The organism is Pseudomonas sp. AK-TSAG1-1 (assembly GCF_056821665.1).
Genome location: NZ_CM165965.1, coordinates 5,890,856 through 5,947,502 on the forward strand (window position 1 = coordinate 5,890,856; position 56,647 = coordinate 5,947,502).

Annotated in this window: 52 protein-coding genes (2 of these 52 cut by a window edge); 16 read left to right on the forward strand and 36 right to left on the reverse strand. The window is 61.4% G+C overall.

Annotated features, from left to right (window positions below):
- A protein-coding gene (gene ilvD / locus AC1UK9_RS26745) for a dihydroxy-acid dehydratase (protein ID WP_025112073.1) crosses the window boundary here: on the forward strand, positions 1–482 show its final stretch. The gene continues 1,360 nt to the left of window position 1, outside the view; the window shows 482 of its 1,842 coding nt (coding positions 1,361–1,842); the start codon falls outside the window, past its left edge; the stop codon is at positions 480–482.
- A gap of 227 nt (positions 483–709) precedes the next feature.
- Here the strand turns inward: ilvD and AC1UK9_RS26750 are convergent, their stop codons facing one another.
- The gene (locus AC1UK9_RS26750) at positions 710–1,771 is read right to left on the reverse strand and encodes an HAD family hydrolase (protein WP_473013846.1); all 1,062 of its coding nucleotides are present in this window, start codon (positions 1,769–1,771) and stop codon (positions 710–712) included.
- Between the two features lie 241 nt (positions 1,772–2,012).
- Between AC1UK9_RS26750 and AC1UK9_RS26755 the strand changes: the two genes are divergently transcribed.
- Positions 2,013–3,404 carry an L-cystine transporter gene (locus AC1UK9_RS26755; RefSeq protein ID WP_025112071.1) on the forward strand — a complete coding sequence of 464 codons (1,392 nt, stop codon included), beginning with the start codon at positions 2,013–2,015 and terminating at the stop codon, positions 3,402–3,404.
- A gap of 104 nt (positions 3,405–3,508) precedes the next feature.
- On the opposite strand, the gene AC1UK9_RS26760 is transcribed toward AC1UK9_RS26755, so the two are convergent.
- Positions 3,509–4,021, reverse strand: a complete 513-nt coding sequence (locus AC1UK9_RS26760) for a dihydrofolate reductase (protein ID WP_025112070.1) — start codon at positions 4,019–4,021, stop codon at positions 3,509–3,511.
- An 85-nt stretch (positions 4,022–4,106) separates the two neighbouring features.
- Between AC1UK9_RS26760 and AC1UK9_RS26765 the strand changes: the two genes are divergently transcribed.
- On the forward strand, positions 4,107–5,480 hold the full coding sequence (locus tag AC1UK9_RS26765; protein ID WP_482578804.1) for a DUF2868 domain-containing protein: 1,374 nt from the start codon (positions 4,107–4,109) through the stop codon (positions 5,478–5,480).
- A complete protein-coding gene (locus tag AC1UK9_RS26770; RefSeq protein WP_482578805.1) occupies positions 5,473–6,849 on the forward strand; it encodes a GTPase/DUF3482 domain-containing protein in 1,377 nt (458 codons plus the stop codon). The genes AC1UK9_RS26765 and AC1UK9_RS26770 overlap by 8 nt, the downstream gene beginning before the upstream one ends.
- Before the next feature lie 122 nt (positions 6,850–6,971).
- On the opposite strand, the gene AC1UK9_RS26775 is transcribed toward AC1UK9_RS26770, so the two are convergent.
- The 7 genes from AC1UK9_RS26775 to AC1UK9_RS26805 form a co-directional block, all read right to left on the reverse strand.
- A complete protein-coding gene (locus AC1UK9_RS26775; RefSeq protein ID WP_482578806.1) occupies positions 6,972–7,529 on the reverse strand; it encodes a phosphonate degradation HD-domain oxygenase in 558 nt (185 codons plus the stop codon).
- A complete protein-coding gene (locus tag AC1UK9_RS26780; protein WP_482578807.1) occupies positions 7,529–8,662 on the reverse strand; it encodes a TIGR03364 family FAD-dependent oxidoreductase in 1,134 nt (377 codons plus the stop codon). Before AC1UK9_RS26780 ends, AC1UK9_RS26775 begins: the two co-directional genes overlap by 1 nt.
- Positions 8,663–8,808: 146 nt before the next feature.
- Positions 8,809–9,834 carry a putative 2-aminoethylphosphonate ABC transporter substrate-binding protein gene (locus AC1UK9_RS26785; protein ID WP_025112065.1) on the reverse strand — a complete coding sequence of 342 codons (1,026 nt, stop codon included), beginning with the start codon at positions 9,832–9,834 and terminating at the stop codon, positions 8,809–8,811.
- 41 nt (positions 9,835–9,875) lie between these two features.
- Positions 9,876–11,600: a putative 2-aminoethylphosphonate ABC transporter permease subunit gene (locus AC1UK9_RS26790; RefSeq protein ID WP_482578808.1), complete on the reverse strand. Its 1,725-nt coding sequence runs from the start codon at positions 11,598–11,600 to the stop codon at positions 9,876–9,878.
- Entirely contained in the window at positions 11,600–12,676 is a 1,077-nt protein-coding gene (locus AC1UK9_RS26795; protein WP_482578809.1) for a putative 2-aminoethylphosphonate ABC transporter ATP-binding protein, read from the reverse strand. The genes AC1UK9_RS26790 and AC1UK9_RS26795 overlap by 1 nt, the downstream gene beginning before the upstream one ends.
- Positions 12,677–12,916: 240 nt before the next feature.
- Positions 12,917–13,780 (reverse strand): LysR family transcriptional regulator, encoded by an 864-nt coding sequence (locus AC1UK9_RS26800; RefSeq protein ID WP_025112062.1) that lies wholly within the window; start codon positions 13,778–13,780, stop codon positions 12,917–12,919.
- A 16-nt stretch (positions 13,781–13,796) separates the two neighbouring features.
- Positions 13,797–16,058, reverse strand: coding sequence for a heavy metal translocating P-type ATPase (locus AC1UK9_RS26805; protein WP_482578810.1), 2,262 nt, complete (start codon positions 16,056–16,058; stop codon positions 13,797–13,799).
- Positions 16,059–16,142: 84 nt separating this feature from the next.
- Here AC1UK9_RS26805 and cadR point away from each other — a divergent pair, with 84 nt between their 5' ends.
- Positions 16,143–16,592, forward strand: coding sequence for a Cd(II)/Pb(II)-responsive transcriptional regulator (cadR, locus tag AC1UK9_RS26810; protein WP_025112060.1), 450 nt, complete (start codon positions 16,143–16,145; stop codon positions 16,590–16,592).
- Positions 16,593–16,716: 124 nt separating this feature from the next.
- Here cadR and AC1UK9_RS26815 read toward each other — a convergent pair whose 3' ends face one another.
- The 3 genes from AC1UK9_RS26815 to AC1UK9_RS26825 all read right to left on the reverse strand — a co-directional run bounded on the left by AC1UK9_RS26815 (position 16,717) and on the right by AC1UK9_RS26825 (position 19,430).
- A complete protein-coding gene (locus tag AC1UK9_RS26815; RefSeq protein ID WP_482578811.1) occupies positions 16,717–17,688 on the reverse strand; it encodes a thymidylate synthase in 972 nt (323 codons plus the stop codon).
- A gap of 50 nt (positions 17,689–17,738) precedes the next feature.
- Complete coding sequence (gene lgt / locus AC1UK9_RS26820) at positions 17,739–18,554, reverse strand: prolipoprotein diacylglyceryl transferase (RefSeq protein WP_473013853.1); 816 nt, start codon at positions 18,552–18,554, stop codon at positions 17,739–17,741.
- A 93-nt stretch (positions 18,555–18,647) separates the two neighbouring features.
- Positions 18,648–19,430 carry a sulfite exporter TauE/SafE family protein gene (locus AC1UK9_RS26825; protein ID WP_025112057.1) on the reverse strand — a complete coding sequence of 261 codons (783 nt, stop codon included), beginning with the start codon at positions 19,428–19,430 and terminating at the stop codon, positions 18,648–18,650.
- 130 nt (positions 19,431–19,560) lie between these two features.
- On the opposite strand from AC1UK9_RS26825, the gene AC1UK9_RS26830 reads away from it, so the two are divergent.
- The gene (locus tag AC1UK9_RS26830) at positions 19,561–20,307 is read left to right on the forward strand and encodes an NRDE family protein (protein WP_482578812.1); all 747 of its coding nucleotides are present in this window, start codon (positions 19,561–19,563) and stop codon (positions 20,305–20,307) included.
- Positions 20,308–20,415: 108 nt separating this feature from the next.
- Here AC1UK9_RS26830 and ptsP read toward each other — a convergent pair whose 3' ends face one another.
- Positions 20,416–22,704, reverse strand: coding sequence for a phosphoenolpyruvate--protein phosphotransferase (gene ptsP / locus AC1UK9_RS26835; protein ID WP_025112055.1), 2,289 nt, complete (start codon positions 22,702–22,704; stop codon positions 20,416–20,418).
- A gap of 22 nt (positions 22,705–22,726) precedes the next feature.
- Complete coding sequence (locus AC1UK9_RS26840; protein ID WP_003229203.1) at positions 22,727–23,206, reverse strand: RNA pyrophosphohydrolase; 480 nt, start codon at positions 23,204–23,206, stop codon at positions 22,727–22,729.
- Between the two features lie 143 nt (positions 23,207–23,349).
- On the opposite strand from AC1UK9_RS26840, the gene AC1UK9_RS26845 reads away from it, so the two are divergent.
- Positions 23,350–24,006, forward strand: a complete 657-nt coding sequence (locus AC1UK9_RS26845) for a histidinol-phosphatase (RefSeq protein ID WP_473013855.1) — start codon at positions 23,350–23,352, stop codon at positions 24,004–24,006.
- Positions 24,007–24,112: 106 nt separating this feature from the next.
- Here AC1UK9_RS26845 and AC1UK9_RS26850 read toward each other — a convergent pair whose 3' ends face one another.
- Positions 24,113–24,538 carry a DUF2269 domain-containing protein gene (locus tag AC1UK9_RS26850; protein WP_025112053.1) on the reverse strand — a complete coding sequence of 142 codons (426 nt, stop codon included), beginning with the start codon at positions 24,536–24,538 and terminating at the stop codon, positions 24,113–24,115.
- A 39-nt stretch (positions 24,539–24,577) separates the two neighbouring features.
- A complete protein-coding gene (gene ilvA, locus AC1UK9_RS26855) occupies positions 24,578–26,092 on the reverse strand; it encodes a threonine ammonia-lyase, biosynthetic (protein ID WP_025112052.1) in 1,515 nt (504 codons plus the stop codon).
- 146 nt (positions 26,093–26,238) lie between these two features.
- Between ilvA and rpiA the strand changes: the two genes are divergently transcribed.
- Positions 26,239–26,913, forward strand: coding sequence for a ribose-5-phosphate isomerase RpiA (rpiA, locus tag AC1UK9_RS26860; protein ID WP_025112051.1), 675 nt, complete (start codon positions 26,239–26,241; stop codon positions 26,911–26,913).
- 149 nt (positions 26,914–27,062) lie between these two features.
- On the opposite strand, the gene AC1UK9_RS26865 is transcribed toward rpiA, so the two are convergent.
- The 4 genes from AC1UK9_RS26865 to AC1UK9_RS26880 all read right to left on the reverse strand — a co-directional run bounded on the left by AC1UK9_RS26865 (position 27,063) and on the right by AC1UK9_RS26880 (position 31,364).
- Positions 27,063–27,980, reverse strand: a complete 918-nt coding sequence (locus AC1UK9_RS26865) for an SdiA-regulated domain-containing protein (RefSeq protein ID WP_025112050.1) — start codon at positions 27,978–27,980, stop codon at positions 27,063–27,065.
- Between the two features lie 102 nt (positions 27,981–28,082).
- Positions 28,083–29,006 carry an SdiA-regulated domain-containing protein gene (locus tag AC1UK9_RS26870; RefSeq protein WP_473013856.1) on the reverse strand — a complete coding sequence of 308 codons (924 nt, stop codon included), beginning with the start codon at positions 29,004–29,006 and terminating at the stop codon, positions 28,083–28,085.
- A gap of 258 nt (positions 29,007–29,264) precedes the next feature.
- Positions 29,265–29,930, reverse strand: a complete 666-nt coding sequence (locus AC1UK9_RS26875; RefSeq protein WP_473013857.1) for a fumarylacetoacetate hydrolase family protein — start codon at positions 29,928–29,930, stop codon at positions 29,265–29,267.
- A gap of 39 nt (positions 29,931–29,969) precedes the next feature.
- On the reverse strand, positions 29,970–31,364 hold the full coding sequence (locus tag AC1UK9_RS26880; protein WP_473013858.1) for an FAD-binding oxidoreductase: 1,395 nt from the start codon (positions 31,362–31,364) through the stop codon (positions 29,970–29,972).
- Between the two features lie 206 nt (positions 31,365–31,570).
- Between AC1UK9_RS26880 and serA the strand changes: the two genes are divergently transcribed.
- Complete coding sequence (serA, locus tag AC1UK9_RS26885) at positions 31,571–32,800, forward strand: phosphoglycerate dehydrogenase (RefSeq protein ID WP_025112046.1); 1,230 nt, start codon at positions 31,571–31,573, stop codon at positions 32,798–32,800.
- A 62-nt stretch (positions 32,801–32,862) separates the two neighbouring features.
- Here serA and AC1UK9_RS26890 read toward each other — a convergent pair whose 3' ends face one another.
- Positions 32,863–33,288 (reverse strand): DUF4399 domain-containing protein, encoded by a 426-nt coding sequence (locus AC1UK9_RS26890; protein ID WP_025112045.1) that lies wholly within the window; start codon positions 33,286–33,288, stop codon positions 32,863–32,865.
- Positions 33,289–33,423: 135 nt separating this feature from the next.
- Here AC1UK9_RS26890 and AC1UK9_RS26895 point away from each other — a divergent pair, with 135 nt between their 5' ends.
- Complete coding sequence (locus AC1UK9_RS26895) at positions 33,424–33,993, forward strand: transporter substrate-binding domain-containing protein (RefSeq protein WP_025112044.1); 570 nt, start codon at positions 33,424–33,426, stop codon at positions 33,991–33,993.
- A 120-nt stretch (positions 33,994–34,113) separates the two neighbouring features.
- Here AC1UK9_RS26895 and AC1UK9_RS26900 read toward each other — a convergent pair whose 3' ends face one another.
- Positions 34,114–34,599 (reverse strand): 2-thiouracil desulfurase family protein, encoded by a 486-nt coding sequence (locus AC1UK9_RS26900; protein ID WP_482578813.1) that lies wholly within the window; start codon positions 34,597–34,599, stop codon positions 34,114–34,116.
- Between the two features lies 1 nt (position 34,600).
- Positions 34,601–35,233 carry a 2OG-Fe(II) oxygenase gene (locus tag AC1UK9_RS26905; RefSeq protein WP_025112042.1) on the reverse strand — a complete coding sequence of 211 codons (633 nt, stop codon included), beginning with the start codon at positions 35,231–35,233 and terminating at the stop codon, positions 34,601–34,603.
- A 108-nt stretch (positions 35,234–35,341) separates the two neighbouring features.
- Here AC1UK9_RS26905 and AC1UK9_RS26910 point away from each other — a divergent pair, with 108 nt between their 5' ends.
- Positions 35,342–36,094 (forward strand): DUF2059 domain-containing protein, encoded by a 753-nt coding sequence (locus AC1UK9_RS26910; RefSeq protein ID WP_025112041.1) that lies wholly within the window; start codon positions 35,342–35,344, stop codon positions 36,092–36,094.
- A gap of 107 nt (positions 36,095–36,201) precedes the next feature.
- Here the strand turns inward: AC1UK9_RS26910 and bipL are convergent, their stop codons facing one another.
- Positions 36,202–37,149: a phospholipase BipL gene (bipL, locus tag AC1UK9_RS26915; protein ID WP_025112040.1), complete on the reverse strand. Its 948-nt coding sequence runs from the start codon at positions 37,147–37,149 to the stop codon at positions 36,202–36,204.
- A gap of 99 nt (positions 37,150–37,248) precedes the next feature.
- Between bipL and AC1UK9_RS26920 the strand changes: the two genes are divergently transcribed.
- Together AC1UK9_RS26920 and AC1UK9_RS26925 are read left to right on the forward strand one after the other, a co-directional pair.
- A complete protein-coding gene (locus AC1UK9_RS26920) occupies positions 37,249–37,827 on the forward strand; it encodes a DUF6436 domain-containing protein (RefSeq protein ID WP_473013860.1) in 579 nt (192 codons plus the stop codon).
- 102 nt (positions 37,828–37,929) lie between these two features.
- Entirely contained in the window at positions 37,930–40,341 is a 2,412-nt protein-coding gene (locus AC1UK9_RS26925) for a penicillin acylase family protein (RefSeq protein ID WP_482578814.1), read from the forward strand.
- A gap of 114 nt (positions 40,342–40,455) precedes the next feature.
- On the opposite strand, the gene AC1UK9_RS26930 is transcribed toward AC1UK9_RS26925, so the two are convergent.
- Positions 40,456–41,421 carry a GlxA family transcriptional regulator gene (locus AC1UK9_RS26930; protein WP_473013862.1) on the reverse strand — a complete coding sequence of 322 codons (966 nt, stop codon included), beginning with the start codon at positions 41,419–41,421 and terminating at the stop codon, positions 40,456–40,458.
- Positions 41,422–41,734: 313 nt separating this feature from the next.
- On the opposite strand from AC1UK9_RS26930, the gene AC1UK9_RS26935 reads away from it, so the two are divergent.
- Positions 41,735–42,376, forward strand: coding sequence for an HD domain-containing protein (locus AC1UK9_RS26935; RefSeq protein ID WP_025112036.1), 642 nt, complete (start codon positions 41,735–41,737; stop codon positions 42,374–42,376).
- A gap of 147 nt (positions 42,377–42,523) precedes the next feature.
- Here the strand turns inward: AC1UK9_RS26935 and AC1UK9_RS26940 are convergent, their stop codons facing one another.
- From AC1UK9_RS26940 to AC1UK9_RS26970, 7 genes are all read right to left on the reverse strand, one after another.
- Positions 42,524–43,414, reverse strand: a complete 891-nt coding sequence (locus AC1UK9_RS26940; protein ID WP_025112035.1) for an ABC transporter permease subunit — start codon at positions 43,412–43,414, stop codon at positions 42,524–42,526.
- Entirely contained in the window at positions 43,411–44,292 is an 882-nt protein-coding gene (locus AC1UK9_RS26945; RefSeq protein WP_174823756.1) for an ABC transporter permease subunit, read from the reverse strand. The genes AC1UK9_RS26940 and AC1UK9_RS26945 overlap by 4 nt, the downstream gene beginning before the upstream one ends.
- 35 nt (positions 44,293–44,327) lie before the next feature.
- On the reverse strand, positions 44,328–45,470 hold the full coding sequence (locus tag AC1UK9_RS26950) for an ABC transporter ATP-binding protein (RefSeq protein WP_025112033.1): 1,143 nt from the start codon (positions 45,468–45,470) through the stop codon (positions 44,328–44,330).
- A 67-nt stretch (positions 45,471–45,537) separates the two neighbouring features.
- On the reverse strand, positions 45,538–46,635 hold the full coding sequence (locus AC1UK9_RS26955) for a polyamine ABC transporter substrate-binding protein (protein WP_025112032.1): 1,098 nt from the start codon (positions 46,633–46,635) through the stop codon (positions 45,538–45,540).
- Between the two features lie 187 nt (positions 46,636–46,822).
- Complete coding sequence (locus tag AC1UK9_RS26960) at positions 46,823–47,932, reverse strand: polyamine ABC transporter substrate-binding protein (protein ID WP_025112031.1); 1,110 nt, start codon at positions 47,930–47,932, stop codon at positions 46,823–46,825.
- A 171-nt stretch (positions 47,933–48,103) separates the two neighbouring features.
- Positions 48,104–49,468: an aspartate aminotransferase family protein gene (locus AC1UK9_RS26965; protein ID WP_025112030.1), complete on the reverse strand. Its 1,365-nt coding sequence runs from the start codon at positions 49,466–49,468 to the stop codon at positions 48,104–48,106.
- A gap of 56 nt (positions 49,469–49,524) precedes the next feature.
- The gene (locus tag AC1UK9_RS26970) at positions 49,525–50,883 is read right to left on the reverse strand and encodes a glutamine synthetase family protein (RefSeq protein WP_025112029.1); all 1,359 of its coding nucleotides are present in this window, start codon (positions 50,881–50,883) and stop codon (positions 49,525–49,527) included.
- 730 nt (positions 50,884–51,613) lie between these two features.
- Here AC1UK9_RS26970 and AC1UK9_RS26975 point away from each other — a divergent pair.
- Both AC1UK9_RS26975 and AC1UK9_RS26980 read left to right on the forward strand, forming a co-directional pair.
- Entirely contained in the window at positions 51,614–52,990 is a 1,377-nt protein-coding gene (locus AC1UK9_RS26975; protein ID WP_003229254.1) for a glutamine synthetase family protein, read from the forward strand.
- 248 nt (positions 52,991–53,238) lie between these two features.
- Positions 53,239–53,871: a TetR/AcrR family transcriptional regulator gene (locus AC1UK9_RS26980; protein WP_025112028.1), complete on the forward strand. Its 633-nt coding sequence runs from the start codon at positions 53,239–53,241 to the stop codon at positions 53,869–53,871.
- Between the two features lie 161 nt (positions 53,872–54,032).
- Here the strand turns inward: AC1UK9_RS26980 and AC1UK9_RS26985 are convergent, their stop codons facing one another.
- The 4 genes from AC1UK9_RS26985 to ssuD all read right to left on the reverse strand — a co-directional run.
- Positions 54,033–54,248, reverse strand: coding sequence for a TOBE domain-containing protein (locus AC1UK9_RS26985; RefSeq protein WP_003229256.1), 216 nt, complete (start codon positions 54,246–54,248; stop codon positions 54,033–54,035).
- Positions 54,249–54,354: 106 nt separating this feature from the next.
- Complete coding sequence (gene ssuB, locus AC1UK9_RS26990; RefSeq protein ID WP_473013863.1) at positions 54,355–55,161, reverse strand: aliphatic sulfonates ABC transporter ATP-binding protein; 807 nt, start codon at positions 55,159–55,161, stop codon at positions 54,355–54,357.
- Positions 55,158–55,940: an aliphatic sulfonate ABC transporter permease SsuC gene (ssuC, locus tag AC1UK9_RS26995; protein WP_093429771.1), complete on the reverse strand. Its 783-nt coding sequence runs from the start codon at positions 55,938–55,940 to the stop codon at positions 55,158–55,160. The genes ssuB and ssuC overlap by 4 nt, the downstream gene beginning before the upstream one ends.
- Positions 55,941–55,948: 8 nt before the next feature.
- A protein-coding gene (gene ssuD / locus AC1UK9_RS27000; RefSeq protein WP_025112025.1) for an FMNH2-dependent alkanesulfonate monooxygenase crosses the window boundary here: on the reverse strand, positions 55,949–56,647 show its 3' portion. Its footprint extends 450 nt past the window's final position; only the last 699 of its 1,149 coding nucleotides appear in the window; the start codon falls outside the window, past its right edge; the stop codon is at positions 55,949–55,951.

Consider the following 56,647-nt stretch of genomic DNA (forward strand, 5'->3'; position numbering starts at 1 on the left):
AAAGCCAGGACAGTGCGGTGCGCGGCATCCTCGCTGACGAAGTGAAGGAAGGCGACATCGTCATCATTCGCTACGAAGGCCCGAAAGGCGGCCCGGGCATGCAGGAAATGCTCTACCCGACTTCGTACCTCAAATCCAAAGGCCTGGGCAAAGCCTGTGCGCTGCTCACCGACGGTCGTTTCTCCGGCGGTACGTCGGGCCTGTCCATCGGTCACGCTTCGCCAGAGGCCGCCGCCGGTGGTGCGATCGGTCTGGTGCAGGACGGCGACAAAGTGCTGATCGACATTCCGAACCGTTCGATCAACCTGTTGGTCAGTGATGAAGAACTGGCTGCACGCCGGATCGAGCAGGACAAGAAAGGCTGGAAACCGGTGGAACAGCGCCCTCGCAAAGTGACCACCGCGCTCAAGGCCTACGCCCTGCTGGCGACCAGCGCCGACAAGGGTGCCGTACGTAACAAGGCGATGCTCGACGGGCTGTAAGCGTCCAATCGCAGAAACAAAAATGCCCCGCCAAAGTGCGGGGCATTTTTTTGCCTGATGAAAATATCCCAGACCCTGAAGATCAAAACTGTGGGAGCGGGCTTGCTCGCGAAAGCGGTCTACCGGTCAAAAAAACTGTCGCCTGACACTCCTTCTTCGCGAGCAAGCCCGCTCCCACAGGGACTGTCAGTGATCCCGGAGTCTGTGCTCCCACAGAGGACCGGGGCTTACTGAATTTCTTCTGGCTTGACGATCACCCAGTTCTTGTCCGCTGTCACCGGCAAGCCTTCCTTGGCCTGCGCTGCCGCATGCTTGGCCATCATGCCGTTGAGCTGAGTCATGTATTTGTCCTTGCGGTTGACCCACAGGTGGATACCGCCCTTGGCCACATCCACATCGTGGAACAGCATGTAGCCGTCGCTGCTCGGGGTGTCGCCGCCCACCAGCACCGGTTTTTTCCACTCATCGATGTACGTCAGGATCGCCGCGTGCTTGCCGGCCATCCAGGTTGCCGGGGTCCACAGGTACGGGGTCAGTTCGAGGCCAAGGTTGGCCTTCTCGTCATACTTGCCAGCCGTGATCTGCTTGCGCGCAGTGGTCAGCTCGCCGGTTTCGCGGTTCTTCAGCAACGTGGTCACGCCGATCACGTTTTGCGGTTTGACGTTGTAACCGTACTTCGGATCAGCCGCGACCATCCGCACCAGCTCTTCAGAGGCGGCAGTCATCACGTAGACCTCGATGCCGTTCTCCATCAGCTTGTTGTACAGCTCGGCCTGACCGGTAAAGACTTTCGGCGGCTGCACGTCGAGGTTCTTCACCACGTCGCCATCGTAATAGGTGGTTGGTACCGGCTTGCCCGAAGCCATCAGCTCATCGACATACCCCTTGAGCTCCTTGAGGGTGAAGCCGGAGAACACCTGCGCCACCCACGGGTAGCAGACCATGTCATCGACTTCGCACAGGCGATAGTAGTAACTGAACAGGCTTTCCTTGTGGTCGGCGGTGTCCTTGAACGGCATCAGTTTCAGGGAGGGATCGAGTTTGTCGCGAGTGATCAGGCCCTTGTTTTCCATGAACGGCAGCAACGACTCTTCGAGATCGTAGCGGTAACTGGTGTTGTCCATGTCGAACACCGCGTAGTTACCCTTGTTGGCGTTGGCCGCGATCATCGCGTCCAGTGCCTTGGCCTGATCCGCCGGCCAGTGTTTCAGGTCGGTGGCGAATGCCTGACCTGCCAGACCCAACCCTAACGTCAGTGCGACAGCCAGAAACTTCGGTGCGAACTTCATTGGCGCTTTCTCCCTGATGTAAAGACATCGACGCTAACAAATAAGTGTGACAGTCCTCGTCTGTCAGCGACCGCTTACGTCTCCTCAACGCCAGCTGCATTGCCGAGAGCGACAAGCGCTTATTCCAAAAACGACGGACGACCTGCGATTTCGGTATTAATTCATTGGAAATCAAACTGTTAGGCTTGCCGGTTCGCAGTTGCCCAAGAAGGCGACTGGCACAAGTCTTATCGGAGTCTTCATGAATCTGCCGCTGATCCTCAATCTGCTGGTGTTCCTCGCCCTGCTCTTTGGCCTGGCGCAAACCCGCCACACCACCTGGAGCCTAGCGAAAAAAGTCCTGCTTGCGCTGGGTCTGGGCGTGGCGTTCGGCGTCGCCCTGCATACCGTCTACGGTGCTGGCAACCCGGTGCTGAAAGCCTCGATCGGCTGGTTCGATCTGGTGGGCAACGGTTACGTGCAGTTGCTGCAAATGATCGTGATCCCGCTGGTGTTCGCCTCGATCCTCAGTGCGGTGGCGCGTCTGCACAACGCCTCATCGCTGGGCAAGATCAGCTTCCTGACCATCGGCACCCTGCTGTTCACCACCGCGATTGCGGCGCTGATCGGCATCGGCCTGACCAACCTGTTCGGCCTGACCGCCGAAGGTCTGGTCGCCGGCACTCAGGAAATGGCCCGCCTGCAAACCATTCAGACCGACTATGCCGGCAAGGTCGCCGACCTGAATGTGCCGCAGCTGCTGCTGTCGTTCATTCCGCAGAACCCGTTCGCCGACCTGGCCCGGGCCAAGCCGACTTCGATCATCAGCGTGGTGATCTTCGCTGCATTCCTGGGGGTTGCTGCGCTGCAACTGCTCAAGGATGACGTCGAGAAAGGTCAGAAAGTGATCAACGCCATCGACACCCTGCAAGCCTGGGTGATGCGTCTGGTGCGTCTGGTGATGAAGCTGACCCCGTACGGCGTGCTGGCGCTGATGACCAAAGTGGTCGCCGGTTCCAACCTGCAGGACATCATCAAGCTCGGCAGTTTCGTCGTGGTCTCGTACCTCGGTCTGGGCCTGATGTTCGTGGTGCATGGCCTGCTGGTGTCGGCGGCCGGGATCAACCCGCTGCGCTTCTTCCGCAAGATCTGGCCGGTGCTGACGTTTGCGTTCACCAGCCGCTCCAGCGCGGCGAGCATTCCGCTGAGCATCGAAGCGCAGACCCGTCGTCTGGGGATTCCACAATCGGTGGCGAGTTTCGCTGCTTCGTTCGGTGCGACCATCGGCCAGAACGGCTGCGCCGGCCTGTACCCGGCGATGTTGGCGGTGATGGTAGCGCCAACCGTGGGCATCAACCCGCTGGATCCGCTGTGGATCGCGACGCTGGTGGCGATTGTGACCCTGAGCTCGGCCGGTGTGGCCGGTGTCGGTGGCGGCGCGACGTTTGCGGCGCTGATCGTGCTGCCGGCGATGGGCTTGCCGGTGTCACTGGTGGCGCTGCTGATTTCGGTTGAGCCGCTGATCGACATGGGGCGTACGGCGTTGAACGTGAGTGGTTCGATCACGGCGGGTGCGATTACCAGCCAGGTGATGCAGCAGACGGATAAAGAACTGCTGGATGCGGATGAGCATGCGGAGCTGGCTCAGGCTTAAGCTTTTCAGTGATTGAGCGGGCCTCTTCGCGAGCAAGCCCGCTCCCACATTGGATCTGTGATCGACACAAGTCCCCTGTGGGAGCGGGCTTGCTCGCGAAGCGCTTAGGCCCTTTCCCAAACTTCGAAGTTGTACGCGGGCTTGTCGCCCTCAGCCGGATTGGCCACATTCGACACCAGTTTCCACTGATTCAGATCGAATTCCGGAAACCACGCATCCCCTTCCGGGCTCAGCGCCACGCGGGTCAGATACAGACGATCAGCCTGCGCCAGCCCTTGCGCATACAACTGCGCGCCGCCAATCAGCATCAGCTCACCAACACCCTGCTCTGTCGCCCATTCCTCGGCGCGAACCACGGCAGCTTCCAGCGACGGATACACCTGCGCCCCTTCCAGCACCAGATCGGCCTGACGGCTGACCACGATGTTCAAGCGGCCCGGCAGCGGACGACCGAGAGAATCCCAGGTCTTGCGGCCCATGATGATCGGCTTGCCGAGGGTCATGGCCTTGAAGTATTTGAAGTCCCCCGGCAGGTGCCAGGGCATGCTGTTGTCGACGCCGATCACACGGTTTTCACCGAGGGCTGCGATCAGGCTGAGGGGGAGTGATTTAGTCATGCCGGCGAGGATACCAGAGCCTCGCTTGACCCGATAAGCGCCACAGCGGTTATGCTCACTGCTCAATTGAGCAACGGAATGGCGCGTGACTGAACTCACTCCACTGCAAAACCTCTGGCTGACCGAAACCGTCCGCCTGCGTGAAGAACACGCAGGCCCCCTGGAGGATCTGGAAGCCAATCGTCTGGCCCGCGCGGCCGGTGGCGATCTGCCGAGCCGCATTCAACGCCGGGCAGCATGGCTGGCCGAACGCGACGGGCTGCGTGCCGCTCTCACTCACTGGCTGCAAGGCGCACGTCTGGCGTTGGTGCTGCTGATGATTTTCGCGGTGTTGAGTGGTGCCGGCCTGGCTTTCGCCGCGCTGAGCCAGACACCGGTCAATGTGTTCTGGGCCTTGGGCAGCCTGCTCGGACTGAACCTGATTCTGCTGTCGAGCTGGGCGTTGGGGCTGATTTTTGCCGGCGAACACGGCGCCACCCTTGGACGCTTGTGGCTGTGGCTCAGCGAAAAGTTCGCCCGTGACGCCAAAGCCGCACAACTGGCTCCAGCCCTGCTATTGATGCTGCAACGCAAGAAGCTCAACCGCTGGGCGCTCGGCACATTGGTCAACGGATTGTGGCTGCTGGCGATGCTCAGCGCGCTGGTGTTGCTGCTGACGCTGATGGCGACCCGGCGCTACGGCTTCGTCTGGGAAACCACGATCCTCAGCGCCGACACCTTCATCCACATGACCCAGGCCCTCGGCGCGCTGCCGGCGCTGCTCGGCTTCAACGTGCCGAGCGTGGAAATGATCCGCGCCAGCGGCGCCGCCGCGCTGGACATCGAAAGCGCGCGGCAGGCCTGGGCGACCTGGCTGGTCGGTGTACTGGTGGTCTACGGCGTGCTGCCGCGCCTGCTGCTGGCACTGTTTTGCTTCTGGCGCTGGAGCAGTGGCAAAGCCGCACTGAGCCTGGACTTGAACCTGCCCGGCTACGCCCAGTTGCGCGAACGCCTGATGCCCACCAGCGAACGCCTCGGCATCAATGACGCCGCGCCGCAGCAGTTGCATCGGGTCGAAAGCAGCGTCAGCGAACATGCGAGCGACGGTGCCCTGCTGGTCGCCATCGAACTCGACGACCAGCGTCCCTGGCCACCGGCCCTGCCGAAAACCGTGAGCAACGCCGGCATCCTCGACAGCCGCGAGTCGCGACACAAACTGCTCGAACAACTCAGTCGCTTCCCCCCGGCGCGCCTGCTGATCGCCTGCGATCCACGGCGCTCGCCGGATCGCGGCAGCCTCGCGCTGATCGCCGAACTGGCGCGCAATGCCAGCGCCACCCGCGTCTGGCTGCTGCAAGCGCCGCCCGGTGAAGCGCTGGACAGCGCCCGCCTCGGCGATTGGCACGTGGCGCTGCAGCAACTGGAGCTGCCGTTCGCCGATTGCGCCCCGTTGAACTGGCTGGAGAACGGTCATGACTGATGCCCGGAAAGCGCCGCTGAAACTTGCGGTGGTCGGCCACACCAACGTCGGCAAGACCTCGCTGCTGCGCACCCTGACCCGCGATGTCGGCTTCGGCGAAGTCTCGCACCGGCCGAGCACCACCCGGCATGTCGAGGGTGCGCGGTTGTCGGTGGACGGTGAGCCGCTGCTTGATCTCTACGACACACCGGGATTGGAAGACGCGATTGCTCTGCTGGATTTCCTCGAGCGCCTGGAACGCCCCGGCGAACGCCTCGATGGTCCGGCACGAGTGGCGCGCTTTCTCGACGGCAGCGAGGCACGCCAGCGTTTCGAACAGGAGGCGAAAGTGCTGCGACAACTGCTCGCCTCCGACGCCGGCCTCTATGTGATCGACGCCCGCGAACCGGTGCTGGCCAAGTACCGCGATGAACTCGAAGTGCTCGCCAGTTGTGGCAAGCCACTGCTGCCGGTATTGAATTTCGTCAGCAGTGCCAACCATCGCGAGCCGGACTGGCGCGAAGCGTTGGCGCGGCTCGGCCTGCATGCGCTGGTGCGCTTCGACAGCGTCGCGCCGCCGGAGGATGGTGAGCGGCGGCTGTACGAAAGCCTCGCGTTGCTGCTGGAAAATGCCCGTCCGCAACTGGAGCGCCTGATCGCCGATCAACAGGCCCAACGCCTGGCGCGCCAGCAAAGTGCTGCGCGCTTGATTGCCGAATTGCTGATCGACTGCGCCGCGTGCCGGCGCAGTGTGGTCAGCGACGCCGAGCAGGAGCAGCAAGCGATCAGCGAACTGCGCAAAGCTGTGCGCCAGCGCGAGCAAAAATGCGTCGAAGCGCTGCTCAAGCTCTACGCCTTCCGCCCACAGGACGCGGCCGCCAGTGATCTGCCGTTGCTCGATGGGCGTTGGGGCGATGATTTGTTCAACCCCGAAACGTTGAAGCAACTGGGGGTTCGCGTCGGCGGCGGGATTGCGGCAGGCGCCGCTGCCGGGGCTGGTGTGGATTTGCTGGTGGGCGGGATGACTCTCGGTGCCGCAGCTTTGGCCGGTGCAATCGCTGGCGGCGCGCTACAGACCGCGCGCAGTTATGGCAGTCGCCTACTGGGCAAGATCAAGGGCCAGCGGGAATTGACGGTGGATGACGGCGTATTGCGCTTGTTGGCGTTGCGTCAACGGCAGTTGCTGCAGGCACTGAATGCCCGAGGCCATGCGGCGATGGACGCGGTTCAGGTCGCCACCCCGCAGGACAAGACCTGGCGCGAGGGCAAGCTGCCAGATGCGCTGAGCAAGGCGCGGGCGCATCCGCAGTGGTCTTCGCTCAATCCGCATCCAAAGCTGAATCAGGCTGAGCGGCAGGAGCAGATTGATTGGCTGGCTGCAGATTTGTAGCGCTTGAACCGGCCTCTTCGCGAGCAAGCCCGCTCCCACAGTTGGATCGCATTCCTTCTGCTGGCACTCGGTCGAATGTGGGAGCGGGCTTGCCCGCGAATGGCGCGACTCGCTGACACAGGTTACGCCGCCAGCAGCCGCACCGCTTTCGCCTTCAAGACTCCCAGATCCATCACCGGCACCGCCGTCTCCTTGGCCAACTCATCCCACTGGCGCATGCGCAAACTCAGCGCACACAACGGATCGCACTCAAACGCATCCGCCTCGGCCTCACTCATCACCCCGCCCTGATACGCCAGCGTCTTGCGACTGGCTTCACTCAATCGCTCAAAGTACCCCGGCTCGCGCAGCGTCAGATAACGCTTGGCCTGCACGTGGTATTCCACCAGCCGCGCCAGACGCTCGCTGAAACCGGCCTCACGCAAGTAATTGGCGCCCAGCCGCTCATGGCTGACCACACCATAACCGCCCATGTTCTCGGCACCCTCGGCACACAAATGCCCGATGTCATGGAAGAACGCCGCCAGCACTACTTCATCGTCGAAGCCTTCGGCGATCGCCAGTTCAGCGGCCTGGGACATGTGTTCGATCTGCGACACCGGTTCACCGATGTAATCGCTGCTGCCAAAGCGCTCGTACAACCCGAACACCCGGGCGACGACTTGTTGGTGATCGGCCATCAGACTTCCTCCAGCAACTGCGCGACGTTGCGCTCGGCCAGCGCCGGGCCGACGCTCATGCCGACGCCGGTGTGCATCAACGCCACACTCAGCCCCGCTGCCGGGCGCAGGAACGAAAACGGCCCCGGCCCTCGGGAACCATAGACGCCCTGCCAGCGCTCGACCACTTGCACCTTGCAGCCCAGCGTCTGCTCGGCCAGTTCCAGCATCCAGTTGTCGACCTGCTCGGCGTTGAAGGGCGACGGGTCGCTGCCGTAATGGTGCGAATCGCCAATGATCAATTCGCCATACGGCGTCGGGCTGATCAGCAGGTGAATGCCGTTGTCATGCAGGTGCGGTTGCTCGCGCAGGATTTGCGCCTGCACCGCCGCTGCTTCCGGCAAATCGGCGAAAGCGCCGTAGTGCACGCAGCTCAAACCGGTGAGCAAGGCGTGTTGCAGATTCAGTTCGACCTGCGGTTTGCCGCGCAGCATCTGCAAGCGGCAGATCTGCGGGTCGAGCGCGGCAATCGGCTCGGCCAGCAGGGTCTGATAGTCGTGACCGGAGCAGACGATGATCTGCTTTGCCGTAAAGCTGCCGGCAGTGCTTTGCAGGCGCCCCGGCTCGACGTCGCGCACCAGCGTGCTGAAGTGAAACTCGACGCCGAGGTCGCGGCGCAGGTACTCGATCAGTGCCGGAATCGCTTCCCGCGAGTACAGCTGTTGATCGTCCATGCCGTGCAACGCGGCGCGATGGTGGCTGAACTGGCCGTGGTACACGTCGCGCAATGCGGCGCCGCGCAGGAGCTGGATGTTGTAACCGTGCTCAACGGCGCGACCGTTGCAGAAGGCTTCCAGCAGGTGTTCTTCGGCTTCAGTGCGGGCGAACAGGTAAGAGCCGTTGCGCTTGATCTGCAAACCGGCGAGTTGCGCCCAGTCGCCCCAGATGTCGCGGCTGGCCTTGGCCAGTTCGAGCATCGGGCCCGGCGGCTGACCGGTGACCAGCACTTGGCCGAAGTTGCGCACCGAGGCACCAATGGGCGTGGCGGTGCGCTCGAAAACGCTGACCTTGAGGCCGCGTTTGGCGGCGGCATAGGCGTGGGACAGGCCAAGGATGCCGGCGCCTACGATGAGCAGGTCTTGGTGATGTGTCATGGAAATTTTCCCTGAATGCGAGACCGCTTTCGCGAGCAAGCCCGCTCCCACAGGGGATTTTTGGTGCACACAGAATTTGCGTTCACTGAAGATCCAATGTGGGAGCGGGCTTGCTCGCGAAGAGGCCCTGTCAGTCGATAAAGGTCTTACTTGGCAACGACTTTCTCGGACTTGCCGTCGTAACGCTTGCGCCACTCGGTGAGGATCTCGTCACGGTTCTTCGAGGCCCAGGCAAAGTCGTTCTTGATCAGACGCTGCTCGTAGTCGGCCGGCAGTTCGGTCTGCGGCTTGGCGATCCCCGGCTGCGCAAGAACAGCGAAGTTCTCCTTGTACAGATCCATCGCCTCGGCGCTGGCGGAGAAGTCAGCGAGTTTCTTCGCCGCGTCTTCATGCGGGGTGCCTTTGATCACGGCAGTCGCTTCAATCTCCCAACCCAGGCCTTCCTTCGGCAGGATGATGTCCAGCGGCGCGCCTTGGCGTTTCAACTGTACGGCCGGGTATTCAAAGGAAATACCGATCGGGAATTCACCCGCCGCCGCCAGTTTGCATGGCTTGGAACCGGAGTGAACGTACTGGCCGATGTTCTGGTGCAGACCGTCCATGTAGGCCCAGCCCTGCTTCTCGCCGAAGGTTTGCAGCCAGGCGCTGACGTCGAGGAAACCGGTGCCGGACGACGCCGGGTTGGGCATCACGATCTTGCCCTTGTACTCAGGCTTGGTCAGGTCCTGCCAGCTCACGGGCTTGCTCAGGCCCTGCTTTTGGGCTTCGACGGTGTTGAAGCAAATAGTCGCAGCCCAGACGTCCATGCCGACCCAGGCTGGCGGGTTGGCGGCGTCGCGGTAGTTCGCGCCGATCTTGCCCAGATCCTTCGGCGCATAGCTTTGCAGCATGCCTTGCTGGTCGAGGATCGCCAGGCTCGAAGCGGCCAGGCCCCACACCGCGTCAGCCTGCGGACGGGCCTTTTCGGCCAGCAGTTTGGCGGTGATGATCCCGGTGGAATCGCGCACCCACTTGATCTCGACGTCCGGGTTGGCCTTCTCGAAAGCGGCCTTGTAAGCGGTCAGTTGCTCGGCTTCGAGGGCGGTGTACACCGTCAACTCGGTTTTTGCCGCGAAGGCATTCAGGCTGAAAGTAGCGAGCACAGCAGCGGCCAGGGCCATAGGCTTGAACATGATCGTTTTCCTGTAGGTGAGTTGAGGTTGGCAGGTTTGAATCAGTGACCGGGCGCGGTTTGCCGCCAGGCCTGGGAACGGCGCAGCAAGCCGCGCGAAGCCCACGCCAGCAGCAAGGACACGCCCGCCGAGGTGAACAGAATCAGGGTCGACATCGCCGCCGCGCCGCCAACGTTGCCGGCGTCGTCCATGTTCAGCACCGCCACCGCCGCGAGGATGGTGTCGGGGCTGTAGAGGAAGATCGCCGCCGACACCGTGGTCATGGCCGAGACGAACAGGTAGCGCACGATGTCCAGCAGCGCCGGCAGGCAGATCGGCACGGTGACGCGCAGGTAATGCCGGTACAGCGGCGCCTTGAGCGACAGCGCGGCGGCTTCGAACTCGGCGTCGAGCTGGCGCAGCGCGGTGGTCGCGGTCATTTGTGCGGTGGTCAGATAGTGCGCAATGGTGCAGACGATCAGCAGCGTCATCGTGCCGTAGAGCACGTGCAACGGGTTGCCGCTGAGGTTGAAGAAGAAGACGTAACCGAGACCGAGCACCAGCCCCGGCACCGCCATCGGCACAAAACTGAGCATGCGCAGGGTCAGGTTGAGGCCGCGTTGGCTGCGGGTTTTCTCCATCAGGTATGCGCCGGTGAAGATCAGCAAACTGCCGATCAGTGCCGTGCCCAGCGCCATCTTCAGGCTGTTGCTGTAGGCCAGCCAGCCACCGCCGGCGGTTTCGTTGAACTGGTAGTGGTTGAGCGACAGCGACAGGTTGTAAGGCCAGAACTTCACCAGCGAGGAGAACACCGCCATGCCGAACACCAGAATCAACGCGGCGCTGATCAGTAAAACAATCGCCAGATAGCAGCCGTCGCGTAGCCTCGATGGCGCTGGTTTGAACACCTGCGCACGCCCGCTCATGGAATCACCGTGACGTCGACGCAACCAGGCATCGACGCCGAAGCTGAACAGTGCCGGCAGCAACAGCACCATGCCGATCAGCGCACCGCGACCGAATTGCTGCTGGCCGACCACGGCTTTGTAGGCTTCCAGCGCCAGCACTTGATAGTCGCCACCGACCACCACCGGCACACCGAAATCGGTGATGGTCAGGGTAAACACCAGACAGAACGCGGCGAACACCGCCTGACGCGTTGCCGGCCAGGTAATGCTGCGAAAAGCCTTGGCCGGGCTGGCACCCATGCTCGACGCGGCATCAAACAGGCGCGCATCGGCCAGCGACAGCGCCGAGAGCAAAATCATCAACGCATGGGGGAAGGTGTAGATCACCTCGCCCAGCACAATCCCCCAGAAGCCGTAGATGTTGTCCGAAAGCAGCCCGCGCAACATGCCCTGATTGCCGAACAGATAGACGAGCGCAATGCCCGGCAACATCGACGGCGCCATCAGTGGCAGCAGGGAAATCCCGCGCCAGATACCTTTCGCCGGAATCAACGTGCGTTGCAGGGCGTAGGCAAACAGGTAGGCCAGCGGTACGACAATGGCCGCGACGCTGAGGGAAACTTTCAGGCTGTTGCCGAGCAGCCAGTGGAAATTGTCGCTGGTTACCAACTCCTTGGCGGCGAGCCAGCCACCGCCCTGCCCGGCTTCGCTGCTGAAACCGCGCCAGAAGATCGCCAGCAACGGCAGCAATACCGCAACACCGAGCAGCAACAGCAGCAGGAGTTTGCCGCCGAGGACGAAGATCCGGTCACCGACCTCGGCACCAGACACCTGCCGCGCCTGCTTGTGCGGTAGCGGCAGTGCGATGTTCGCGCTCATCAGGCGAACACCTGCAGGCTGCGCGGTGGCAAGGCGACCATGATCTGCTGGGCGCCAAGACGCGGCATGGCTTCCGGCGCCAGTTCGGCGAGCAGTGCGTGGCCCGGCAGTTGATCGAGCTCGAAGCTCATGCGGCAGCGGTTGCCGAGGAAGGTGATCTCGCGGACCTTGGCCGGGAACAGGTTTTCTTCGTGCACCAGCGGATTGATGTTGATCGCTTCCGGGCGGCAGAACAAACGGCCCGAGGCGCTGTGCACACTGCCGTCGGCCAGGCGCAGGTTCATCCCGCCGACCTGCGCATGGCTGTCGCTGCTGCGCTGGAACGGCAGCCAGTTGCCCTGCCCGACGAACTCGGCCACGAACGGCGTGGCCGGGCGGTTGTAGATTTCCTGGGGGGTGGCGTATTGCTCGACGCGGCCGTTGTTCATCACGGCGATGCGGTCGGCCATCAGCATGGCTTCGTCCTGATTGTGGGTAACCATCAGGGTGGTGATGCCGAGGTTGCGCTGCAGTTGGCGCAGTTCGGTGCACAGATGCTCGCGGACCCGGGCGTCGAGGGCCGACATCGGTTCATCGAGCAGCAACAACGATGGCGCCGGGGCCAGAGCGCGGGCCAGCGCCACACGTTGCTGCTGGCCGCCAGACAACTGGCCCGGGTACTTTTTCTCACTGCCACTGAGGCCGACCAGTTCCAGCATCTGACCGACGCGGCGGCGCACTTCGTCACGACCACTGCCGGCGAGGCCGTAGGCAATGTTGGCTTCGACCGTCAGGTTGGGGAACAGCGCGTAGGACTGGAACAGAATGCCGTAATCGCGGGCCTGCGGGGCGAGGTGCGAAACGTCGCGGTCGCCGAGGTACAGTTCGCCGCTGTCCTGCTTTTCCAGCCCGGCGATGCAGCGCAGCAACGTGGTCTTGCCGCAGCCCGACGGGCCGAGCAGGCACACCAGTTCACCGGCGGCGACATCAAGGGAGACGTTATCCAGGGCGGTGAACGCGCCGAAGCGTTTCTGCACGCCGCGCACTTTCATCGGCGCACCGGGGTTGGTCAGGGCAGTTGCGATGGCAGGATTCATGGACAGACCTCATCAAGCAGATGAGGCCAATCCTAGAGTTGTAATGCGTCCGTCATGTGGCAGTGAGGCAAAAACGGCCGATAGTGGTATTCGGGGATTTTGGTTCAGTTCTCAGGGCAGGTGTTGCCTGTGCTGACGCCTTCGCGAGCAAGCCCGCTCCCACAGGAAGTTGTGTTGTGAATACGGTCCAATATGGGAGCGAGCCTGCTCGCGAAGGGGCCAGCAAGGTTTATGGAGAAGTCAGGCCGGAGACATCTCTTGCGCCAACCCTAGAAACGCCGCCGGCAGCCGCGCGCCCTTGCGCTCCTTGAGGCAATACAGGTACTCGGGAATCTGCGGCGCGTTCTCGATGGTCAGCACCCGCAACTGCGGATCGTGCGGCACTTCCTGGCGGGCAATGATGCTGATGCCGATATTGCGCAGCACCGCTTCGCGGATCGACTCGCGGCTGCCGATCTCCAGCAACGGGCCGAAACTCACTCCGGCGCTGGCCAGCAACTCTTCGGTCAACCGCCGCGTGGTAGAACCCGGCTCGCGCATCAACAGCGTGTGCCCGGCCAGTGCGCTCAACGCCACATGCTCCTGCGCCGCCAGCGGATGGTTGCGATGCACCGCCAGCACCAGCGGATCAGTGCCGAGCACCCGGCGAATCAACCGTGCATCCTCAAGCAACTGCGACGACGCCGCGACGTCCACCCGGTAGTCCTCCAGCGCTTCGAGCACCTGCTGCGAATTGCCGATTTCCACCGACACTTCCACCTGCGGCAAGCGCTCGCGAAAAGTCTTCACCAGATCGAGGATGTAATACGGCGCAGTGGCGGCGATGCGCAACGTGCCCTGCACCTGACCGCTGTTGCGCAGGAAGAACTCGATATCGGACTCCTGCTGCAACAGCGCCTTGACCATCGGCAGCAACCGCGCGCCTTCGTCGCTGACGCTCAGGCGCCGACCGCCGCGATAGAACAGCTCCACCGAATACTGGCTTTCCAGGTTGCGGATCTGTGTGGTCACGGTGGGTTGGCTGAGGCCGAGTTTCTTCGCTGCCAGCGTGATGCTGCCCAGGCGGGCGACCATGTAAAACGCTTTCAGCTCGGCACTCAGCACAACCATCCCTCATCGTTTATTTACGCAACAGGCGCAAGCCGTTGAACACCACCAGCAGGCTTACGCCCATGTCGGCGAACACCGCCATCCACATGGTGGCGAGTCCGGCGAAGGTTACCCCAAGAAAGATAGCCTTGATCACCAGTGCCAACGCGATGTTCTGTTTCAGGATGCTGGCGGTATTGCGCGACAGGCTGATGAACGCCGGGATCTTGCGCAGATCGTCGTCCATCAAGGCGACATCGGCGGTTTCAATCGCGGTGTCGGTACCGGCCGCCGCCATGGCGAAACCGATCTCGGCGCGGGCCAGTGCCGGGGCGTCGTTGATGCCGTCGCCGACCATGCCGACCCGACGACCTTGTGCATAAAGGTCTTCGATGGCTTGCAGTTTGTCGGTCGGCAGCAAGTCGCCACGGGCCTCGTCAATGCCAACCTGTGCGGCAATCGCTTGCGCGGTGTGAACGTTGTCGCCGGTGAGCATCAGGGTTTTCACCCCGAGTTCATGGAGTTGGCGGATCGCTTCGCGGCTGGTTTCCTTGACGGTGTCGGCCACGGCGAACAGCGCCAGCGGGCCGGAGCTGTCGAGCAGCAGCACCACAGACTTGCCCTGCTTCTCCAGCGCGAACAGTTTTTCTTCCAGTTGCGGCGAGCACAGGCCCAGCTCTTCAACCAGACGGTGGTTACCCAAGTGATAGGTCTGGCCGTTGACCTGCCCTTTCACACCACGACCGGCCAGCGCTTCGAAGTTATCCACCGTCAGCACGGCAAGGTTTTTATCCACAGCCGCGTTGGCAATCGCCAACGACACCGGGTGGTCGGAACGCCCGGCCAGCGCAGCGGCAATCGCCGGGGCCGTGGCGTCGGCGGTCGGGTCCAGCGACAGGTAATCGGTCTGCACCGGTTTGCCGTGGGTAATCGTCCCGGTTTTATCCAGCGCCAGATAATCGAGCTTGAAACCGCCCTCCAGGTACACGCCGCCCTTGACCAGAATGCCTTTGCGCGCCGCAGCCGCGAGGCCGCTGACGATGGTCACCGGGGTGGAAATCACCAGTGCGCACGGGCATGCCACCACCAGCAGCACCAATGCGCGGTAGATCCAGTCGAACCACACCGCGCCCATGAACAGCGGCGGGATGATTGCCACGGCCAGCGCCAGGACGAACACCACCGGGGTGTAGATTTTCGAGAACTGATCGACGAAGCGTTGGGTCGGCGCGCGCGCGCCCTGCGCTTGTTCCACGGCATGGATGATCCGCGCCAGGGTCGAGTTGTTCGCCGCAGCGGTCACCGTATATTCCAGCGAACCGGCCTGGTTGATGGTGCCCGCGAAGACTTTGTCGCCAACGGTTTTCTCCACCGGCAGGCTTTCACCGGTGATCGGTGCCTGGTCGATGGTCGAGCTGCCGCTGACAACTTCACCGTCCAGCGCGATACGCTCGCCGGGTTTTACCCGCACCCGGGCGCCGATTTCGACGCTTTTAACCTCTTGTTCGATCCAGTTGCCGTCGGCTTGCTGCACCGTGGCCTGTTCCGGGGTCATCTGCATCAGACCGCTGATGGCATTACGGGCGCGATCCAGCGAACGCGCTTCAATCAGCTCAGCCACGGTGAACAGGAACATCACCATCGCCGCTTCCGGCCACTGCCCGATCAGCACCGCCCCCGTCACCGCGATGCTCATCAGCGCGTTGATGTTGAGGTTGCGGTTCTTCAGGGCGATCCAGCCCTTTTTATAGGTGGTCAGGCCACCGCTGAGGATCGATACCAGCGCAATGATCGCCACCACCCAGGTCGGCGCGGCATTGGTGAAGTGGATAACTTCGGCAGCGAGCGCACCAACACCGGACAGCGCCAATGGCCACCAGTGCTTTTTCACCGGCGCAGGGGCCGGCGCCTCGACGCCTGCCTCCAGCGGCTCGGCGTGCATGCCGAGGGATTTGATCGCCTCAGTGATTGGCTCGGTACCCGGCAGGTTATGCGTCACGCCGAGCACACGGTTGATCAGGTTGAATTCCAGTTGCTGCACGCCGGCCAGTTTGCCGAGCTTGTTCTGGATCAGCGTCTGCTCGGTCGGGCAGTCCATCGCTTCGATGCGGAAACTGCTCAGTCGGGCGTCAGCGCTGGTCTTTTCGCTCAGTTGCACCAATGCCGGCGCCGCGGCTTTTGATGAACAGCAGGAATCACCGCCGTGGTCATGTTTATGCACAGGCTGCAGCTTGTGACTATGGCTGTGATCATGCCCGTCGCCGGGTTTGTGGGTGTGCTGGGAATCGCTCATTGGTCGCGTCCATGAAGGTGCCTGTTGCCAAGTAAAGACCCTGTAGCCACTATAGGGTCAAGCACCCTTTTGGAGATTGCCGTCATGAAGATCGGAGAACTGGCCAAACTCACCGACTGCGCCGTGGAAACCATCCGCTACTACGAGCGCGAAAACCTGCTGCCGGAACCGGCCCGCAGCGACGGCAACTACCGCGTCTACACCCAGGCCCATGCCGAACGCCTGACGTTCATCCGCAACTGCCGCACCCTCGACATGACCCTCGAAGAAATCCGCAGCCTGCTCGCGTTGCGTGACAGTCCGCAGGACCAGTGCGAAAGCGTCAATGCGCTGATCGACGAACATATCCAGCATGTGAAGGCGCGGATCGATGGGTTATTGGCGTTGCAGACACAACTGCTCGACCTGCGCCAACGCTGTGGCGAAGGGCCGGGGGCGGATCAATGCGGAATTTTGCAGCGATTGGAAGTGAGCGGCGGGGTTGTCGCGACGGAAGTCGAGCATTCGCATGTGGGCCGCAGCCACGGCCATTAAGAACACCCGATTACCAATGTGGGAGCGGGCTTGCTCGCGAAGAGGGTGTGTCAGTCAATTATGTGTTGGCTGACACACCCTCTTCGCGAGCAAGCCCGCTCCCACAGGGTATTGCGTGAAACCTTTAGACCGCCATTGGCGCGGTCATCGGCGCATGGTGCTCATAACCTTCCAGCGAGAAATCGCTCGGCTCCACCAGCTCCAGCCACTCCGGCTGATACACACCCGTCTTGGCAAACTCCGGCACGCGGTCGGAGATTTTCAGCTTCGGCATGGCGAACGGCTCGCGCTTGAGCTGTTCGTTGAGCATGTCCAGGTGGTTCTCGTAGACGTGCGCATCGCCGATGAAATAGGTGAACCAGCGCGGCGTGTAGCCGGTCAGGCGACCGATCAGGCTCAGCAGCGCGGCGCCTTCGGTGAGGTTGAACGGCGTGCCCAGGCCCAGGTCGTTGGAACGGATGTAGAGGGTCAGGGAGATTTCCCTGGTCTCGACGTTCGGGTGGAACTGGTACAACAGATGGCATGGCGGCAGGGCCATTTCATCAAGCTGGGCGCAGTTCCAGCCGTGGAACAGAATGCGGCGGCTGCCCGGATCCTTGATGATCGTGTCGACGCACTGGCGCACCTGATCGATGGCTTTGTACAGCACCACGTAGGCCTGGCCGTCTTCCTCGCCCTGGGCGATCTGCTTGTAGCCGTTGCTCAGCGTTTGTTCGATAGCGGCAGTGTTGCTCACCGGGATCTGCTTGTACGCAGGCCATTTGCGCCATTGCACACCGTAGATTTCGCCGAGGTCGTCCTCGCCCTGACGGAACGGGTTGGCCAGCCATTGGGCGTTTTCGTTGGCGTTCTGGTCCCAGACCTTGCAGCCCAGCGCACGGAATTCAGCGGCGTTGTTCACGCCACGCAAAAAGCCGCACATCTCGCCGATGGCCGATTTGAAGGCCATCTTGCGGGTGGTGATCGCCGGGAAACCTTCCTGCAGATCGAAACGCAGCATCGCACCCGGGAAGCTGATGGTGTTGATGCCGGTACGGTTGGCCTGTTTGGTGCCGTTCTGAATGACGTGCGAGACCAGTTCGAGATATTGCTTCATGAGTTACCTGTGTCCTTTGAGCCCCGGCGTCGCGCGCCGGGGTTCGTAGTTTAAGCCGTCGGCGCAACCGGCGCTGCCGGCGCACGACGATAGGCCAGCCAGATCAGGAACAATCCGCCGACGATCATCGGCACGCAGAGAACCTGCCCCATGGTCAGCCAGTTCCAGGCCAGATAGCCCAGTTGCGCGTCCGGTACGCGGACGAACTCGACGATGAAACGGAAGATGCCGTAGAACAGCGCGAACATGCCCGATACCGCCATGGTCGGACGCGGCTTGCGCGAGAACAACCACAGGATCAGGAACAGCGCGACGCCTTCGAGCGCGAACTGATACAGCTGTGACGGGTGACGCGGCAGCTGCGCCGGATCGCTGAACGGCGGGAAGATCATCGCCCACGGCACATCGGTCGGCTTGCCCCACAGCTCGGCATTGATGAAGTTGCCGATCCGTCCGGCGCCCAAGCCGATCGGCACCATTGGCGCGACAAAGTCCATCAGCTGGAAGAAGCTCTTGCCGTTACGCTTGCCGAACCACACCGCTGCGAGCATCACGCCAATGAACCCGCCGTGGAACGACATGCCGCCTTTCCACACTTCGAAAATCAGCGTCGGGTTGGCGATGTAGGCGCTCAGGTCATAGAACAGCACGTAGCCCAGACGTCCACCGACAATCACCCCCATCGACAGCCAGAACACCAGATCGGAGAGTTTCTCCTTGGTCCAGGTCGGGTCGAATCGGTTGAGCCGGCTCGACGCCAGCAGCCATGCGCCGCCGATGCCGACGAGGTACATCAGGCCGTACCAGTGGATTTTCAGCGGACCGATGGCCAGGGCCACCGGGTCGATCTGCGGGTAAGGCAGCATTGCGACTCCTCGTTAGAGTTGAAACCAAAATTCCCGGGCGACGCTGCCACCTCAGGATTAAGCCAGGATTGCGGCCTGTTCTGAACCAGAAGGTCAGAGCAGGAAATTCAGGCCCACGCAGAACAGCAAAGCGGCGAACAGCCTTTTCAGCAAGCGCGGCGACAACTTGTGCGCCAGACGCGCGCCGATGCGGGCGAAGACCATGCTGGTCAGGGCAATGCCCAGCAGCGCCGGCAAATAGACAAAACCGAGACTATGCGGCGGCAACAACGGATCATGCCAGCCCAGAATCATGAAACTTGATGCACTGGCCACGGCGATCGGCAAACCGCAGGCCGACGACGTCGCCACCGCTTGCTGCATCGGCACGCTGCGCCAGGTCAGGAACGGCACGGTCAGCGACCCGCCACCAATCCCGAAAATCGCCGAGGCCCAGCCAATCACACCGCCGGCCACGGTCAGACCAAGTTTGCCCGGCACCGTTCGACTGGCCTTGGGTTTGACCTCCAGCGCCAGCTGCACGGCAATCACCAGCGCGAACACGCCGATGATCTTCTGCAAATTCGGCCCGGAGATCGCCTCAGCCGTCAGCGCACCGAAACCGGCGCCGAGGAGAATGCCCACGGTCATCCACATGAAGATCGGCCAGCGCACCGCACCGCGTCGATGGTGCTCGCGCACGGCATTGACCGAGGTAAAGATGATGGTCGCCAGCGATGTCCCTACCGCCAGGTGCGTGAGGATCGACTGATCGAATCCCTGCAAGGTAAAACTGAACACCAGCACCGGGACAATAATGATCCCGCCGCCAACCCCGAACAGCCCGGCCAGCACGCCCGCACAGGCGCCCAACGCCAGATAGAGCAGAAATTCCATGACCGTCTCCCAGACGCATCCCCAAAACCGGAGCGGCATGGTAACGGATGCATGCCCTTTGGCTCCACTTACGATGGATGCACGGACGACGACTGCGTAGAGTGAGCAAAAAACACACAAGGACCACCTTATGTGCCTGATTGTTTTCGCCTGGCGCCCGGGCCATGCCCAGCCGCTGATCGTCGCGGCCAACCGTGACGAGTTCTACGCCCGGCCGAGCCTGCCGCTGGCGCAATGGCCGCACGCGCCGCACGTACATGCCGGTCGCGATCTGGAAGCGGGCGGCACGTGGCTGGGGATCGGCGCCAACGGGCGCTTTGCCGCGCTGACCAATATCCGCGACCCGCACCAGCCGCCGGCGCGCAAGTCGCGGGGAGAACTGGTGGCGCGGTTTCTCACGGGCGATGCGTCGCTTGATGATTATTTGAGCGATGTCGTTGGCCGATCACCGGAGTACGCGGGGTTCAACTTGCTGCTGGGCAATAGCCATGAGCTGTGGCACTTCAATGCGCGGACGTGCGAGCCGGTGATGCTCGAACCCGGGGTTTACGGGCTATCGAATGCCGGTCTGGATACGCCGTGGCCGAAACTGCTCAAGGCCAAGGCAGCGTTGAGCGCGGTGCTGGATGATCCACAGCCTGCGCGGTTGCTGGCGCTGCTGGGCGATGCGCAGACCGCACCGTTTGCCGAGCTGCCGGACACCGGGGTCGGGCTGGCGACCGAATCATTGTTGTCGAGTGTGTTTATTGCCAGCCAGAGTTACGGCACGCGGGCGAGTACCGCGTTGATTGTGCAGGCCGACGGGACGCGGCGGATGGTGGAACGCAGCTTTGGGCCGTATGGCGGGCATTTGGGTGAGGTGGAGATTGCTGTTTAGCAGCGTTTGAACTGACGCCTTCGCGAGCAAGCCCGCTCGCACATTCGACCACATTCCAAAGGTAGAACTCGGTCAAATGTGCGAGCGGGCTTGCTCGCGAAGAGGCCCTCAAGGTTTTAGAGGGCTTTGTTGACCGCCGGCGGGATTGATCTTCGACAACCCAAGATTCTTCAGCGCCAGTTGCAGCGAGCTGTGGATAACTTGCGGGTTGTCGATGGTCATCAGCTCCGCCAGCAGATCCTTGGCCTTGCTCAGGTTGATCTGGCGCAGCATCCACTTGACCTTCGGCAGGTTGGTGGCGTTCATCGACAGGCTGTCGAAGCCCATCGCCATCAACAGCACCGCCGCCGCCGGATCACCGGCCATTTCGCCGCAGATGCTCACTGGCTTGCCCTCGGCATGCGCGTCGCGCACCACGGTTTGCAGGGCTTGCAGCACGGCCGGGTGCAGGTAGTCGTAGAGATCGGCCACTCGCGGGTTGTTGCGATCTACCGCCAGCAGGTATTGGGTCAGGTCGTTGGAGCCGACCGACAGGAAGTCCACCTGCCGCGCCAGTTCCTTGGTCTGATACACCGCTGCCGGAATTTCGATCATCACCCCGATCGGCGGCATCGGCACGTCGGTGCCTTCATCGCGCACTTCACCCCAGGCACGGTGGATCAGGTGCAGGGCTTCTTCGAGTTCGTGAGTACCGGAGATCATCGGCAGCAGGATCCGCAGATTGTTCAGGCCTTCACTGGCCTTGAGCATCGCGCGGGTCTGTACCAGGAAGATTTCCGGGTGGTCGAGGGTGACGCGAATCCCGCGCCAGCCGAGAAACGGGTTGTCTTCCTTGATCGGGAAATACGACAGCGACTTGTCACCGCCGATGTCCAGGCTGCGCATGGTCACCGGTTGCGGATGGAACGCGGCGAGCTGCTCGCGATAGATCGCCAACTGCTCCTTTTCGCTCGGGAAGCGCTGGTTGATCATGAACGGCACTTCGGTGCGGTACAGGCCGACACCTTCAGCGCCACGCTTCTGTGCCCGCGCCACATCGGCCAGCAAGCCGGTGTTGACCCACAGCGGCATGCGGTGGCCATCGAGGGTCACGCACGGCAGATCGCGCAGGGTGTCGAGGCCCAGCGCCAGTTGTTTCTCTTCTTCGACCACCTCGGCGAACTGCTTGCGCAGTACGTCGCTGGGGTTGGTGTAGACCTCACCGCGGGTGCCATCGACGATCACTTCGATGCCGTCGACCTTGGCGTACGGCAGGTCGACCAGGCCCATCACCGTCGGAATGCCCATGGCCCGGGCCAGGATCGCGACGTGGGAGTTACCCGAACCGAGTACCGACACCAGACCGACCAGCGTGCCTTCCGGCACCTCGCCGAGCATGGCCGGCGTCAGCTCTTCGCTGACCAGAATGGTTTTTTCGGGGTAGACCAGGTTCTGCTGACGCTCTTCCTGCAAGTAGGCGAGCAGGCGGCGGCCCAGATCCTTGACGTCCGACGCCCGCTCACGCAGGTACTCGTCGTCCATCAAATCGAAACGATTGACGTGATCGGTCACGACCTGGCGCAGCGCGCCCTGGGCCCATTGGCCGGTCTTGATCACATTGGTGATTTCGCTGCCCAGCGAGGCATCGTCGAGCATCATCAGGTAGACGTCGAAGAGTGCGCGTTCTTCCGGACGCAACTGGGTCGCCAGTTTGGCCGACAACGCACGCATGTCGGCGCGCACGCCTTCGATGGCGGTCTTGAACAGCGCCAGTTCGGCGTCGATGTCGGTGATGTGCTTGTCCGGGACGACGTCCAGGTCTGCCGGCGGCAACATGACCACCGCCGTACCGACCGCCGCGCCCGGCGAACCCGGCACGCCGACGAACTTGGCTTCCTGAATGCCCTTGCCCTGACGGCCCAGGCCACGGATCGAACCGGTGGCCTCGGCGTGGGCGATTACCCCGGCGAGCTGCGCGCTCATGGTCACGAGGAAGGCTTCTTCACCCTCATCGAACTGGCGGCGTTCTTTCTGCTGGATGACCAACACGCCGACGACGCGGCGGTGGTGAATGATCGGTGCCCCGAGGAAGGAGGCGTAGCGCTCCTCGCCGGTCTCGGCGAAGTAACGGTAGCGCGGGTGATCCGCGGCGTTTTCGAGGTTCAGGGGTTCTTCACGCGTGCCGACCAGACCCACCAGACCTTCGTTGGGTGCCATGCTGACCTTGCCGATCGAGCGCTTGTTCAAGCCCTCGGTGGCCATCAGGACGAAGCGGTTGGTCTCGGGATCAAGCAGGTAGACCGAGCAGACCTGGCTGCCCATGGCCTCTTTGACGCGCAACACAATAATCCCCAACGCCGCCTTGAGATCCTTGGCGGAGTTAACTTCCTGGACGATCTTGCGCAGCGTATTGAGCATGGCTCGGGGTCGAACTCCGTCGTCAGTCGCGCGCTAAAAGGCGCGGGGCAAGCTCTTTGAGGGCGCGGCGATACACCTCGCGCTTGAATGTCACCACCTGGCCCAACGGATACCAATAGCTGACCCAGCGCCAGCCATCGAACTCCGGTTTACCGGTCAAATCCATCCGCACCCGCTGCTCGTTGGAGATCAGGCGCAGGAGAAACCATTTCTGTTTCTGGCCGATGCACAGCGGTTGGCTGTGGGTACGCACCAGACGTTGCGGCAAACGATAGCGCAACCAGCCCCGAGTACAGGCCAGTATTTCAACATCTTCACGTTCCAGGCCAACTTCTTCGTTCAGCTCGCGGTACAAGGCGTCTTCCGGCGTCTCCTCGGGGTTGATTCCCCCTTGCGGAAACTGCCAGGCATCTTGATTGATACGGCGAGCCCACAGCACCTGGCCGGCGTCATTCGTCAGAATGATCCCGACATTGGGGCGGAAACCATCGGGGTCGATCACGGCAACAACCTCGCAAACGCATGTCGCCGCATTGTTCCACAAAGGTTGATAAGGCGGCAACGAAGGTTCCTACCTTATGTGCACTCTTGTGAAAAGACCGTATTCTTGTCGCCTTTTTACTGACTTTTCAGCGGGTAACTGCAATGCGCCTGGCTCTATTCGATTTGGACAACACCCTTCTGGGCGGCGACAGCGATCACGCCTGGGGCGACTATCTGTGCGAACGCGGTTTCCTCGACCCGATCGCGTACAAGGCGCGCAACGACGAGTTCTATCAGGACTACCTGGCCGGAAAACTGGATAACGCCGCGTACCTGAACTTCTGCCTGGAAATCCTCGGCCGCACCGAAATGGCCGTGCTCGATCAGTGGCACAACGATTACATGCGCGACTGCATCGAACCGATCGTACTGCCCAAGGCGCTGGAACTGCTGAAAAAGCACCGCGACGCCGGTGACAAACTGGTGATCATCACCGCCACCAACCGCTTCGTCACCGCACCGATTGCCGTGCGCCTGGGCGTTGAAACCCTGATCGCCACCGAATGCGAGATGGTCGATGGCCGCTACACCGGGCGCAGCACCGATATTCCGTGCTTCCGTGAGGGCAAGGTGACGCGCCTGAATCGCTGGCTGGCAGAGACCGGACATTCGCTGGATGACAGCTATTTCTACAGCGATTCGATGAATGATTTGCCGCTGCTGGAGCAGGTGGCGAACCCGGTGGCGGTTGACCCGGATCCGAATCTGCGCGCCGAGGCCGAGAAACGTGGCTGGCCGGTGATTTCGTTGCGCGACTGATATCGCCTTCGCGAGCAAGCCCGCTCCCACAGGGGATCGTGTTTACAACACAAATCCAATGTGGGAGGGGGCTTGCTCCCGAATGGGGTCGACTCGGGGTGAAGCCTTAAACAGGCTTGGCGCCCATCAACCCGGCAATGGCGATAAAGCAGACAAAACTGAACAACGCCAAGGCAAAACTGAACTTGCCGACACCACCCGGCGTCTTGCGCAAGCGATTCAAGCGCACCAGCAGCCAGAACCACGTCAACGCCGCCACGGTGTACAGCACGCTTGAGGCCAGCAGCCAGGTCTGCCCCAACGGCCAGCCGACCAGATGCACCATCCCCCAGCCGGTGAACGGCATGCTCAACAGCGCCAGCCCCATCAACAGCCAGATGAACACTCGAGGCCGTTGCAAGGTGCGGCTGGCGGCCGTTGTGTCACCTTTGCGTCTTGCCAGTAAAACCCAGACTCCCAGACCCAGCGCACTGGCCAGCAACACCACCGTCGCCACCATGTGCGCCGTTTTCAGGGCGGTTAACGTTTCCATTGTTCGATTTCCTTATGGCCTGCCCATCAGCGTAGCCGCTCAGCCAAGAAACAGCTTATAGGCCGGGTTGTCGCTTTCATCCCAGTACGGGTAACCGATTTCCGCCAGCGCCGCCGGCACCAGATGACGCTCGTCATGAGGCACTTGCAGGCCCGCGACGACACGACCATCCGCCGCACCATGGTTGCGGTAATGGAACATCGAGATGTTCCAGCGCCCGCCGAGCTTGTTGAGGAAGTTGAATAGCGCGCCCGGACGCTCCGGGAATTCGAAGCGCAGCACCACTTCATCGACCACTTGCGCCGCGCGCCCACCGACCATGTGACGGATGTGCAGCTTGGCCAGTTCGTTGTCGGTCAGGTCGATAACCGGGAACCCTTGCTCGGTCAGGCTCGCCAGCAGTGCACTGCGCGGATCGTTTTCCGGATGAGTCTGCACGCCAACGAAGATGTGCGCTTCACTGCCGGTGTTGTAGCGGTAGTTGAATTCAGTGATCTGGCGCTTGCCGATCGCTTCGCAGAACGCCTTGAAGCTGCCGGCCTGCTCAGGGATGGTCACGGCGATGATCGCTTCGCGGCCCTCGCCCAGTTCGGCGCGCTCGGCGACGTGGCGCAAGCGGTCGAAGTTGACGTTGGCCCCGGAGTCGATGGCCACGAAGGTCTGGCCGCTGACACCGCGCAACTCGACGTACTTCTTGATCCCGGCCACGCCCAAGGCGCCGGCAGGTTCGGTGATCGAGCGGGTATCGTCGTAGATATCCTTGATTGCCGCGCAGATCTCGTCAGTGCTGACGGTGATCACTTCGTCGACGTAGTCCTTGCAGATATCGAAGGTGTGCTGGCCGATCTGCGCCACCGCTACGCCATCGGCGAAGATGCCCACGGTCGGCAGCACCACGCGCTCACCGGCAGCCATGGCCGCTTGCAGGCAGTTGGAGTCGTCCGGCTCGACGCCGATGACCTTGATGTCCGGGCGCAGGTATTTCACGTACGCGGCGATGCCGGCAATCAGGCCGCCGCCACCGACCGGGACGAAGATCGCGTCCAGCGGTTGCGGGTGCTGACGCAGAATCTCCATCGCCACGGTGCCCTGCCCGGCAATGGTGTGCGGATCGTCGTACGGGTGGATGTAGACGTAACCCTTTTCATCGACCAGTTTCAGCGAGTAGGCCAGCGCCTCCGGGAACGAGTCACCGTGCAGCACCACTTTGCCGCCGCGCGAACGCACGCCTTCGACTTTGATCTCGGGGGTGGTCTTGGGCATCACGATGGTCGCTTTCACGCCGAGCACTTTCGCCGCCAACGCCAGACCTTGCGCATGGTTGCCCGCCGACGCGGTGACCACGCCACGGGCGCGCTCTTCGTCGGTCAGCTGGGTCAACTTGTTGTAGGCGCCGCGAATCTTGAACGAGAACACCGGCTGCAAGTCTTCACGCTTGAGCCAAATGTCATTGCCCAGCCGCTCGGAGAGCTGGCGAGCGTTCTGCAGCGGGGTTTCTACGGCAACGTCATAAACGCGCGAGGTGAGGATCTTTTTGACGTACTGTTCGAGCATCGGAAAGCATCACTGGCGATTGGGCGGGACCAACGAGTCTAACCCGGCTTTTGCCCGGGCGACCACACGAATCCAGAGGTTTTAGCCCGGCTTGAGGCTATAATGCCGGCCTTTCCGTACTTACCTTGCCCGCTTCCGGAGCCCGCATGACCCAGGATCAACTCAAACAGGCAGTGGCTCAGGCCGCCGTCGACTTCATCCTTCCGAAACTCGACGACAAGAGCATCGTCGGGGTCGGCACCGGCTCCACCGCCAACTGCTTCATCGACGCACTGGCCCAGCACAAGGGCGCGTTCGATGGCGCCGTCGCCAGCTCCGAAGCCACCGCTGCACGCCTCAAGGGCCACGGGATTCCGGTGTATGAGCTGAACACCGTCAGCGACCTGGAGTTCTACGTCGATGGCGCCGATGAAAGCGACGCCCACCTGAACCTGATCAAGGGCGGCGGCGCAGCCCTGACCCGCGAGAAGATCGTCGCGGCCGTGGCCAAGACCTTCATCTGCATCGCCGACGCCAGCAAACTGGTGCCGGTGCTGGGCGAATTCCCGCTGCCGGTCGAAGTGATTCCGATGGCCCGCAGCCACGTTGCCCGCCAGTTGGTGAAGCTGGGCGGCGACCCGGTGTACCGCGAAGGCGTGCTGACCGACAACGGCAATATCATTCTTGATGTGTACAACCTGCAGATCACCCACCCGGTGGAGCTGGAAGCGCAGATCAACGCAATCGTCGGCGTGGTCACCAACGGCCTGTTCGCGGCGCGTCCGGCGGACCTGTTGCTGCTGGGTACAAGCGAAGGCGTGAAAACCCTCAAGGCTGAGTAAGCCAGCCTGCCCACATTCTTGTAGGCAAGTGCACTCCCTGTGGGAGCGGGCTTGCTCGCGAAAGCGGTGGTTCAGTCAATGCAGATGTCGACTGTTCCACCACTTTCGCGAGCAAGCCCGCTCCCACATTCGGTTTTTTGCGGTGTCAGTCAGTTTTGCGCTGGTTTCTTGAAGACGTAAAACAGGTTCGGCTCGCTCACCAGATACAACGTCCCGTCATCATCCATCGCAATGCCTTCGGCTTGCGGCACCCTCTTCTGCAAGCCTTGCCGACCCTTGTTCAACGACAAGGTGCTCAATGGGCGCCCATCCACATCCAGCTCCAGAATCAGCCCCGACTCGTCGGACAGCGCCAGTAAATGGCCGCTGCGCTCGTCGTATTGCAGGCTCGACAGATCGCGCACGAACATTCCGGCATCGCGCTTGGGGTTGTTGATCACGTGCACGGCGTAGGACTTTTCCGGATTGAAGTGCGGGAAACCATGCACCTCATAAATCAGCATCGGATCACGCTCCTTGGCCACGAACAGGCGCTTGCCCACCGAGTCATACGCCAGACCTTCGAAGCCCTTGTTGCCGCTCATGTGTACGCCGAGGGTCATTTGTTCGGCATCTGCCGCATCGAGGAACGTGGTGTCCTGCTGCAGATGGACCTTGATCAGGCGTTGCTGACGCTCGTCGGTGATCACATACGTGTCGGCGCTGATGAACTCGACGGCTTCCGCATCACCAAAGCCGATCAGTGCAATGCGCCGCAGGATTTTGCCTTCGAGCGACAACTCGACCAGTTCGGCATTTTTGTTGGTCACGGTGAACAGGCTGTTACGCACCGGATCGTAGGTCAGCGCCGACACATCATCGTTCAGCCCGTCGATGACCCTGGCTTCGACCTCGACCCGGTACTGATCCAGGCCGATGGCTTCGCTGCTCAACGGCTGCCACAGGGTGTGCAGGTTGAACCAGGCGCGCTCGAACAGGCGCAAGTATTGGCCGATCACGAGCAACGCGATCAGGGCCATCACCGACAGGATGACAAACAGGGGCTTGGGACGGGCAAGTCGACGCATTCGGGCAGGCTCTGGATCAAAACAGGCGGATGAAATATCACGCCTGTCTGAACTGAAGCTTAATGGCCACTTGCCCGTGACCACAAGCCGGGGCCGATGGGCTTACTTCTGCTTTTCGAAGCGGTAGAACAGGTTCGGCTCGCTGACCATGTACAGCGTGCCAGCCTCGTCCATGGTCACGCCTTCGGCGCGGGGAATGGTGTTCTTCAAACCGTTGAAGCCGCCGAGCAGGGTCATGAAGCTGACCTGCTCGCCCTTCTCGTCCAGCTCCAGCAGCAGGTGCGAGTCGGCGGACAGCACCAGGGTGTGGCCGGTACGCGGGTCAATCGCCAGCGCCGAGAGGTTGCGGATATCCAGCTCGTTACTGGCCAGCTTCTGCTTGTCGCCCTTGAGGATCTGGCTGCCGTCGCTTTTCCAGGTGAACAACGCCGGCGGGCGCTCTTCGCCCAGCAGCAACTGTTGGTTGCGCGGATCCCAGGTAATGGCTTCAAACGCCTTGTTCTGATTTTTCGACGGGCCGAGGTCGTATTTCGGGAAGTCGGCGATATTCAGTTCGCGGGTGCTGGCATCGACCTTGACGATGGTCAGCAGGTGTTCGCGTTCATCGACGATCGCCATCAGGCCGTTTTCCATCACGGTCACGCCTTCCGGATTGATCCAGCCCACCAGCGGCATCTTGCGCAGCACATCACCTTGCAAGGTCAGTTCGACCAGGAACGGGTTCTTGCCCATTACCGAAAACAGGGTTTTGGTCTGCGGGTTATAGGACAGGTCCGAAGCCTCGTCCTTTTCCATGCCCGGCAGCAGCTTGCCGTCAATGACCGCCCGATAGTCCGGCAGCCAGACGCTGGCCTTCTGTTCGGTCTGGCTCTCGAAACGCTCGCGCACCCAAAGCAGGCCACGGTCATCCCAATGCATGGCAAACGCCAGACCATAAGCGGCGGCGAGCACCAGCAACAGCCAGACATACCAACGCAGGGCAAAACGTGAGCGACGAGGAGGATTGAGCTGAGTTTGAGCTGACATCAGGGACGCGTTCCGAAAATTCAGGCTATGGGTAATAGCACAAAGAGGCCGGCTCAGACGCCAGAATGAGAGGAATTATCCGGACAGAATGTGAAAAAAACGGCAAATGGCGGGATTGCCCTTCGGCTTTGCGGGCCACTACACAGAACAACTGCAGGAGCGAGCCTGCTCGCGATAGCGTCGGCTCAGTCAACACTTTCGTTAACGGACAGACCGCTATCGCGAGCAGGCTCACTCCTACAGAGGCATTGCAGCGGGTCAGCGTACGCTGCTGGTGAAGCTGCTCGCACCCGGCAGTTCCAGGACGATGTCGTCGCCGACATTCAGCGGGCCGACACCCACTGGCGTGCCGGTGAGGATCACGTCGCCGGCCTGCAGCGAGAAGCAGCCGGCCATGTGCTGGATCATCGGCACGATCGGATTGAGCATCGCGCTGCTGTTGCCGTCCTGACGCACTTCACCATTGATGGTCAGGCGGATGCCGATGTCAGTCAGGTCAGCGAAGGTGCTACCAACCACGAACGGGGCGATCACGGCCGCACCGTCGAACGACTTGGCGATTTCCCACGGCAGGCCCTTGGATTTCAGCTCGGCCTGTTTGTCGCGCAAGGTCAGGTCCAGCGCCGGGGCGAAACCGGAGATCGCGTCCAGCACTTCTTCGCGGCTCGGCCTGGTCGACAGCGGCTTGCCGATCAGCACAGCGATTTCCGCTTCGTAGTGCACCGAACCGCGCTCGGTCGGAATGCTGAAACCGCCGTCCAGCGGCACCACGCAACTGCCCGGCTTGATGAACAGCAATGGCTCGGTAGGGACCGGATTGTCCAGTTCCTTGGCGTGTTCGGCGTAATTACGGCCAATGCACACGACTTTCCCGATCGGAAAGTGGATGCGCGTGCCGTCGACATACTGGTGCTGATAGCTCATTTACCGACTCCTGCCTTCATTGATTCAAGGGATTGCCAATCAAAACGCGAAGATCTTGCCCGGGTTCATGATGCCGTTCGGGTCGAACACCGCTTTGACCGCTTTCATGTATTCGATTTCGACCGGCGAACGGCTGTACGTCAAGTAGTCGCGCTTTGTCATGCCCACGCCGTGCTCGGCGGAAATCGAGCCGTTGTATTTCTCGACGGTTTCGAACACCCACTTGTTGACGGTCGCGCACTTGGCAAAAAACTCGTCCTTGCTCAGGTTATCCGGCTTGAGGATGTTCAGGTGAAGGTTGCCGTCACCGATATGACCGAACCAGACAATTTCGAAGTCTGGATAGTATTCGCCGACGATCGCGTCGATTTCCTGCAGAAATGCCGGCACTTTCGAGACGGTTACCGAGATGTCGTTCTTGTACGGCGTCCAGTGCGAGATGGTTTCGGAGATGTACTCGCGCAGCTTCCACAAATTCTGCAGCTGGGTTTCGCTCTGGCTCATCACGCCATCCAGCACCCAACCCTGTTCGACGCAGTGTTCGAAGGTTTCCAGGGCGCTGTTGGCCACTTCTTCGGTGGTCGCTTCGAATTCCAGCAGCGCGTAGAACGGGCAGTCGGTTTCGAACGGCGCCGGCACGTCGCCACGGCCCATGACTTTGGCCAGGGCTTTGTCGGAAAAGAATTCGAACGCAGTCAGGTCGAGCTTGCCCTGGAAGGCGTGCAGCACCGGCATGATCGAGTCGAAATCGGCGGTGCCAAGGACCATCGCGGTGAGGTTTTTCGGTGCGCGATCGAGGCGCATGGTCGCTTCGACGACGAAACCGAGGGTGCCTTCAGCGCCGATGAACAGCTGGCGCAGGTCGTAACCGGTGGCGTTCTTGATCAGGTCTTTGTTCAGTTCCAGCACGTCGCCCTTGCCGGTGACGACTTTCATGCCCGCCACCCAGTTGCGGGTCATGCCGTAGCGAATCACCTTGATTCCGCCGGCATTGGTGCCGATATTGCCGCCAATCTGACTGGAACCGGCAGAAGCGAAGTCTACCGGGTAGTACAGGCCCTTCTCTTCAGCGACGTTCTGCAAATGTTCGGTGACCACGCCCGGCTGACAAACAGCCGTGCGATCGGTGAGGTTCACGTCGAGGATCTGGTTCATGTAGTCGAACGAGACGACCACTTCGCCATGGGCGGCCACGGCGGCCGCAGAAAGACCGGTTCGCCCGCCGGATGGCACCAGCGCCACTTTGTGGGCGTTGGCCCAACGGACAATCGCCTGCACCTGCTCGATGGTCTTGGGAAATACAATAGCGCTCGGCGCCGGGGCGAAGTGCTTGGTCCAATCCTTGCCGTACGCGTTCAGGGAGTCGGCGTCGGTCAGGACCTTGCCAGGCTCGACCAGGGTCTTCAGTTCATCAATCAGGGCAGGATTGGTCATCGACAGAACTCTCGAACAATTCATGGTCATCCTGAGAACGCTTCACGTCGCAGGAATGAGTGTTTAGCGGGGAGGCTATGCTAGCATACCGACCCCGCAGGCCAGTGCCCAAGGCCAGTTCTGCGGTGACGGCTTTCCTGCCGTTTGGGTCAGCTCCAGGCTGCTCCCCTCCCTGCCATTTTTCTCCGGGATACAGGTTTACGCAGATGAGCAAGACTTCTCTCGATAAGAGCAAGATCAAGTTCCTTCTTCTCGAAGGCGTCCACCAATCGGCTGTCGACGTCCTCAAGGCGGCGGGCTACACCAGCATCGAATACCTGACAGGTTCCTTGCCGGAAGCCCAGCTCAAGGAAAAGATCGCTGACGCTCACTTCATCGGCATTCGTTCGCGCACCCAACTGACCGAAGAGATCTTCGATCACGCGAAGAAGCTGGTGGCAGTCGGCTGTTTCTGCATCGGCACCAACCAGGTTGACCTGAGTGCTGCCCGTGAGCGCGGTATTGCCGTGTTCAACGCGCCGTACTCCAACACCCGTTCCGTAGCGGAACTGGTGCTGGCCGAAGCGATCCTGCTGCTGCGTGGCATCCCTGAGAAAAACGCTTCCTGCCACCGTGGCGGCTGGATCAAGTCCGCAGCCAACTCCTTCGAGATCCGTGGCAAGAAACTGGGCATCGTCGGTTACGGCTCGATCGGTACGCAGCTGTCGGTTCTGGCTGAAGGTCTGGGCATGCAGGTGTTCTTCTACGACACCGTGACCAAGCTGCCGCTGGGCAACGCCACTCAGGTCGGCAACCTGCACGAACTGCTGGGCATGTCCGACATCGTCACCCTGCACGTTCCGGAAACCGCTGCGACCCAGTGGATGATCGGCGAGAAGGAAATCCGCGCCATCAAGAAGGGCGGCATCCTGATCAACGCCGCGCGCGGCACCGTGGTCGAACTGGACGCCCTGGCGGACGCGATCAAGGACAAGCACCTGATCGGCGCAGCGATCGACGTATTCCCGGTGGAGCCACGCTCCAACGACGAAGAGTTCGAAAGCCCGCTGCGTGGCCTGGACAACGTGATCCTGACCCCGCACATCGGCGGCTCCACCGCTGAAGCGCAGGCCAACATCGGTCTGGAAGTGGCGGAAAAACTGGTCAAGTACAGCGACAACGGCACGTCCGTTTCGTCGGTGAACTTCCCGGAAGTAGCCCTGCCGGCTCACCCTGGCAAGCACCGCCTGCTGCACATCCACGAGAACATCCCGGGTGTGATGAGCGAGATCAACAAGGTCTTCGCCGAAAACGGCATCAACATCTCCGGTCAGTTCCTGCAGACCAACGAGAAAGTCGGTTACGTGGTGATCGACGTCGACGCCGAGTACTCGGAGCTGGCGCAAGAGAAGCTGCAACACGTCAACGGCACCATCCGTAGCCGCGTGCTGTTCTGATCCTGCGTTGAGCGACAAAAAAGGGAGCCTTCGGGCTCCCTTTTTCATGCACGCCGAAACGTTTATTCGACGTTGACGGTGATTTTCTTCGAGACGACAGGTGGATCGAATGCCATGTGATTTTTGTCACCCAGTTCCAGCTGCAAGGTGTGCTTGCCCGGGGCCAGTTTGATTTCCGCGAAGGTCTGAGCCTTGCCAAAATGCATGTGATTGGCGTCGGTCGGTACCACGGCGCCTGCCGGAACAATGTCCTTGGCGTCGATCAGCAGATGATGGTGGCCGGTATTCGGAGTGGCATCACCGGCGGGTGCCAGTGCGACGTCCTTGGTTCCGAACTTGACGGTGAAGGTTTGCGAAACCGTGGCCCCGTCCTCGGGAGAAACGATGAACACTTCGGCGCCTTTCGGGGCCGGGGTGGCCGCACTGGCCAACACCGAAACACCCATCAGCACACCGGCCAACGCTGCACGTGACATAAAGCTTTTCATTTTCTTCTCCAGTTTTTCCGTAAAATCCGCGCGGTCATGACAACTTCATGACCATTCGTTGTCGAAGGCACTCGACAACCATAGCAAAGCGAGCCTGACTCAGAGCGTCGCCATAATGATTTCAAAGGAGTGACCATGCGTTTTCTGCCTGGCCTGATCTGCCTGCTACCCCTTTTGAGCCCATTGGCTCACGCCGAACTGATTGATGACGTCAACGACCGTGGCGAATTGCGCATCGCCCTTGAGGCTAATACTCCGCCCTTCAATTTCAAGGACGGCGACACACTCACGGGGTTCGAGGTTGAGCTGGGGCAACAACTGGCCAACGAGCTGGATGTACGCGCCGACTTCATCGTCACTGACGAAGCAGACTTGCTCCAGGGCGTGGAAAGCGGCAAGTACGACGTTGCGCTCAATCACATAGCACTGACACCTGAACTCAAGGATCGTTTCGATTTCAGCGAGTCCTACGGCAAGGTCGATTCGCAGCTGTGGGCGAAGAAGGACGAACAGCCACGGCCGATGGTGCTGGTGCAGGCGTTGACTGAAGAGAAGCCGAAAGCGGCGACACCGGTGGAGTTGGCGATTCCGTTTCAGAAGGGTAATCCGGCGTTTCAGGCCAGCCTTGCGGGTGCGCTGCAGCGGATCAAGGCGGATGGGCGGTTGGCGGCGTTGTCGCAAAAGTGGCTCACCGACCCCAAATGAACACACACCCCTTGTGGGAGGGGGCTTGCTCCCGAAGGCGTCGTGTCAGGCAATGCACATGCTGGATGACCTGCCGCTTTCGCGAGCAAGCCCGCTCCCACATGGGTTTGTGGGTGGCTTTTAGTCGGGTTGAGTCAGGGCCATTGCGGCCTGCGGTAGTTCGAGCTCACTGAACACTTGCACCCCATGCCGTTTGAGCAACGCGGCCGTCACGCCTTCGCCGGTGACCTTCACCCCACTGAACGTCCCGTCATAGGTCAGCAAGTTCCCGCAGGAAGGACTGTTGGCCTTGAGCACCGCCACACGGATGCCATGTTTCTGCACCAGTGCCAGCGCCTGCCGCGCGCCATCGAGAAACTGCGCGCTGACGTCCTCGCCTTCGCTGGTGATCACCGCCGCCGTGCCATCAAGCACTTCGACGCCCTGCCCACCCGGAATTTCCGCCGCGGCACGTGGGGTCGGCAAGCCTCCGGCGACTTCCGGACACAACGGCACCACCCGCCCTGCAGCGATCCACTGTTCCAGCAGATCGAATGGCCCGCTGGCTCCGCCGTCGTAACGCACACGGTGGCCCAGCAAGCAGCGGCTGACCAGAATCTTCTGCATATCAGAACGGCTCGTTGCCACGGCGGCGGAACCAGCCGGTCAGCGACAGGCGCTCGCGGTTTGCCGGCAGCACTTCGTGCGGCACTTCACCGGAGAGGAATACCACCAGACAGCCGCCAGTGGGCTGCACGTCATGAACCCGGTCTTCCCCCAGGTACATGCGCAACTGACCGCCGTCTTCCGGCAGCCACGCGTCATTGAGGTAGACCACCGCCGAAACCATGCGCCGGTCATCATCGCGGAAGCGGTCGACGTGCTTGCGGTAAAACGCGCCCGGCGGATAGAGGGCGAAGTGACACTCGAAATCTTCCAGCCCCAGGAACAACCCGCGATTGAGCGCCTCGCGCAGGCTGTCCATCAGGTTCAGATAACGGTCGCTGGCCTCGGCCTGCCCCGGGTCGATCCACTGGATGTGGTCGCCGCGAATGCCCTCGCGAATCTCCGAAAATGGCCCACGGCCCACCGCCGCCGGCGCCAGCTCACCCTCGGCCTCACGTTTGCGGCACTCGGCCGCCAGCTCACGGGTCAAACCCGCGGGCAGGAAAATGTTCTGCTGCGACCAGCCATGTTCGGCCAGGTCGTCGACGATGCGTAACAGCAGCGGGTGTTCAGAGGATATTTGCATGGCGCGCATAGTATGCCTGCGGCAAGAAATCCGACAGAGCCACGCAGCGGCTTGCCACGAATTCTCGACAAGTACCGGCACCGCACGGAGAATAGTCCGCTGCTGACAGGAGTCCCTATGCGCCGTTTGCTTTTTTCACTGTTGATGTTCTGCGTTTTGCCCGCCTGGGCGGACGGCCACGATCAGCTGTACAAGATCGCCGGCTGGCCAGATCAACGTGCGCATTTCAATGACGCCCTGAGTGCCGCGCAGCAGCGCTATCAGAACAACCTGCCGCCTGCGGTGTTTCAAGCCCTGGTCAACAACAGCAACCAGCGCTTCGCCCCCCAGGCCATGGATCAGCGTGCCGAAGCGCAACTGCGCCAGCACCTTGCCGATCCACAACCGGCGCTGACCTTTTTCCAGTCGCCACTGGGCCGCAAGATCGTCGCCGCCGAGTTGCTGGCGACCCGCCGCGATCAGTTGGCGAAGAACGCCAAGGGCCTGCCGAAGATGCAGGCCAGCGACAGCCGCCTGCTGATCATCGGCCATCTGGCGCAAGCGCTGCCGGCACGCGAGGCCGGCGCCGAAGTCAGCCTGGCGATTGCCGGCGTGGCGGCAGACAGCTTGAGTTCGATGATTCCGGGCCTGCTCGGCGGCGGTCAGGCGCAAGGCATGTTGAACGGCCAGCGCCAGCGCCTGATGGATCAGATCGGCGCCGACATGAACAACACCCTGCTCTACGTTTACCGTGATCTGTCGGATGACGAACTGGAGCAGTTCGCGACGTTTGCCGAATCTACCGAGGGCAAGGCGTATTACCAGGCGGCACTCGCGGCGATTCGCGCGGGGCTGGCGGTGGGGCAAAGCGCTTCAAGCCTTGGCCAGTGATCTTTATCGCCTGACAGGCCGCCTTCACGAGCAAGCCCGCTCCCACATGCTGGAATGCATTCCCCCTGTGGGAGCGAGCCTGCTCGCGAAGAGGCCCTCAAAAGGCCCTAGAGATTCCGCCCTCTGATCCGCTTGTTCAGAAACTCGAAATACTCCTCGCGCATTTCCAGCGTCTCATTCGCCAGATGGTGCCGCGCCTCTGGCAGCAACAGAATCTGCGGCCGGTCGAACTTCCATTTCATCACCTGCAAATTGTGCTGCCAGTCCACGGTCATGTCCGCCTGCCCCTGAATGATCAGTGGCCGTCGCGGACTTTTTTTCGCGTGTTCCACACGGATGATCCAGCGCGACAGGGCACCGACCCACGCGGTCGGCAAGCGTTTGGGTTGTAACGGGTCGGCCTGCAGGAACGGCAGGAATGCCGGGTCATTGGAATTCTCGCTGAAGCGCCGGGTAACGCCCCGCACGAAAGGCCTGAGCAGGTAATAACTGAGCTGCGACCAGCCCCACGCGCGCGGACGCACCAGCGGCGCCAACAGGATCAACTGGCCTTGCGCCGGACTGTGTTCGCCATGGTTGAGCACATGGTCGACGACGATCGCGCCGCCCGTGCTTTGCCCGCACAGGTGCCAGGGCTGCGGCAGGGCGATCGAATTGGCTTCGGCGAACAAGGCTTGCAAGGCGTCCTGATATTCAGAGAAATCGCGGATACTGGCCCGGGGGCCGCTCGACAGACCATGCCCCGGCAAATCGCAGGCGATCACCGCGAAATCCTGATCCAGCGCCCACTCGATCACATGCCGATACAGCCCTGTGTGGTCGTAAAAACCGTGCAGCAGAAACAGCGTGCCCTTGACCTTCTCCGGCCACCAGCAGTGGCTGACCAGCTCATAGCCATCCACTTCGAAGCGCCCCATGCCGCGCCAGACATCACGCTCGGGGAAGTCGGTCTGGTAGAACCGCTGATATGCCTTGGCCTCGTCCGACAACGGCTGCCATTGGGCCAAAGGCTTGAGGCTGGCGCGTAAATGATCGGCATCGAAAGTGTCAGGCATGCGGGTATTCCAAAGCGGTAAACAGACTTTATCGGCCTGCGATATTCATCTGTTGCGGCAAGCATGGCAAGCTAGCGGCCCTTCGAGGATCGAAAAACCATGCGTTCGCCCTACCGCACCGCACTGTTTGCCAGCCTGCTCGCGCTTGTGTGTGCCGGGGTGCTGTGGGCGGCGTACGACTGGTTTCAGGGCCGCTACCTGCGGGCCTTCAGCCAGCACACGGCAGTGTTTTCCGGTGATCCGCTGCGCCTGCCGGATGATCTCGCCGGCCCCGGCAACATTCGCCTGGTGCACTTCTGGGACCCGGCCTGCCCGTGCAACGTCGGTAATCAGCAGCACCTGACCGAGATGGTCGAGCAGTACGGCGCGCGCGGTGTGGAATTCTTCGCCGTGCAGCGCGCCGGCTCCCACGGTCAATTACCCGCGACCCTGAGCAACCTGAAAACCATCGCCGTACTGCCCGGCTCCGAGCAGATTCCCGCAAGCCCCGCCGTGGCGATCTGGGACCGCAGCGGCAAGCTGGCGTACTTCGGGCCTTACAGCGAAGGGCTGACCTGCAACTCCAGCAACAGTTTTATCGAACCGATCCTCAATGCCCTGACGGAAGATCGCCCGGTCAACGCCACGCACACCCTGGCGGTCGGCTGTTATTGCCCGTGGCCGGTGGTGGCGCAGTAAGGCATTCCGGACTTTTCGAGGACAGCGATGCACGGCACGGAAGGTCTGTGCTAATTGTTTGCAGCCCGACGGGCGGCAATCCCGCATGCACAAGGAGTCACCATGAAACGCGTTTTCACCGTTCTTGCCTTGCTCATCGTTGTTCTGCTCGCCGGCGTCGGCTGGTACGTCTACAGCAAACAGCCGACGCGTCAGGGCCAGGTGGAGCTGCGCAACCTGCAGGGTTCGGTGACCGTGCGCTACGACGAACGCGGGGTGCCGCACATCCGCGCCGAAAACGAAACCGACCTCTATCGCGCCCTTGGCTACGTGCATGCCCAGGACCGCTTGTTCCAGATGGAAGCCATGCGCCGCCTCGCGCGTGGCGAGCTGGCCGAAGTGCTCGGGCCGAAGCTGCTCGACACCGACAAGCTGTTTCGCAGCCTGCGCATCCGCGAACGCGCCGCCAGTTATGTCGCCAGTCTCGACAAGCAGTCACCGGCGTGGAAGGCCCTGCAAGCCTATCTGGACGGCATCAACCAATATCAGGACAGCCACGCCGCACCGGTCGAGTTCGACGTGCTGGGCATCCCCAAGCGGCCGTTCACGGCGGAGGACAGCATCAGCGTCGCCGGTTACATGGCCTACAGTTTCGCCGCCGCGTTTCGCACCGAACCGCTGCTGACCTACGTGCGCGATCAACTTGGCGCCGATTACCTCAACGTCTTCGACCTCGACTGGCAACCCAAAGGCGTGCTTGCCAAAGGTCGCGCCAACCCGGTGCCCGCCCTCGCCGCCGGCGACTGGAAAGACCTCAACGCCCTTGCCCGTCTCAGCGAACAGGCGCTGATCGAAAACGGCCTGCCGCAATTCGAAGGCAGCAACGCCTGGGTGATCGCCGGCAGCCGCAGCCAGAGCGGCAAACCGCTGCTGGCCGGCGATCCGCACATTCGCTTCTCGGTGCCGTCGGTGTGGTACGAGGCGCAACTGTCAGCGCCGGGCTTTGAACTCTACGGTCACCATCAGGCGCTGGTGCCGTTCGCCTTCCTCGGCCACAACCTGGATTTCGGCTGGAGCCTGACCATGTTCCAGAATGACGATCTGGATCTGATTGCCGAGAAGGTCAACCCGGACAACCCGAATCAGGTCTGGTACCACGGCCAGTGGACCGATCTGGTCAGCACCGAGCAGCAGATTGCGGTGAAGGGCCAGGCGCCGGTGACACTCACTCTGCGCCAGTCGCCCCACGGTCCGATCGTCAACGACGCCCTCGGCACGGCTGCCGGCAAGACCCCGATCGCCATGTGGTGGGCGTTCCTCGAAACGCCGAACCCGATCCTTGAAGGCTTCTACCAGCTCAACCGCGCCGACACCCTGGCCAAGGCCCGCGCCGCAGCGGCCAAGGTCCAGGCGCCGGGGCTGAACATCGTCTATGCAAACGCCAAGGGCGACATCGCCTGGTGGGCTTCGGCGCTGCTGCCCAAACGCCCTGTCGGGGTGAAGCCGGACTTCATTCTCGACGGCAGCAGCAATCAGGCGGACAAGGACGGCTACTACCCGTTCAGCGCCAACCCGCAGGAAGAAAACCCGGCGCGCGGCTACATCGTCTCGGCCAACTTCCAGCCGCTGTCGCCGACCGGAATGGAAATCCCCGGTTACTACAACCTGGCTGATCGCGGCCAGCAGCTCAACCGCCAGCTCAGCGACAAAAACGTGAAGTGGAGCAACGAAGCCAACCAGAAGCTGCAACTGGGCACCACCACCGCCTACGGCCCGCGCACCCTGGCGCCATTGCTGCCAGTATTGCGGGAGGTGGTGAGCGATCCGGCACAACTGAAACTGGTCGAGCAACTGGCGCAGTGGCCAGGCGACTATCCGCTGGATTCGGTCAGCGCGACGGTATTCAACCAGTTCCTCTACGACCTCGCCGATGCGGCCATGCGTGATGAACTGGGCAACGATTTCTTTGAAACGCTGCTGTCGACCCGGGTGATCGACGCCGCCCTGCCGCGCCTCGCGGCGAACGCAGATTCACCGTGGTGGGACAACCGCAACACACCGAACAAGGAAACCCGCGCCGACATCGTGAAAGTGGCGTGGCAGGCGAGCATGGCGCACCTCAAACAGACCCTCGGCGACAACCCGTCCGACTGGCAATGGGGCACCGCGCACACCCTGACCCACGGCCATCCGCTGGGGCAACAGAAACCACTGGACAAGATTTTCAACGTCGGCCCGTTTGCAGCGCCGGGCAGTCATGAAGTGCCGAACAACCTCTCGGCCAAACTCGGTCCGGCGCCTTGGCCGGTGACGTACGGCCCGTCAACGCGGCGACTGATCGACTTCGCCGACCCGGCGCACAGCCTGACCATCAACCCGGTCGGCCAGAGCGGCGTGCCGTTCGACAGCCACTATGACGATCAGGCCGAGGAGTACGTCGAGGGGATGTATGTGCAGGCGCACTTCAGCGAGGAAGAAGTGACGGCCAATACCCGCAGCACCTTGAAACTGTTGCCGGCGCGGGCTGCTCAATAATCCGCTGTTGTTCAGGCGGACGCCTTCGCGAGCAAGCCCGCTCCCACACAAGACCGCGTGCCACCGGTGGGAGCGGGCTTGCTCGCGAAAGGGCCATCAGCAACACGGAAACCTTCAGAGCAGCACAGAAAAATTCAGCCGAAACTGCTGCGGCGTCACGCCCAACCTTCGATTGAACACACTGCGCATGTGCTGCGCATCGCGAAACCCGCACTGATACGCCACCGTCTTCAGCGGCGCCGCAGTGCTTTCGAGCATCACCCGCGCCGCATCTACCCGCGCCCGCTCGACGAACTCGGCCGGGGTGACCCGGGCCTCGCGAGCGAACACCCGGGAGAAGTTACGCGCGCTCATGTTCGCCGCATTCGCCAGATCGGCAATCGTCAGGTCGCCGGTGAGATTGGCCAGCACATACAGCTGCACCATCGCCACCGCCGAGGTCGGCTCCGCATGCGGCGTGAGGAACGGGCTGAACTGCGACTGCCCGCCCGAGCGCTGCGTGAACACCACCAGCCGCTTGGCCACGCTCAGTGCCACTTCAGCGCCGTGATCGCGAGCCAGCAGGTACAGCGACAGATCGATCCCTGCCGTAACCCCGGCCGAGGTGTAGAGCACGCCATCTTCGACATACAAGCGATCGGCCTCGACCCGGGTCGATGGACACAACTGCGCCAGGGCCTGAGCGTCGTTCCAGTGGGTGGTCACGGTGCGCCCTTCCAGCAGCCCCGCGCGCGCCAGCATGAACGCGCCGTTGCAGATCGATCCGAAACGCCGTGCGCGAGCGCTGGCCTCACGCAGCCAGGCGTCGAAGACCCGGCCAAAATCCATGAACGGCAACTGCGGGCCGCCGGCTACCAACAGCAAGTCATAAGCGTCGAGCGCGTCGCTGAAATGCCGATGAGCAGTGAGGTTCAAACCATTGGAACAAGCCATCTGGCCCTGCTCGACACCGATCACTTCCAGCCGATAGTGATCCTCGGTCGGCAGAAACCGGTTGGCCTCGGCGAACACATCCATCGGCCCGCTGACATCCAGCGCCTGCACGCCGGGGAACACCACGATGGCGACGGTTTTGTTCATGACTCAAACGTCCTCAATGCCTGCGGCAAACAAAAACCCTGCGGGAGCGGGCTTGCTCGCGAAAGCGGTGTGTCATTCAACAGATCAGTTGAATGTCATGGCCCTTTCGCGAGCAAGCCCGCTCCCACATGGACCGTGCCTGTCTTGTTGATCGGGCCAACCCTAGCCAATCCACGCCCAACAAGCGAGGTTTGGCACGATTTGCAGGTCGATTGGCAAGGATCGCAGCCATGCGTTGATTGTCCGTTTAGTGCCTTGAGGAACAGACTTTGTCCATCGGCGCCACGACGGCGTTTTCGACGAGGACTAGCAGATGAGCAGCACCATTGCCGGCATCAAAATCCCTGACAGCGCGTTGGCCCGGGCCACCACCGAGTACATTCGCGACATCGAATCCGATCTGCTCTACCACCACTCGCGTCGGGTGTTCCTGTTCGGCGCACTGAGCGGTGAGCGCCAGCAACTGGCCTACAACCCGGAGTTGCTGTACGTCGGCGCGATGTTCCACGACCTCGGGCTGGTACAAGGCTATCGCAGTGACGACGAACGTTTTGAAGTGGATGGCGCCAATGCGGCAGCGGCGTTTCTCAAGCCATACGGGCTGAGCGATGACGACATCGAACAAGTGTGGCTGTCGATTGCCCTGCACACCACACCCGGTGTGCCCAAGCATTTGCGGCCGACCGTGGCGCTGGTGACCGCAGGCGTCGAGATGGACGTGCTGGGCATGGACTACGCGGCGTTCAGCAGCACCCAGCGCGAGGCCGTAGTGCATGCGCATCCACGTGGGGAAGGTTTCAAGGAATGCATCATCTGCGCATTTGCCGACGGCTTGCGCCATCGTCCGCAGACGACCTTCGGCAATGTGAAGACCGATGTGCTGATGGATCAGGAGCCGGGGTTCAAGCCGATGAACTTCGTTGAAGTCATCCGCAAATCGCCCTGGAGCGCCTGAGCAGCGCAAAAACTGTGGGAGCGAACCTGCTCGCGAAAGCGGTATGTCAGTCAAATTGATATCGACTGACAATCCTCATTCGCGAGCAGGCTCGCTCCCACAAGTTTGGAATCGGGTTGGCCAGCAAGAGGCCAACCCGGTGTTGCTTTAAGCCGCTTCCGGCGCAGGTGCGCGGCGCACGTCCGGTTGCTTCCACGAGTCGGCTGCGCCTTCTTCGATGGCTTGCTGGATGGCTTTCTTGCGCGCTTCTTCGGCACGGCGACTGAAGAACCAGACCATGAAGGTGACGATCGACACTGCCAGCAGAATCAGACTGGCCACGGCGTTGATCTCCGGCTTCACGCCCAGACGTACCGCCGAAAACACTTCCATCGGCAGGGTGGTCGAACCCGGGCCGGAGACGAAGCTCGCCAATACCAGGTCGTCCAGCGACAGGGCGAAAGACATCATGCCGCCCGCCGCCAGCGAAGGCGCAATCATCGGGATGGTGATCAGGAAGAACACTTTCCACGGCCGAGCACCGAGGTCCATGGCCGCCTCTTCGATCGACAGGTCCAGCTCACGCAAGCGCGCCGACACCACCACCGCCACGTACGCCGCACAGAACGTCGTGTGGGCAATCCAGATAGTGACGATGCCACGCTCCTGCGGCCAGCCGATCATTTGCGCCATGGCCACGAACAGCAGCAACAGCGACAGACCGGTGATCACTTCCGGCATCACCAACGGCGCCGTCACCAGCCCGCCGAACAGCGTGCGGCCCTTGAAGCGGGTGATCCGGGTCAGCACGAATGCCGCCAGCGTACCCAACGCCACCGCGGCAACCGCGGTGTAACAGGCGATTTCCAGCGAGCGCACCACCGAACCCATCAGCTGGGTGTTGTCGAGCAGGCCGACGTACCACTTGATCGACCAGCCACCCCACACCGTCACCAGCTTGGAGGCGTTGAACGAGTAGATCACCAGGATCAGCATCGGCAGGTAGATGAACAACAAACCCAGGACCAGCATCAGGCTGGAGAAACGGAAGCGCTTCATTCTTTACCCTCCATTTCCTTGGCCTGACTGCGGTTGAACAGAATGATCGGCACAATCAGGATCGCCAGCATCACTACCGCCAGCGCGGACGCCACCGGCCAGTCACGGTTGTTGAAGAACTCTTGCCAGAGCACTTTACCGATCATCAGGGTTTCCGGACCACCGAGCAGTTCCGGGATCACGAACTCGCCCACCACCGGGATGAACACCAGCATGCAGCCGGCAATGATCCCGTTCTTGGACAGCGGAATGGTGATTTTCCAGAAGCTGTTGAAGGTGCTCGAACCGAGGTCGGAAGCGGCTTCCAGCAAGCTGTGATCGTGCTTCACCAGGTTGGCGTACAGCGGCAGGATCATGAACGGCAGGTACGAATAAACCACGCCGATGTACACCGCAAGGTTGGTGTTGAGGATCTGCAGCGGCTCGTCGATGAAACCCATGCTCATCAGGAACCCGTTGAGCAGGCCGTTGTTGCTGAGGATGCCCATCCACGCGTAAACGCGGATCAGGATGGCGGTCCAGGTCGGCATCATGATCAGCAGCACCAGCACCGTCTGCAGCTCTTTACGCGCACTGGCAATGGCGTAGGCCATCGGGTAGCCGATCAGCAGGCACAGCAGCGTGCTGAAAAACGCCATCTTCAGCGAGCCGAGGTAGGCGGCGATGTACAACTCGTCGTCGCCGAGCATCGCGTAGTTGCCCAGGTTCAGCAGCAGTTGCAGCTTCTGCTCGGCGAAGGTGTAGATCTCGGTGTACGGCGGGATGGCCACGTCGGCTTCGGCGAAGCTGATCTTCAGGACGATGAAGAACGGCAGCATGAAGAACAGGAACAGCCAGATGAAGGGAACCCCGATGACCAGCTGGCGGCCACCGGGAATTATTCGATTGAGGCGGCGTTTGAATTTGCGCATGTTCATGAGCGAAGTACCACGCCGCTGTCGTCTTCCCACCACACGTAAACCTGATCGCCCCAGGTCGGACGCGCGCCGCGACGTTCGGCGTTGGCAACGAACGACTGCACCAGTTTGCCGCTCGGCAGTTCGACGTAGAACACCGAGTGACCGCCCAGGTAGGCGATGTCATGCACCTTGCCGCTCGACCAGTTGTACTCGCAGGTCGGCATTTCGGCGGTGACCAGCAGCTTCTCCGGACGGATCGCGTAGGTGACCGATTTGTCCTGCACCGAAGTGCTGATGCCATGGCCGACGTAGATCTGCCGGTCGAGGTCCTTGCAGGTGATGGTCGCGTGGCCTTCGGCGTCGTCGATCACTTCGCCTTCGAAGATGTTCACGTTGCCGATGAATTCGCAGACCAGACGGCTGGTCGGGGTTTCATAGATGTCGATCGGGCTGCCGATCTGGGCGATCCAGCCCAGGTGCATGATCGCGATGCGCTCGGCCATGGTCATGGCCTCTTCCTGGTCGTGGGTCACCATCACGCAGGTCACACCCACGCGCTCGATGATCTCCACCAACTCCAGCTGCATCTGCGAACGCAGTTTCTTGTCCAGTGCGCCCATCGGTTCGTCGAGCAGCAGCAGCTTCGGCCGCTTGGCCAGCGAACGCGCCAGGGCCACCCGCTGACGCTGACCGCCAGACAGTTGATGCGGCTTGCGCTTGGCGTACTGGCTCATCTGCACCAGCTTGAGCATTTCGGCCACGCGGGCATCGACTTCAGCCGTCGGGATCTTGTCCTGCTTGAGGCCGAAGGCGATGTTCTGCGCCACGGTCATGTGCGGGAACAAGGCGTACGACTGGAACATCATGTTGATCGGTCGCTCGTACGGCGGCATGTCGGTGATGTCGACGCCGTCGAGGAAAATGCGCCCCTCCGTGGGCCGTTCGAACCCTGCCAGCATCCGCAGCAGAGTGGATTTGCCCGATCCCGAACCGCCGAGCAGGGCGAAGATCTCGCCTTTCTTGATTTCCAGGGACACATCGTCCACGGCAATCGTCTCGTCGAACTTCTTCGTGACCCGGTCGATTTTGACCAACACCTGTTTAGGTGTCTGGTCGCCCTCGAGGGCTTTCTTATAGGCGCCGGAGGCAACTGCCATTTACGAAACTCCCAGAAAAAAACAGTGCAGTTCGCCCTATGCGGACGAACCCAGGATAGTTTGTGCCTTATTTGCCCGACTTGACCTTGGTCCAGCTGCGGGTCATCAAACGCTGAATATTGGGTGGCAACTCGGTCGACACGTAGGTCTTGTCGAGGACTGCTTGCGGTGGATAAACCGCTTCATCGGTGCGGATGGACTGTTCCATCAGCTTGTCCGAACCCGGGTTGGGGTTGGCGTAACCGACGTAATCACTGACCTGGGCGATCACCTCAGGTTTCAGCAAATAGTTGATGAAGGCGTGCGCTTCCTTGACGTTGGACGAGTCCTTGGGAATCGCCAGCATGTCGAACCACAGCGCGCCGCCTTCTTTGGGGATCGAGTAGGCGATGTTCACGCCCTTCTTGGCTTCTTCGGCACGGTGCTTGGCCTGGAAGATGTCGCCGGAGAAGCCGATGGCCACGCAGATGTCGCCGTTGGCCAGATCACCGATGTATTTCGAAGAGTGGAAGTAGGTCACGTAAGGACGCACGGCGAGCAACTTGGCCGTGGCCTTTTCGTAATCCTTGGGATTGGTGCTGTTGGCGTTCAGGCCCATGTAGTTGAGCACGGTCGGCATCATTTCATCCGCAGAATCGAGGAACGCTACGCCGCAGCTGTGCAGCTTCTTGATGTTCTCCGGCTCGAACAGCACGCTCCAGGAATCGATCTTGTCGATACCGAGCACGGCTTTGACTTTCTCGACGTTGTAGCCGATGCCGTTGGTGCCCCACAGGTACGGTACGGCGTAGAGGTTGCCCGGATCGTTCTGCTCCAGACGCTTGAGCAGCACTGGATCGAGGTTCGAATAGTTCGGCAGCTGCGCCTTGTCGAGCTTCTGGAACGCGCCCGCCTTGATCTGCTTGCCGAGGAAGTGGTTCGACGGCACGACCACGTCGTAACCGGTCCGCCCGGCCAGCAACTTGCCTTCCAGGGTTTCGTTGGAGTCGAACACGTCGTAGACCGGTTTGATCCCGGTGGCTTTCTCGAAGTCGGCCAGGGTGGTCTCGCCGATGTAATCCGACCAGTTATAAATATGCACCGTACCGGCGGCCTGGGCTCCGACAGCGATCGTCAGGCCGGCAGTGGCCAGCAGGGCTTTGCGCAAAGAAGAAAAAATAGGCAAGTGGAGGTCCTCTAAATTAGTTGGGCCCAAGTTGCCCCGCGTTACATGACAGCCATCGCTGCCCGGCAACCAAACCGGCGCGCAACTTACCCTCGAAAAACCGTTCCTGCAAAACTTCCTGTCATTTAATTGATCCGCTGGCCGCCTTCGCGGGGACGACGGCCAGCGGTTGCTGCGTCAAACCGGCTTATTTGCCGGATTTGATCTTGGTCCAGCTGCGAGTCATTTCACGCTGGGTAGCCGCTGGCAAATCGGCGATCGCATACAGCTTGGCCTGCACGTCGGCTGGCGGGTAGATGCCTGGATCGCTGGTGATGTCTTTATTCACCAGTGGCGTTGCAGCGGCGTTACCGTTCGGGAAACGTACGGCGTTGGTGATGCCGGCCATGACTTCAGGCTTCTGCAGGAAGGTCATGAATTTGTAGGCGCCTTCAACGTTTTCGGCATCCTTGGGGATGGCGACCATGTCGAAGAAGCTGCCAGCGCCTTCCTTCGGAATGGCGTAGCTGACTTTGACCTTGTCACCGGCCTCGGCGGCACGGGACTTGGCCTGCTGCACGTCACCCGAGTAGCCGACCGCTACGCAGATGTTGCCGTTGGCCAGGTCCGAGATGTACTTGGAGGAGTGGAAGTAGGTGATCGAAGGACGAATCTTGAGGAACAGGTCCTCGGCTTTCTTGATGTCTTCTTTCTTCTGGGTGTCGGTAGGCAGGCCCAGGTAGTGCAGCGCGACCGGGAGCATTTCAGTCGGCGAATCGAGGAAGCTCACACCGCAGCCCTTGAGCTTGGCGATGTTTTCCGGCTTGAGCAGCACGTCCCACGAGTCGATGGTGTCGACGCCCAGTGCAGCCTTGACCTTCTCCGGGTTGTAACCGATGCCGATCGAGCCCCACATGTACGGGAAGGCGTGCTTGTTGCCCGGGTCGCTGACCGACACGGCCTTGAGCAGGTCCTGGTTGAGGTTTTTCCAGTTAGGCAGCTTGGACTGGTCCAGTTCCTGGTAAACGCCAGCCTTGATCTGCTTGGCCAGGAAGTTGTTCGACGGCACAACCACGTCATAACCGGACTTGCCTGCCAGCAGCTTGGCTTCCAGGGTTTCGTTGCTGTCGAATACGTCGTAGACGACTTTGATCCCGGACTCTTTCTCGAAGTTGGCGATGGTGTCCGGAGCGATGTAGTCGGACCAGTTGTAGACGTGCAGTACTTTGTCGTCCGCGTGAACCGCGCCCGCCATCATGCCCGCGACGGACAAAGCGAGAAGAGTCTTGCCAGCAAGCTTTTTACCTAATGCCTTCATGCGTCATGCTCCAAATTTTTCTTTTTTGAACCACTTTGTTCAGCGGCCGAACCCCGACAACTGGAACCGCGGCTAGTCTGGCAAGATCGGAGGCGGTCTTTCAAGAAAAGGCCAACCTTTCTGACACCTTCGAGCGAGAGCGCCGCAGCTCCCCCGCTCGAAGCCTAGCACTTAGGCCTGCAATGCACTGAGGGTCAGGTCCAGGCACTTGCGTGCCTTTGTAACCAGCTCATCGATCTCCGCCTTGCTGATCACCAGCGGCGGCGCAATGATCATGGTGTCGCCCACGGCGCGCATGATCAGGCCGTTATCGAAGCAGAACTGCCGGCAGATCATGCCCACACCCTTGCCCTCGTAACGCTTGCGAGTGGCCTTGTCCTGCACCAGCTCGATCGCCCCCAGCAAACCGACGCCGCGCACTTCACCCACCAACGGGTGGTCGTTGAGTTCGCGCAGACGTTTCTGCAAATACGGTGCCGTTTCGTTGTGCGCGTTCTCGATAATTTTCTCATCGCGCAGAATCCGGATGTTTTCCAGACCCACCGCTGCCGCCACCGGGTGCCCGGAGTAGGTGAAGCCGTGGTTGAAATCGCCGCCTTCGTTGAGCACCTTCACCACTTCGTCGCGCACGATCAGGCCACCCATCGGGATGTAACCGGACGTCAGGCCTTTGGCGATGGTCATCATGTCTGGCTTCAGGTCGTAGAAATCGGAACCGAACCACTGACCGGTGCGGCCGAAACCGCAGATCACTTCGTCCGCCACGAACAGGATGTCGTACTTGGCGAGGATTTCCTTGATGCGCGGCCAGTAGCTGTCTGGCGGAATGATCACGCCGCCGGCACCCTGGATCGGCTCGGCAATAAAGGCACCGACGTTGTCCACGCCGACTTCGAGAATCTTCTCTTCCAGCTGATTGGCCGCCCAGATGCCGAACTCTTCCGGCGACATGTCACCGCCCTCGGCGAACCAGTACGGCTGCGCGATGTGGACGATACCCGGAATCGGCAAGTCGCCCTGTTCGTGCATATAAGTCATGCCACCCAGGCTCGCGCCGGCCACGGTGGAACCGTGATAACCGTTCTTGCGGCTGATGATGACTTTCTTGTTCGGCTGGCCCTTGATCGCCCAGTAGTGACGAACCATACGCAGCATGGTGTCGTTGCCTTCGGAGCCGGAGCCGGTGAAGAACACGTGATTCATGCCTTGCGGCGCGACGTCGGCAATGGCCTTGGCCAGTTCCAGTGCCGGCGGGTGCGCGGTCTGGAAGAACAGGTTGTAGTAAGGCAGTTCGCGCATTTGCTTCGCGGCTGCGTCAGCCAGCTCATCGCGGCCATAACCGATCGCCACGCACCACAGACCCGCCATGCCATCGAGGATCTTGTTGCCCTCGCTGTCCCACAGGTACACGCCCTTGGCGTTGGTGATGATCCGTGGACCCTTCTCTTTCAGCTGCTTGAAGTCGCTGAACGGGGCCAGGTGGTGATCGCTGCTCAGGGCTTGCCACTCACGGGTTTGCGGGTTGTTGCTGGTCATGCCAATTCTCCTTGTTATCGGTGAAGGCGCGGCTGCTGACAGCCGCGCCCGGCGTATCAGACGGCGAAGAGCAGGTACTCACGCTCCCAGGAACTGATCACGCGCTTGAAGTTTTCATGCTCGGCCCGCTTGACCGCGACGTAGCCTGTGATGAAAGTCTTGCCGAGGTATTTCTCGACGGTGGTGCTGTTTTCCATGCGCTCCAGTGCGTCCTCGATGGTCAGCGGCAGGCGCAGGTTGCGGCGTTCATAGCCACGACCGACCACCGGTGCGCTCGGGTTGAGCCCCTCGACCATGCCGATGTAACCGCAGAGCAGGCTCGCGGCGATCGCCAGGTACGGGTTGGCGTCGGCGCCCGGCAGGCGGTTTTCCACGCGGCGGTTCTGCGGGCCGGCATCCGGTACGCGCAGGCCCACAGTGCGGTTCTCTTCGCCCCATTCCACGTTCACCGGCGCCGAGGTATCCGGCAGGAAGCGGCGGAACGAGTTGACGTTCGGCGCGAACAGCGGCAGCAACTCCGGGATCAGTTTCTGCAGGCCACCGATGTGGTGCAGGAACAGCTGGCTCATGGTCCCGTCTTCATTGGAGAAGACGTTCTTGCCGGTCTCGATGTCGATGATGCTCTGGTGCAAGTGCATCGCACTGCCCGGCTCACCGGTCATCGGCTTGGCCATGAAGGTTGCGGCCACGTCGTGCTTGAGCGCGGCTTCACGCATGGTGCGCTTGAACACCAGGATCTGGTCGGCCAGCGACAGGGCGTCACCGTGACGGAAGTTGATTTCCATCTGCGCCGTGCCGTCCTCGTGGATCAGCGTGTCGAGGTCCAGCTCCTGCAGTTCGCACCAGTCGTAGACGTCTTCGAACAGCGGGTCGAATTCGTTCGCCGCTTCGATGGAGAACGACTGACGACCGATTTCCGGACGGCCCGAACGGCCAATCGGCGGCTGCAACGGATAGTCAGGGTCGTCACTGCGCTTGGTCAGGTAGAACTCCATTTCCGGCGCCACGATCGGCTGCCAGCCCTTGTCGGCATAGAGTTTCAGGACTTTCTTGAGGACGTTGCGCGGCGACAGCTCGATCGGGTTGCCTTGCTTGTCGTAGGTGTCGTGGATCACCTGCGCGGTCGGCTCGATGGCCCATGGCACCAGATACACGGCGTTCTGGTCGGGGCGGCAGATCATGTCGATGTCGGCCGGGTCGAGCAGTTCGTAATAGATGTCGTCTTCGACGTAGTCGCCGGTCACGGTCTGTAACAGCACGCTTTCCGGAAGGCGCATGCCTTTTTCGGCGATGAACTTGTTGGTCGGCGAGATCTTGCCCCGGGTGATACCGGTCAGGTCGCCGATCATGCATTCGACTTCTGTGATCTTGTGGTCTTTCAACCAATCGGTGAGCTGGTCGAGGTTGTTACTCATAAATGCCTCTGGGCTGAGTCTCCTGACATCGTGTCAGGCAAAGTTTGACGCCGTGGCGTCGCGTTAAAGGGGGCTTGCTTGCGCGCAGTGCCGGCTTACGCCTGGCACCGCGCATAGACAATGAAAGAGGAGCTTACCTGCCCTTTACGCTGGCGTTGCATTTCCTGTGCACATTCAAGGCGTGCAGAATCACGAGCACGGCTTGTCAAGCGGCACAGGCTTTGGGACTCAAAGAGATCTATATTGGAAGGAGACGCCATAAACAGGATGCTTGGCCGTACGTCCAGAATAACGGACGCTGCCGTTCTGGCTGCTGCCGACGAGAACATCGTCGACAGACCGCGAGCCTTGCTGGCTGCGCTACGGACGGATTTGTCGCCACTGATGTGTTGAGCATGCAGACCGGACTGTTGCGAGCAGTCGGTGATGCCGATTAACGGCAGGCGAGACATGAAGCACCCCGGTATTATTGCTGTTATGGGTTTGATCCGAGCTTAGCCTTGTTCATTTTTTTACACAACACCCCCGTAAAAAATACAACACGGCCTGCTCAAGCCCGCGGGTGCCAAGCGTCCAAAGGGACCAAAACTGCCCCAAAGTGCCCCATAAATGCCCTTGCAGCGCTTTTTTAGGGCAAAAAAGGCCTCGCTTGACTTCGGCATGCCGTTCGGGTTGACTGAAACCAGAAAAGATCAATGATTGATATTTTTAACAACAAAGGTGTTGCATCATGTCGGTACCCCCGCGTGCCGTTCAGCTTAACGAAGCGAACGCGTTCCTTAAGGAACATCCTGAGGTTCTGTACGTTGACCTTCTGATTGCGGATATGAATGGTGTGGTGCGCGGCAAGCGCATCGAACGCACCAGCCTCCACAAGGTTTACGAGAAAGGCATCAACCTGCCGGCCTCTCTATTTGCTCTGGATATCAATGGCTCTACGGTGGAAAGCACCGGCCTGGGTCTGGACATCGGCGACGCCGACCGGATCTGCTATCCAATCCCCGACACCCTGTGCAACGAGCCATGGCAGAAGCGCCCTACCGCGCAACTGTTGATGACCATGCACGAACTCGAAGGTGACCCGTTCTTCGCCGATCCGCGCGAAGTGCTCCGTCAAGTTGTTGCAAAGTTTGACGAGCTGGGCTTGACCATCTGCGCCGCATTCGAACTCGAGTTCTACCTGATCGACCAGGAAAACGTGAACGGCCGTCCGCAGCCACCACGCTCGCCGATCTCCGGCAAACGTCCGCACTCGACTCAGGTTTACCTGATCGACGACCTCGACGAATACGTCGACTGCCTCCAGGACATTCTGGAAGGTGCCAAAGAGCAAGGCATCCCGGCCGACGCCATCGTCAAGGAAAGTGCCCCGGCGCAGTTCGAAGTGAACCTGCACCACGTCGCCGACCCGATCAAGGCCTGCGACTACGCGGTACTGCTCAAGCGTCTGATCAAGAACATCGCCTACGACCATGAAATGGACACCACCTTCATGGCCAAGCCGTACCCGGGTCAGGCAGGTAACGGTCTGCATGTCCACATCTCGGTGCTCGACAAAGATGGCAAGAACATCTTTGCAAGCGAGGATCCCGAGCAGAACGCCGCGCTGCGTCACGCGATCGGCGGTGTGCTCGAGACCCTGCCGGCGCAGATGGCTTTCCTCTGCCCGAACGTCAACTCTTACCGTCGTTTCGGCGCGCAGTTCTATGTGCCGAACTCGCCGTGCTGGGGCCTGGACAACCGCACCGTGGCGATCCGCGTACCGACCGGCTCTGCCGATGCCGTGCGAATCGAACACCGCGTAGCCGGCGCCGACGCCAACCCGTACCTGCTGATGGCTTCGGTCCTGGCAGGTGTGCATCACGGCCTGGTGAACAAGATCGAACCGGGCGCTCCGGTCGAAGGCAACAGCTACGAGCAGAACGAACAAAGCCTGCCGAACAACTTGCGCGACGCCCTGCGTGAGCTGGACGACAGCGAGGTGATGGCCAAGTACATCGATCCGAAATACATCGATATCTTCGTCGCCTGTAAAGAGAGCGAGCTGGAGGAGTTCGAACACTCCATCTCCGACCTCGAGTACAACTGGTATCTGCATACCGTGTAAGCGGTTGTCGTGCCAGAAACAACGCCGTTGGCTATTGCAGCCCGCGGCGTTTTTTTATGGCGCAATTCTGATCTGAATGGCCGCTTTCGGCGGTTTGGGAGCAAGCCCCCTCCCACAGGGGTCTACAGCGAACAGGGATTTTTTGTAGATAGAGATCAACTGTGGAAGGGGGCTTGCTCCCGAAGGCGTCCTGGCAGACAACACACGGCTCGGCTCGTACAATGCCCGCTGCCCCGCAGGAGACTTCCATGACGCGTCCCGCCCCCGTCCGCAAACCCCGTGCCCGCAGTCAGGCGCGAATCGATTCGATACTCGACGCCGCACGCACGCTGCTGGCCGCCGAGGGCGTGGCCAGCCTGTCGATCTACAGCGTGGCCGAACGCGCGCAGATTCCGCCCTCCTCCGTGTACCACTTCTTCGCCAGTGTGCCGGCGCTGCTCGAAGCACTGACCGCCGACGTGCATGCGGCGTTTCGCGCCTGCCTGCAAGCGCCGATCGACCACGATGCCCTGCGCGACTGGCGCGACCTGTCGCGGCTGGTCGAGGAGCGGATGCTGGAGATCTATGACGAAGACGCCGCCGCCCGCCAGTTGATCCTCGCCCAGCATGGCCTGACCGAAGTGACCCAGGCCGACCGGCAGCACGACATCGAACTGGGCGACCTGATGCACAAGCTGTTCGACCACCACTTCGAATTGCCGCGACTGCCGAACGATGTCGATGTGTTTGCGCTGGCGATGGAACTGGGTGACCGCGTGTATGCGCGCTCGGTGCAGCAGCATGGCCAGATCACGCCGCGCATGGCGGAGGAAGGGATGCGGGTGTTTGATGCTTATATCGGCCTGTATCTGCCGCCATATTTACCCAAGAGAATTCTTTAGCGTCCTGACCGGCCTCTTCGCGAGCAAGCCCGCTCCCCCATTTGGAATGCGGTTCCCTGTGGGAGCGGGCTTGCTCGCGAAGGCCGCGCCGCCGATGTCCAGTCAGGCACAAAAAACCCCGAAGGGCTCACGCCCTCCGGGGTTTGTTTTTTTCCACAGGCTTACAACTTGGCGATCGACACCTCGGTGGATTTCACAAAGGCGATCACCTCGCTGCCCACCACCAGTTCCAGCTCCTTGACCGAACGGGTGGTGATCACCGAAGTGACGATACCGGAGGCGGTCTGCACGTCGATTTCCGACAGCACGTCGCCGAGAACGATCTCTTTGATCGAGCCTTTGAACTGGTTGCGCACGTTGATGGCTTTGATAGTCATGATATTTCTCCTGGGGTCGAAATAAGCTGCAAGTTGCAAGTTTCAAGCGGCAAGCAAAAGCACAGCGCTTTTACTTGAGGCTTGTCGCTTGACGCTCGAAGCTGCTTCATTGCGCCCAACGCAATTGCGTAGGCAGGGGTGAAACAGGTTCCGGCTCGGGCGGTTCACCGGGCAGGGACAGAACACGGTTGAGCACTTCGGTTTCCAGCGCCGCCAGTCGGTGCGAACCACGCACCCGAGGGCGCGCCAGCTCCACGTGCAGATCGAGACCGACTTCGCCGTCCTCGATCAGAATCACTCGGTCGGCAATCGCCACCGCTTCGCTGACATCGTGGGTCACCAGCAGCACCGTGAAGCCGTGCTGCTGCCACAAACGCTCAATCAGTTGCTGCATCTCGATCCGGGTCAGGGCGTCCAGCGCACCCAGCGGCTCGTCGAGCAGCAGCAGGCGCGGTTGGTGGATCAGCGCCCGGGCCAAGGCCACGCGCTGCTTCTGCCCACCGGACAAGGCGGCCGGCCACTCGTTGGCGCGATCGGCCAGACCGACCGATTCCAGCGCTTGCAGGGCCTGCGGACGCCAGTTGCCCTTGAGGCCGAGACCGACGTTGTCGATGATCTTTTTCCACGGCAGCAGCCGTGCTTCCTGAAACATCAGCCGGGTGTCTTCCCGCGCATCACTCAGCGCTGCGGCGCCGGCCAGCAGGTCGCCGCCAGTCGGTTGGTCGAGGCCGGCGAGCAAACGCAGCAAGGTGCTCTTGCCGCAACCGCTGCGCCCGACCACCGCAACGAATTGCCCCGCCGGAATGTGCAGGTCGATGTTGCGCAGCACCTGCCGCGCACCGAAGGTTTTCTGCAGGTTGCGCACCACCAGCGGAATTCCGCGCAGCAGGCGTGGAGGTTGTTGAGCAGTCATGCCGCACCTCCCTTGGCAACCTGATAGGCCGGATGCCAGCGCAGCCAGACGCGCTCAAGGCCACGGGCAGCGAGGTCAGCGAGTTTGCCGAGCACCGCGTAAAGCAGGATCGCCAGCACCACCACGTCGGTCTGCAAAAACTCGCGGGCATTCATTGCCAGGTAGCCAATGCCGGAGCTGGCGGAAATGGTTTCGGCAACGATCAGCGTCAGCCACATGAAGCCCAGCGCGAAGCGCACACCGACCAGAATCGAAGGCAGCGCGCCCGGCAGAATCACCTGCCAGAACAGGCTGAAACCACTCAAGCCATAACTGCGCGCCATCTCTACCAGCGCCGGGTCGACGTTGCGGATGCCGTGGTACGTGTTGAGGTAGATCGGGAACAAGGTGCCCAACGCCACCAGGAAAATCTTCGCCGACTCGTCGATGCCGAACCACAGGATCACCAGTGGAATCAGCGCCAGGTGCGGCACGTTGCGGATCATCTGCACCGAGCTGTCGAGCAAGCGTTCGCCCCACTTCGACAGGCCGGTGATGAAGCCCAGCGCCAGACCGATGCTGCCGCCGATGGTGAAGCCCAGCGCCGCGCGCCAGCCGCTGATTGCCAGGTGCGTCCAGATCTCGCCACTGCGCACCAGACTGACACCGGCCTCGATCACCGCCACCGGTGCCGGCAGGATCCGCGTCGACAACCAACCGGCCGACACCGACAACTGCCACACCGCCAGCAACAACACCGGCAACGCCCAGGGCGCGAGGCTGTGGATGATTTTCTTCATGGCGCGCCTCAGCTCTGCGACGCGGCTTTGGGAAGAATGTCGTTGGCGACCATCTCGCCAAACGGGCTGACGTAGCCGGCGCTTTTCGGCAGTTCCGGGCGCTCGACATCAAGGTGCGGAAACAACAATTCGGCGACCCGATACGACTCTTCGAGGTGTGGATAACCGGAGAAGATGAAGGTATCGATACCGAGATCCGCGTATTCCTTCACGCGCGCCGCCACAGTCGGGCCATCGCCGACCAGCGCCGTGCCGGCACCACCGCGCACCAGACCGACGCCAGCCCACAGGTTCGGGCTGACTTCGAGATTGTCGCGACTGCCGCCGTGCAGCGCGGCCATGCGTTGCTGACCAACCGAATCGAAACGCGCCAGCGACGCTTGAGCACGAGCGATGGTGTCGTCATCCAGGTGCGAGATCAGCCGATCTGCCGCCTGCCAGGCTTCAGCGTTGGTTTCGCGGACGATCACATGCAGACGAATGCCGAAGCGTACGGTGCGTCCGAGCTTGGCGGCTTTGGCGCGAACCTGCTCAATCTTCTCGGCCACCGCTGCGGGCGGCTCGCCCCAGGTCAGGACCATCTCGACCTGTTCTGCGGCCAGGTCCTGCGCCGCTTCCGACGAGCCACCGAAGTACAGCGGCGGACGCGGTTGCTGGATCGGCGGATAGAGCAGCTTGGCGCCTTTCACGCTGATGTGTTGGCCGTC

Bases quoted from the DNA above. Each gene is read 5' to 3' on its own strand.
- AC1UK9_RS26760 (WP_025112070.1), bottom strand. From the start codon at position 4,021: ATGACTAAATCACTCCCCCTCAGCCTGATCGCAGCCCTCGGTGAAAAC.
- ilvA (WP_025112052.1), bottom strand. From the start codon at position 26,092: ATGCTCGAACAGTACGTCAAAAAGATCCTCACCTCGCGCGTTTATGAC.
- AC1UK9_RS26910 (WP_025112041.1), top strand. From the start codon at position 35,342: ATGCGCCGTTTGCTTTTTTCACTGTTGATGTTCTGCGTTTTGCCCGCC.
- serA (WP_025112046.1), top strand. From the start codon at position 31,571: ATGAGCAAGACTTCTCTCGATAAGAGCAAGATCAAGTTCCTTCTTCTC.
- AC1UK9_RS26890 (WP_025112045.1), bottom strand. From the start codon at position 33,288: ATGAAAAGCTTTATGTCACGTGCAGCGTTGGCCGGTGTGCTGATGGGT.
- AC1UK9_RS26830 (WP_482578812.1), top strand. From the start codon at position 19,561: ATGTGCCTGATTGTTTTCGCCTGGCGCCCGGGCCATGCCCAGCCGCTG.
- AC1UK9_RS26950 (WP_025112033.1), bottom strand. From the start codon at position 45,470: ATGGCAGTTGCCTCCGGCGCCTATAAGAAAGCCCTCGAGGGCGACCAG.
- AC1UK9_RS26790 (WP_482578808.1), bottom strand. From the start codon at position 11,600: ATGAGCGCGAACATCGCACTGCCGCTACCGCACAAGCAGGCGCGGCAG.
- cadR (WP_025112060.1), top strand. From the start codon at position 16,143: ATGAAGATCGGAGAACTGGCCAAACTCACCGACTGCGCCGTGGAAACC.
- AC1UK9_RS26770 (WP_482578805.1), top strand. From the start codon at position 5,473: ATGACTGATGCCCGGAAAGCGCCGCTGAAACTTGCGGTGGTCGGCCAC.
- AC1UK9_RS26905 (WP_025112042.1), bottom strand. From the start codon at position 35,233: ATGCGCGCCATGCAAATATCCTCTGAACACCCGCTGCTGTTACGCATC.
- AC1UK9_RS26845 (WP_473013855.1), top strand. From the start codon at position 23,350: ATGCGCCTGGCTCTATTCGATTTGGACAACACCCTTCTGGGCGGCGAC.
- AC1UK9_RS26785 (WP_025112065.1), bottom strand. From the start codon at position 9,834: ATGTTCAAGCCTATGGCCCTGGCCGCTGCTGTGCTCGCTACTTTCAGC.
- ssuC (WP_093429771.1), bottom strand. From the start codon at position 55,940: ATGAAGAAAATCATCCACAGCCTCGCGCCCTGGGCGTTGCCGGTGTTG.
- AC1UK9_RS26900 (WP_482578813.1), bottom strand. From the start codon at position 34,599: ATGCAGAAGATTCTGGTCAGCCGCTGCTTGCTGGGCCACCGTGTGCGT.
- rpiA (WP_025112051.1), top strand. From the start codon at position 26,239: ATGACCCAGGATCAACTCAAACAGGCAGTGGCTCAGGCCGCCGTCGAC.
- AC1UK9_RS26940 (WP_025112035.1), bottom strand. From the start codon at position 43,414: ATGAAGCGCTTCCGTTTCTCCAGCCTGATGCTGGTCCTGGGTTTGTTG.
- ptsP (WP_025112055.1), bottom strand. From the start codon at position 22,704: ATGCTCAATACGCTGCGCAAGATCGTCCAGGAAGTTAACTCCGCCAAG.
- AC1UK9_RS26985 (WP_003229256.1), bottom strand. From the start codon at position 54,248: ATGACTATCAAAGCCATCAACGTGCGCAACCAGTTCAAAGGCTCGATC.
- AC1UK9_RS26815 (WP_482578811.1), bottom strand. From the start codon at position 17,688: ATGAAGCAATATCTCGAACTGGTCTCGCACGTCATTCAGAACGGCACC.
- AC1UK9_RS26895 (WP_025112044.1), top strand. From the start codon at position 33,424: ATGCGTTTTCTGCCTGGCCTGATCTGCCTGCTACCCCTTTTGAGCCCA.
- bipL (WP_025112040.1), bottom strand. From the start codon at position 37,149: ATGCCTGACACTTTCGATGCCGATCATTTACGCGCCAGCCTCAAGCCT.
- AC1UK9_RS26930 (WP_473013862.1), bottom strand. From the start codon at position 41,421: ATGAACAAAACCGTCGCCATCGTGGTGTTCCCCGGCGTGCAGGCGCTG.
- AC1UK9_RS26780 (WP_482578807.1), bottom strand. From the start codon at position 8,662: ATGACACATCACCAAGACCTGCTCATCGTAGGCGCCGGCATCCTTGGC.
- AC1UK9_RS26975 (WP_003229254.1), top strand. From the start codon at position 51,614: ATGTCGGTACCCCCGCGTGCCGTTCAGCTTAACGAAGCGAACGCGTTC.
- AC1UK9_RS26935 (WP_025112036.1), top strand. From the start codon at position 41,735: ATGAGCAGCACCATTGCCGGCATCAAAATCCCTGACAGCGCGTTGGCC.
- AC1UK9_RS26970 (WP_025112029.1), bottom strand. From the start codon at position 50,883: ATGAGTAACAACCTCGACCAGCTCACCGATTGGTTGAAAGACCACAAG.
- AC1UK9_RS26775 (WP_482578806.1), bottom strand. From the start codon at position 7,529: ATGGCCGATCACCAACAAGTCGTCGCCCGGGTGTTCGGGTTGTACGAG.
- AC1UK9_RS26925 (WP_482578814.1), top strand. From the start codon at position 37,930: ATGAAACGCGTTTTCACCGTTCTTGCCTTGCTCATCGTTGTTCTGCTC.
- ssuB (WP_473013863.1), bottom strand. From the start codon at position 55,161: ATGACTGCTCAACAACCTCCACGCCTGCTGCGCGGAATTCCGCTGGTG.
- AC1UK9_RS26805 (WP_482578810.1), bottom strand. From the start codon at position 16,058: ATGAGCGATTCCCAGCACACCCACAAACCCGGCGACGGGCATGATCAC.
- AC1UK9_RS26750 (WP_473013846.1), bottom strand. From the start codon at position 1,771: ATGAAGTTCGCACCGAAGTTTCTGGCTGTCGCACTGACGTTAGGGTTG.
- AC1UK9_RS26850 (WP_025112053.1), bottom strand. From the start codon at position 24,538: ATGGAAACGTTAACCGCCCTGAAAACGGCGCACATGGTGGCGACGGTG.
- AC1UK9_RS26960 (WP_025112031.1), bottom strand. From the start codon at position 47,932: ATGAAGGCATTAGGTAAAAAGCTTGCTGGCAAGACTCTTCTCGCTTTG.
- lgt (WP_473013853.1), bottom strand. From the start codon at position 18,554: ATGCTGCCTTACCCGCAGATCGACCCGGTGGCCCTGGCCATCGGTCCG.
- AC1UK9_RS26825 (WP_025112057.1), bottom strand. From the start codon at position 19,430: ATGGAATTTCTGCTCTATCTGGCGTTGGGCGCCTGTGCGGGCGTGCTG.
- AC1UK9_RS26920 (WP_473013860.1), top strand. From the start codon at position 37,249: ATGCGTTCGCCCTACCGCACCGCACTGTTTGCCAGCCTGCTCGCGCTT.
- AC1UK9_RS26795 (WP_482578809.1), bottom strand. From the start codon at position 12,676: ATGAATCCTGCCATCGCAACTGCCCTGACCAACCCCGGTGCGCCGATG.
- AC1UK9_RS26875 (WP_473013857.1), bottom strand. From the start codon at position 29,930: ATGAGCTATCAGCACCAGTATGTCGACGGCACGCGCATCCACTTTCCG.
- AC1UK9_RS26965 (WP_025112030.1), bottom strand. From the start codon at position 49,468: ATGACCAGCAACAACCCGCAAACCCGTGAGTGGCAAGCCCTGAGCAGC.
- AC1UK9_RS26980 (WP_025112028.1), top strand. From the start codon at position 53,239: ATGACGCGTCCCGCCCCCGTCCGCAAACCCCGTGCCCGCAGTCAGGCG.
- AC1UK9_RS26880 (WP_473013858.1), bottom strand. From the start codon at position 31,364: ATGACCAATCCTGCCCTGATTGATGAACTGAAGACCCTGGTCGAGCCT.
- AC1UK9_RS26865 (WP_025112050.1), bottom strand. From the start codon at position 27,980: ATGCGTCGACTTGCCCGTCCCAAGCCCCTGTTTGTCATCCTGTCGGTG.
- AC1UK9_RS26870 (WP_473013856.1), bottom strand. From the start codon at position 29,006: ATGTCAGCTCAAACTCAGCTCAATCCTCCTCGTCGCTCACGTTTTGCC.
- AC1UK9_RS26755 (WP_025112071.1), top strand. From the start codon at position 2,013: ATGAATCTGCCGCTGATCCTCAATCTGCTGGTGTTCCTCGCCCTGCTC.